Origin of the sequence: Olivibacter sp. 47, from assembly GCF_030372825.1 — a bacterium.
GTDB lineage: Bacteria > Bacteroidota > Bacteroidia > Sphingobacteriales > Sphingobacteriaceae > Olivibacter > Olivibacter oleidegradans.
The window spans coordinates 1227565-1285235 of record NZ_JAUCNR010000001.1; the positions used below are offsets into that span (position 1 = coordinate 1227565).

The window sequence follows — 57671 nt, forward strand, 5'->3', positions numbered from 1 at the left end:
CTATTGGTAACGTTAGTATTTCTTTTACCATATCCAATAGCAATTCGACTTTGGGCTTGAAATAGGTTACCGCTTGTTTTAAGCGAAGTGTAAAATTGCCTTGCACCAACGGAAGCCGGTAATCTAAATTATTCAATTCTCGCCTCAAGAATTTGTCAGCCACTTTTCTCACCTGATCGACTAAAAGCTGCTCAATCTCATTCACACGAGTGGCAACGGAAACCTCATTGACTGAAGATTGTAACATGGACTTCAAGAGGTTCCATTCAATTTCGATGTTCTTAAAGTCAAAGATATCCGCAATTAACTTATACTCATGTTCTAACATCGCATGGCTTAGCAAGTCAGCCTCTTCACTTTGCATTCGACTTTGATGCATAAACGAAGTTATGCGTGCATCTGTCATTACATTCTCGGCTTTTACGGGTGCCTTTAATATCAATCCTTCCAAATTTCTACACCGGCTGAGCGCCACATATGTTTGGCCGTGTGCAAATGCAGCCTCCACATCGATCACCGCTTTATCAAATGTCAAACCTTGACTCTTATGAATAGTAATTGCCCAGGCCAGTTTGATTGGATATTGCGTAAAAGAACCATTGGATGATGACGCTATTTTCCCTTCCAACTCATTGAGAGCATATTTGGTGTATTCCCAAGTCTCCGGCATCACGTCAAATATAGAATCATCATCTAGAAAGCGGACCTGTATACTGTCGTGTGTTGCCTTTAAAACGCAAGCCGTCCGCCCATTATAATATTGCTTCTTACCACTTGAATCGTTTTTTATAAAAATAACTTGCGCACCCACCTTAAGACGTAGTTCCGGTTCAGCAGGATAGGCGTCTTTAGGAAAATCGCCGGCAATAATCGCCTTATAAACCATGATCTCTCCTTCCAAATCTCTTAAGCGGGTCTCGTTGATCTCTCCCACAGAGCGATTATGTGTCGAAAGCGTAATATAGTCAGTCAGCTCGGCAGCAGCCATTCCCGGTTTAAATTGCCGATTCAAAACAGAAAGAAGCGATTCATCGACATTGCCATCCCTTATGCTGTTTAGAATGTTAATAAAAGTGGGATCTGCCTGCCTAAAAACTTCCGTAAGTTCGAAACTGACTAACGGAAAAGACGCAAAAATCCAACTACTGAAAAAATAGGGGCTGGTATAATACTGCTTTAAGATAGGCCAATCATTCTGATAAACCGGAGGTAATTGATAGAGATCGCCAATCATGAGTAACTGAACGCCGCCAAATGGCCTGTCAGAACCTTTAATACTTCTCAAAATCAAATCAATTCTGTCAATGACATCTGCGCGAACCATACTGATTTCATCAATAATGAGCAACTGTAGACTGATGAGCATCTTTGCTTTGTCGGGCGCCATGCGAACCGCCTTATGATCTTTGAAATCACCGAGATCTTTTCGAGGAATCAGCGGCCCGAAAGGTATTTGGAAAAGCGAATTGATAGTAACACCACCTGCATTTAAAGCAGCTATTGCGGTGGGAGCTACTATCGCGATGTTCTTTGCTATAGTAGTCTTTAGATAGTGAAGAAAGGTAGTCTTGCCCGTTCCTGCTTTACCTGTTAAAAAAACGGGTTTATCCGTTTTTGTTAAAAAATCGATAACGCGCCTATGAATAACATTTAAGTTCATATAATTTACGATGTATCTGCGAAATTCGTAGCAAGACTCGTCAGCAAAGGTAGAAAAATCATATCATGCCTTTTCCTGTTTTACGCATTTTCTGAAATTTAGACTACTTTTCAGTAGAACAACAAATTATGTTTTTATACGTTAAAACGAAAAGGCCGATTAACACCCTAAACATGAATGATACGTTTTTGATTGATAATCAAACTATAGACGATTTACAGCTTTTCGAAAGTCCAAAATACAATCGCAGCGTTTATGCTTACTTCGATTATACAACTACCCTTGGCGGTAAAACACGCCTAAAAGAACTCTTTCAAACGCCGCTCAGGAACATATATGACTTACAAACACGGGTTGAGGATTTAAGATTTCTTTACGAGGAAATCGAAAATATATCCTTTCAGAAAGAACCGATGGACTTTATTGAATTTTATTTAGCGAATTCAGATAGTCCAAAAAAATATTCCTTCTTTCGAGCCTTGAAAAAATCAATTCAATATCAATATAAAAAGAAACAGGAACAATATAATAAGCAACGTGGCTTAATCGAAATACTGGATACGATATCTTTCCTGAACGAGCTTTGTCAAGAATTACAGAAAAAAGGCCAAGTTTCTTTTATCAAGAACTTATCCATATTGATAAACACAATCTATGCCGATGCGTTCATAAGGAATTGCTTAGAAAAAAATTACCGGAAGTTAAAAGGAATTCGATTAGAACGTTGCGACTATTTAATAAGGAAAATTTATAGACAAGAAATTCGGGACATACTGAATTATGTTTATCAATTAGATGCCTATTATTCCGTTGCATTGGCGGCAAAAAAGCATTCCTTCTCTTTTCCCCAATATATCCAACATGACAAAAGCAGGCTCGAGCTGAAGGCAGTTTTTCATCCCTTTTTACACAATCCCATTGTTAACGACTTCAGCCTAACAGCGAATAATCATCTATGCTTTCTTACGGGGGTAAATATGTCCGGAAAATCGACATTAATGAAATCAATTGCCATCGCAACCTATCTCGCTCATATTGGTTTTCCTATACCGGCAAAAAAGATGACAACTGGATTGTTTAACGGCTTACTGACAACAATCAATCTTGCGGACGACCTAACACAGGGACGCAGCCATTTTTACAACGAGGTCTTACGCGTAAAATTCGTTGCACAAGAGCTTTCTACGCGCAAAAATCTACTTATTATCTTCGACGAACTCTTTAGGGGTACCAATGTAAAAGATGCCTATGAATGTTCATTGTTAATAGTTGAAGCTTTTTCGAAGCACCCAAACAGCCTCTTTGTGATTTCAAGTCATTTGGTAGAAATTGCCCATAATTTAAAAGATATCACTCCCATTCAATTCAAGCATTTTCAAACCCAATTCGGAATAAACGGACCAACCTTTAACCATATCTTATTAGATGGTATCACAAGCGACCGGATTGGCACTTGGCTTTTAAAAAACGAAGGGATCTTGGAAATGCTAAACGATATGACTAATAATAACGACACCGGCCACTAATGCCAACCTTCAATGTAACGAGCGGGATAACAAATTGTTTACCCCGCTTGTCAAGATATACCTTTTTACAATATCAGCTTGGGTCGCTTTTCTGAATAAGTAATTTATAAATTAAGGCTCCTATAATTGCTCCTATTATGGGTGCTGCCCAAAACAACCATAACTGACTAAGATATTCGCCTCCGGCAATTATCGCTTGCGAAGTAGAACGAGCAGGGTTCACCGATGTATTTGTTATGGGAATTGAAATCAAGTGAATTAAAGTAAGTGCCAACCCAATGGCTATACCGGCAAATTTACCATTCGCAAACTTATCGGTCGCTCCAAGTATAACAATCAGGAAAAAAGCCGTTAATACCGCTTCTGCTAAAAAAGCGGCACCAAATTGATAACCATGGGGCGACAAGGCACCATACCCATTTGCTGCAAACGCCCCTGCCTTCGTATTATCAATCGCAACAGGATTCGCATTGCCGGTTAATATTAAATAAAGAATTGCGCCGGCAGCAAGCGCTCCCAAAACCTGCGAAAGAATGTATGGCAGCAAATCCTTGGCCTGAAAACGGCCGCCTACTAAAAGTCCAATAGAGACTGCAGGATTAAAATGCCCTCCTGAAACATGACCTACAGCGTAGGCCATAGTAAGGACTGTTAAACCGAAAGCAAACGCTACTCCCATATAGCCAATGCCTAAATCTGGTATACCCGCAGCAAACAACGCGCTGCCACAGCCGCCAAAAACCAACCAGAAAGTTCCGAAAAATTCTGCGAAATAGTTTTTCATAATCTGTTATTATTAATTGGAAAGTGATTATTAGCGATTTACGCTAGGTAAATATATTAATTTATTTTAAAGAAAAGTAATTTTTTTAATTGCTGTTACAGTAAACCACACTATTGTGCAAACCTGTGTACTTTTTAAAAAGCAGCAATATTCGGGTTTTACAATACTTGAACATTAATTTATTTTGAAGAAATGTTTTATTATAATGTATCGACATATTGAACTTGGCAAAACCGGAGGAGAGAGAATGATCAAACTTCGGGCATTAATTCATAAAAAAAAAGTCAGCTTGGCAGGTTATTGGCCAAAAAAAATATATGGTTTATTGTCATGTGGTTCGGGCAAACGTATGAAAGTGGCACATCGTGTATTTTTCTATGACGAACAGGAAGCCGTTGCGAAAGGATATCGCCCGTGTGGCCATTGCCTGCGGAGTGCGTATGAAAAATGGAAATTAACTCAAAAACATTACTTTAAATAAGATGGAACAAATTTTTTCATTAATTGAAACACAAGATTGGAGCCGCATTTCCAGGTCTTTGCATGAAAAGGGTTTTGTAATTATAAAGAACCTTTTCTCTACCGATTTATGTGAGGAACTAATAAACTCATATGATAACGACACCCGTTACAGAAAGACCATTCTAATGGAAAGGTATCGTTTCGGTTTGGGTGAGTATAAGTATTTTAAATATCCTTTGCCTGAGCCAATTTTGGCGTTGCGTGAAGGTATTTATCCAAAGATTGTATCAGTGGCCAATCGTTGGATGAATGAACTAAAAATAAACGCTGCGTATCCTTCAACTTTTAATGAAATGCAAAGACATTGCCATGAGCAGGGACAGACGAAACCTACGGTATTGATATTAAAGTACCACGAGGGAGGATTTAATACCTTGCATCAGGATTTATACGGAACCGTTTACTTTCCCCTGCAAATGGTTATTATGCTCAATCAAATCGGAAAGGACTACACGGGCGGTGAATTTGTCATCACCGAACAGGTGCCACGTGCACAATCAAAGGCTAATGTACTACAGCTCAATCAAGGCGACCTATTAATATTCACTACAAATTTCCGATCTGTAAAGGGAGTAAAAGGTTTTCATAAAGTGAACATGAAACACGGCGTGAGTCCATTGCATACCGGTCAACGATACGCGCTTGGTATTATTTTTCATGATGCACTGAATTAATTTTCGCATCCTTCGAAAGACTATGCCATAAATAGAAGACGATGTAAGATTCCCAGTCCTTAAACTGTCTGAAGAACTGCTTAGTGCCAACTAAGTCTTTTTTGTCTTCTATTTATATGAAATTTCACGAGCGCGTTCAGTAGTCCTGCGTCTCCGTAAGGTATGCTATTATGCACTCGTAAACATTTCATCAAGACATAATTTGCTGTCCAAAGACCAATTCCCTTCACAGACATTAATAACTGCTGTTTCAATTCGAAACTTGGTAAACCTGCTACAATTTTCTTACTGATTCTACCTTCTAAAAAGGCTTTAGCTACCTCAATGATATAGTTAGCTTTACTCTTGGAGAGTTGTATTTTCAGTAGGTCCTGCGGATTTACGGCTATAAAATCCTGAGGAGAGGGAAAAACATAATAAGTATCGCCCTGATAAACAACACAATGGCCATACTCCTCTACCAAGCGCCTTTTTTATAAGCAAATGTCAAATTGATCTGTTGTCCTATAATGCACCAAACAATAGCTTCAAAAAGATCCGGAATACCGATTAATCGCAAACCATAAAAAGCGGTGGACATGTAGTTCAATTTCCCGGAAGAGGATACAATCGCATAGTAATTCTCTAAGTTATTTTCAAGATCAAACCATTCAGCTAAATACTGTTTAATATAAACAATCGTTTCTTCTTCTAACACTTTACCTGCTATTGTCACTTTAAGTCCTTCGGTATCTCCAAAAACATCCAAAATGATCTTTTCATTTTCTACAATCAGCGCCTTTCGAAAATGATCGTCATAAATGCGAATCAAACAGTCATCATATCCTCTATCGAGAAACCACAAACACTCTTTGAAGTTAAGAGGTCCGTTAACCGGTATTATCAAATGCTGATTTTGCATGAGTCGAAATTAAGGAAAGTAAGACTGGTCTACAATCCGTTTCTTGCTCGAATTTTCACAAAGCACGTTTACCCCTATCTTCGAAACCCATTGGTTGTCCTAATAGGGAACCGGTGCTATGGTGATTTTTTAAACCGGCCACTCAAATTCTACCTTTTCTCATTTTGAAGTTTATTATCAACAATCTCCCAATCCAGGATGTGAGCAGGTTGGTGCTCCCGAGCAACAATTCTATCAAATTCATGCAATAGTTCGGCATGCTGTTGTGCCAGGTCATTGGTTTCGCGGGGATCCTCTCCAAGATTAAACAACATCCATTTCGCTTTTCGATTCCCTTTCATATTAAGCTTGATTGCTTTCCAATCCCCTTTCCGAATTGCCAGTTGGCCTCCCTTTTCCGGATATTCAAAGTATAGAAATTTATGCTGTTTTTGTTTTTTCTCTTTCCCAAGCAAAGTAGGGAGAAACGAAATGCCATCTGTATTACCTGCATCCTCTCCGATAAGATCCGCTATAGTCGCCATCAAGTCGTATTGCGCCGAAACGTGGTCCGTTTTGCTGTTTGGTTTTATTTTACCGGGCCATCGTACCAGAAATGGCTCTTTAATTCCTCCTTCAAAAACATCCATCTTCAGACCTCTTAAACCTGCAGTACTATCAAAGAAGGTATAATCCACACCTCCATTGAACGCGGTCCCGTTATCACTCGAAAACATAACAATCGTCCGTTCATCTAAACCCAGCTCTTTTAATTTTTGTAAAATGAGACCGACCTGTGCATCCAAATAGGATATCAATGCAGCGTAGGTTGCTCGGGGATATTTCGTGGCCGCATACCCATGCTGCCCATAATAAGGTTGATCGTTAAACCGATCTTTATATTGATTTACATATTCGTCGGGAGCTTGAAGCGACACGTGGGGAATCGTATAGGGCAGGTAAAGAAAAAAACGCCTCTCTTTAGATCTTTCGATAAACCGAAGCGCCTTGTCTGTCATTAGACCAGGGGCATAGCTATTACCTTTGAAGTAATCAAAATCAGTATCATCTGCTTTCAAGGAATCGACAGAGCGATGCACAAATATATCCGGATTCCCTAATTTAACATATTGATCATTTTCCCATAAGTGAGAAGGGTAATAATTATGCGCTTGTTTCTGATCCAAATAACCAAAATAATAATCGAAGCCCTGCTTTAAGGGAGAACCAGTGGTATTATGCATTCCCAATCCCCATTTTCCTATTAAACCGGTCGCATATCCGGCTTTTTTTAGCATTTTAGCAAGTGTATAAGTCCCCTCCGGAAGGGGCATTTGCCCGCCTTCTAAGCTGTCCGGAAAACCACCCATCTCATAGTTTCCCCTAATATAGGAATGGCCACCATGCTTACCCGTTAGCAGCATACAACGTGCGGGCGCACAAACCGGTGTGCTTGTATAATGATTGGTAAATTGCATGCCTTCTTTCGCCATTTGATCCAAATAAGGCGTTTTTATTCTTTTCTGTCCATAAGGACTGATGTCACCATAGCCGAGATCGTCCGCATAAATATAGATAATGTTAGGCGGCAACGTATTATTCTGCGCGTATCCCATTAAAGGCAGGACAAAAATTATTACTTGACCAACTATTGCAAGCCACCGCATTAATCTATTAGATTTCATAATAAGTTATACATTTAGTGTTTTCGATTTCGGTTCCATATTGGCGTTCTGAGCAATTTTACGGCTTAAAATACTTAAAACCAAAAGCAATGTAAACGCAACCGTTTGCGAGACAAACGTTTCGATGGCAAGTGAGTAGAACAAGATTGATATTTTATTGTTATCAATCAGTGCAGGACAGCTAAGATGCGTTGCGAATGGTGAGGCGCTTAAAATAAACAAAGATGATATTACAAACTCGCAAGACATTCAGCAGTTATTCAGCTGATGATATGGAGAAAGCTGAAGCTTTTTACAAAAACACATTAGGATTACAGGTGACACGTGCCGAGATGGATGTGCTCGAACTTCATTTGACAGGTGGTCATACCATTATTATCTATCCAAAAAAGAATCATCAACCTGCCACTTTTACCGTACTTAACTTTGTGGTAGAAGACATAGTCAGTACGGTTAATCAACTTTCTGCCGACGGTGTTCATTTCCTTTCATATACAGGAGAAATTCGCACCGACGAACGAGGTATCGCTAATGCTGATGGCACAGGGCCAGGCCCCAAAATAGCTTGGTTTGCAGACCCTGCCGGCAATATTCTATCAATACTCGAAGAGCGTGTATAACAGGGGACTATAGCTCTTTACCAAAGGCTCCATAATGTGCTGCTCCCGTCAATGCAGTTCGGTTCTTTAGAATTAGGTGTATAGGAATACGCTGCAATAAAAGCTCCATGCGATCACTTTGGATAAACTGCTGCCGGAACAGCTCATCGCGTAAGAGTGGATAAATTTTTGGAGGAATCCCCCCTCCCAGGTATAAACCACCTGTAGCTTTCAATTTAAGAACCAAACTAGTGGCTTCTCGAGCCATATAACTTACAAATAACTGCATGGCTTTAACGCATCCATCGTTTAATTCACGCATTGCTGTGTGGCTTACCACCGCAGCGGGGTCTTCCGTAGTTAATTTTTCGCTCAACCAAGCAGGTTCTTTATAGCCTTTTACATCCCGTAGAAAGGAATAAATTCGGTATATCCCGGCCCCCGAAATCAAATGCTCCCAACTGATCAACGGACTTTCGTTTCGTAAATAATGAAAAAGTTCTATATCCGTTTCAGTACGCGGCGAGAATTCGCTATGACCTCCTTCCGTAGCAAAAGGCCGATAGAATTTTCCATCCCAAAAAAGCCCTGCTTCTCCCAATCCGGTACCCGGTGCTAGGATAGCAATATTCCCGGCCTCAGGTTCTCCCGAATATAACGTTGCCAAATCATCTTTTGCAATTCCCGCTAAACCATAAGCCATTGCTTCCAGGTCATTCAATATACATACTTTACTCCACCCGCTATTTTGTTGCAGCATCTTGGCATCAATATTCCATGATAAATTAGTCAATTTTACGGCATTATTTACCACGGGTCCTGCTACACCAATAGATAACACTTCAGGTGGTGAATTAACATCATTTCTTAAATATTCATCTAAAATCTGATCGAAAGATAAATAATCTCGGGACGGAAAGGTTTGCTCCCGTAGTAACTTAATTTGTGCATCTTCTACCTTAAACGTACCTAGGCTTGTTTTTGTCCCTCCAATATCAGCAGCAAGCAATAAGACATTTTTTCCATTTTGTTTATTGGGTAAATAAAGCGGTATACGGGTCATATTATGTTTTTTCTATAAACACGGAAGCGTGCATTTTGATTGCTTCTCCTTTCTTTTTCTACACATTAAAATGATTATTGTTTAATACAGTAGTTATGCCATAAGCCTCGTTAGCACTATATGGTCAATTTTCCTATATTTGATTCACCGTCAAAACAGACACTTTTTATGAAATCATTTACCCTATACCTTTGCATTTTTTTGTTAATTACTAAAGCCTCTTACAGTCAACAAACACAGAAACCACCTCTATACGGTAAAAATTGGATGGCGATAACCGGTAAGCCGCTCGCTGCTACTGCCGGAGCCATGATCTTCCAGAAAGGAGGAAACGCCGTTGACGCAGCCTGTGCCATGCTTGCTGCAACATGCACAATGTGGGACGTTTTAAGTTGGGGTGGGGAAACTCAAGCACTTATCTATAACCCGACAACGAAGAAAGTGATCGCCATCAATGCTTTGGGTGTTGCCCCTACCGGCGCGACTGTTGACTTTTTTAAATCGAAGGGCTACGACTTTCCACCCGAATACGGTCCTTTGGCAGCAATAACGCCAGGTACGCCAGGTGGACTTTGCTATATGTTGGCCAAATATGGTTCTCTAAGTCTGCAAGAAGTTTTGAATCCTTCAATCGAAATGGCCGCTGGGTATCCAATTGATGCTCAAACCGCGAACAGTATTGAACGTAATAAAGAAAAAATAAAAGAATGGCCTTATAGTAAAGCCGTTTTTCTACCGCATCTTGGTAGTAAGCGGGAGGCTCCTGCAGCTGGAGAAATTTTTCGTCAACCACAGCTGTTAGCTACACTCAACAAACTGGTAGAGGCCGAGCAACAAGCCTTGAAAGAAGGCAAAAACAGAGAAGAGGCAATTATGGCTGCTTATAATCGCTTTTACAAAGGTGATATTGCCGATGAATTCGTACGCGGTTCAGCTGAGCAAGGAGGTCTAATTACAAAGGCCGACTTGGCAAACTGGGCACCCATCGAAGAAGAACCTCTTCATGTAAATTATCGTGGGGTTGAGGTATATAAACTTCAAGAGTGGACGCAAGGCCCTGCCTTGTTACAGAGTTTGAATATTCTCGAAAATTTTGATCTCAAAAATTTGGGATATAATTCTGCTCAATATATTCATACCCTATATCAAACAATGAATTTGGCATTCGCAGATAGAGACTTTTACTATGGAGATCCTTACTTCAGGCCACGTCCTCCTATTAGTGGGTTGCTTGATAAAAATTACGCCAAAAAACGGGCAGCAATGATACCAAAAGACAGGAACCTCATGATTGCATTACCTGGAGATCCCTTTCCGTTCCAAAATGAAAGCAATCCGTTTAAAGGTCTTTTAAAGAAAAGATCTTTGTTGCTAGACAGCAACAGTAACGAAAAGATTAAGGATTTTGTACCTAAACACGACGCTTCAAATCAAGCCCTACTAAACAGTGAGACAGCGGAAGACAGTCTATATCGTGATCGACTTTGGAGAGGGACTACTAGTGTTGTTGCAGCGGATAAAGAAGGATGGCTTGTTGCAATTACACCGAGCGGTGGTTGGGTGCCCGCCTGCATTGCCGGAAATACCGGAATCGGTATGAGCCAACGCTTACAAAGTTTTGTTTTGGATTCAATCGTTAATCCTTACAACGTGATACAACCAGGCAAACGGCCCCGAGTGACATTAACACCTTCCTTAGCATTAAAAAATGGCAAGCCGTTTCTGGCTTTCGCTGTACAGGGAGGAGATACACAGGATCAGAACCTCCTTCAATTCTTTCTTAATATTGTTGAGTTCGGCATGACTGTACAGCAAGCAACGGAAGCAGCCAACATTAACAGCAATCAACTTTGGCTGTCGTTGGGTGGTACTCAAATGAAAGATAGGATACCAAAATCGGGAAGCATCTTGTTAAATAGCAACACTAAAGAGGGAATAAGACATACCTTAAAACAGATGGGCTACAACATGACTTTCGGCGAACGTACGAGTGGACCGATAAATGCTATCTTTGTCGATCAGGAACATGGCACCTTTTGGGGAGGGAGCAGTAACCATGGAGAGGATTACGGTATCGGTTGGTAAAGCCTTTGAAAGAAATGACTAAAAGAAGAATAATAGTAGGTATTAGTGGAGCCACGGGGATCCAATATGGAATAAAGGCACTTGAACTGCTGCAAGAACTGGATATTGAAACACATCTCATTATAAGCAAGGCCGCCGAAATGGTACGAACCTATGAAACGGGTTATAAACATGAACATGTGGTTTCGCTGGCCCATAGGGTTTATGCCCTGTCGGATGTTGGGGCTGCTATTTCCAGTGGATCTTTTAAAACGATGGGCATGTTAATTGCACCCTGTTCAGTAAAAACCTTGTCGGAAATAGCTACAGGCGTAACCAGCTCGCTTTTATCACGTGCAGCGGATGTAACATTAAAAGAAAGGCGAAGATTGGTTCTACTTTTTAGGGAAACACCATTACATGCTGGGCACATAAAAACAATGCTACAGGTAACTGAAATGGGAGGTGTTGTGATGCCCCCTGTGCCAGCCTTCTATATGCAACCTCAAACAATCGATGAAATGATTACCCACACCGTGGCACGGGCACTCGATTTATTCGGTTTCGATATAGACATTCCTAGATGGGAAAAGTAAACCGGCTCCTTTGTTATGTTCGGTTATCAAATGGAGCTCATAACTTAAGCTTTCTCGGTTGAATCTCTTAAAATCAATTGAGCAGATAGTTCTTTATGAAAGGTTTTATCCGTAACTTTACCAAGCTTTAAATCAACAAGCAATCGATCAATAATTAATTTTGCCATATCCTCAAGAGGTTGTTCAACCGCAGTTATGGCTGGTTGAAATAGGCGAAGTGCCTCATTATCGTCAAATGCTAGTACCGAAATTTTTGTCGGAATCTTTATTTTACGATGTCTCATTACTTCCAAGCCCCCTACCGCTAAATAATTGGTAGCAAAGCAGACGCTATCGATCATTGGATTTTTCTTTAGAAATTCTTCAAAATCGGACAACAATCGTTCTTTTCTTTCCCTATAAGGAATGTATAAAATATATTCATTCAAATTTCGCTCTTTTATTAATTTTTTGTAACCTTCCAACCTACTAAGCATCTGAGTTTGTTGCGAATCAGTCGTGATTAAAGCTATATGCTTCTTTCCTTTGTTCGCCAAATGCCGGCAGGCTTCATACATTGCATTTTCATTATTAATTCCTATATAATGGGAATCAATTTTCGGCAAGTATCTGTCGAAAAGTACAACTGGCCTATTTTCTTCCCTCAATTGTTTGATTTCGTCTTCCAGGCCTTCTGTAGGGCAAATTATGTAGCCATCCACCCCCCGGTCTCTGAACATCCGTATAAGTTCAACCGCCTTTTCTGTCTGTCCATTTGTACTACTGTAAATTATCTTGTAGCCGTTATTATAAGCCTGTTCTTCTATTAGCGAGGCGATTTGCGAGAAAAAAGGATTGCCAATATTCTCTACTATAAATCCTATTGTATTAGTTTTACCTGTCACCAAGCCTCTTGCTAAGTAATTAGGTGTATAGCCTACCTCTTTTACATAAGCTAAAACACGTTCAGCAACTTGCGCGCTTATTCGCATTTCCTCGGCCTTCCCATTCAAGATGAAAGAGATGGTCGTATTGGAAAGCCCTAAGGCCTTCGAAATATCTTTAATGGAGATTCTATTTCTTTTCATTGATTATGCAATTGGTAATAGCATTGTTTAGCTGATAAGGTTGTGGTAAAGATAATATTTAAAGAAAGAAAAAGGCAATCGTTTTCACATAATTGTTAAAAAGATTCTCAAACCATCCCTATTCCAGTACAAATTTTAAAAAGTTCTTTGATATTAACATTTTTATTAAGAAGTTAGCCGACTATTAATAAAACAAGCTAACAAACCACGGTGACCATGATGAACGAAATTTGTGCCTTTAAAACTAAAACAATTTAGCTGGTTAATACCACGCTTCTTATTTTTTTAGATCGTTCCTAAAGCGATTTAGTAACAATCTATTTACAATTCCGTACAAAATCAAGCATTTTACATTCTGATTATTAAGCATTTATGACCAATCAAAAAAACAAACCAATTAAAAACATAGCCTTAACAGGAAGTTTGGCTTTGTTGATTTCTGTTGGGATCCCCTTCTGCCCTTCGCAGGCTGCGGCTTCCAACAGGTTAACTTCCAATGCTACTTATCTTGCGAATAAGAAGCAACAACAAATTGCCGGTACAGTTACCAGTGCGACCGACCAAACGCCCTTACCTGGTGTTTCTGTGTTGGTAAAAGGATCCTCAAAAGGTGTTACTACCAATGAAAAAGGACAATTCACCATTGAAGCTTCTTCTTCTGATATACTAGTATTCAGCTATATAGGTTTTTTAACGACGGAAAGAACTGTCGGAAGCTCTACCAATTTAAATGTAGCACTACAAGAGGATAGCCAAAGTTTAGATGAGGTGGTTGTCGTCGGATATGGAACACAAAGAAAAGTAGATATTACCGGTTCCGTTGCGGGCGTTAAGTCTGAAGAACTAACGCAGCGCCCGGCACAAAACGTAAACCAAGCACTTAGTGGTCGGATAGCGGGTGTTAATGCATCAACAAACTCGGGAAGACCAGGTGGTAGAACACAAGTTCGTATCCGTGGATTTAGTTCAATTAACGCAACAAATGAGCCACTTTACGTTGTTGATGGAATTATCTTTACAGAAGATATATCCACCATCAACCCAAGTGATATCGAATCAGTTGATGTTCTAAAAGATGCATCTTCAACGGCGATCTACGGAACACGCGGGGCAAACGGTGTTATTATGATCACTACCAAACGCGGTAAAAAAGGACAAAGCCAGATCAACTATGATGCCTTTATGACCGTGAACAAAATGACACGTAAGCAAGATGTACTCAACTCCGCGGAATGGATGGAGATAGAAGCTTTGGGTTATCAAAATGCACAAAAATATGACCCGGAAGGCTTTGCAGCGGGTCGATATGAAAACCCTGTTGAGAAGCACAAGCGCTATGCCGTTGGCAACACTTTCGGCAACCGAGAACTGTTCACCGCTGATGGACAGCCTCTTTACGACGTAGATTGGCAAGATCTATTAACCCGTACAGCTATTGGTCAATCTCACAATTTATCTTTTACAGGAGGAAGCGATAAATCAACTTATGGTCTTTATTTAGGATATTTTGACGACCAAGGGATTATTGTAAATAGTTTTCAAAAACGATATAGCGCACGCGCCGTTATTGATCATCAAGTGCGCGATTGGCTTAAAGTTGGTGGAACGATCAGTTACTCTAACAACACAGAACGCAGACAGGATGATGGTGTCGGGGGAAATATCCCACCCCGCATGATGATTGAAATGGTTCCGTTCATTCCTTACAAGTATCCTGATGGCACATACGGTCGTCGTGAAGACTATGATGGTTTAGAAACCGGTGACAACCCTCGGGCACAAGCTGATGAAATAACGCGTCTTTATAAACGCAATGTATTCACAGGTAATGCCTATGCTAAGGTTACCTTAATGGAAGGCTTAGACTTTACTTCAACTATTGGTGCAAACGTACGCGACCAACATCAACCTTATTTTGTAAGTAGTTTATCGAACTTCGATGGTGGTTTAGGAAGAACTTTTGCAAGAATTGGCGCTGAAAGTTCATTCTTTTGGCAATGGTCTAACCACATCAATTACAACAGAACATTCGGCGATCATACAATTAGTGCAACGCTAGGTACAGAAGCGCAAAAGTTTGAAGTATTAGAGTGGGAGGCATCGGCTAATGATATCGCTGACGACTTTTATCAGTGGAATAACCTTGGTATGGGAGCTACACCAATGCCGCCTACTTCCGATGTGCAAAACTATCAAATGAATTCTTATTTTGCCCGTGCTAACTACGGCTATAAAGATAAGTACTTATTAACTCTTACCGGTCGTTTTGATGGATCATCTCGCTTCGGGGAAAACAATAAGTTTGCTTTTTTCCCATCCGCGGCAGCCGCTTGGCGTATTTCGGAAGAGGACTTTTTAAAAGGGAGCGAAACAGTTAGCAATCTGAAGTTACGTTTAAGCTACGGTTTAACCGGTAACTCCGAAATTGATAGTTATCTGTCTAGAGCCAACTTACAATCAGGTAATTATGTGTTTGATGGACGTTTATCAGCCGGAACCGTTATTAGCACATTACCAAACCCGAACTTAAAATGGGAAAAAACAGCGCAATATAATGCCGGTTTTGATTTGGGTTTATTGAATGATCGCATCAACATTGTCTTCGATGCTTATCTTAAGAAAACTTCTGACCTACTTCTTGCCGCACCTGTTCCGGCTTCTAGTGGATACACAAGCATGATGACAAATATTGGAGACATGAAGAACAGTGGATTTGAATTTGGAATCAATACGGTAAATATTGACAAAGGCGACTTCTCTTGGACTACCGCGTTAAACTTCTCTTATCTAAAGAATGAGGTAACGGCTTTGGGTACAAATAATGAAGACGTATTTATGAACCCATTCTTCATTGGAAGTAACAGTAATATTTTACGTGTCGGCAACCCCGTAGGTAGTTTCTATGGATTGATCAGAGAAGGTACTTGGAGCACTGCCGAAGAAGCGGAAGCAGCCAGATATAACCGTTTGCCGGGCGACATCAAGTATCGCGACCTGAATAATGACGGCCAGATAAATGACGCGGATAGAACTATTCTTGGAAAAGGTATTCCTGATTTCTATGGTGGCTTCTTTAATACCTTGCGCTACAAGAATTTTGATCTTACGCTCGAATTACAATATTCTTACGGAAACGATGTTTTCCGCATGAGTCAACATTCATCGGAAGATCGCACGGGTATTGCTAATAGCTATGCCACGGTCTTGAACGCATGGACTCCGGAGAATCAAAATACACCGATTGCCCAAATAAGAGGTGCGGGTGTACGTTACGACACCTTACTCGATTCACATAAAGTGGAAGACGGGTCTTTTATTCGCGGTAAAAACTTAATGCTAGGTTATAACCTTCCTTCTAGTGCATTGGAAAAGATCAAGTTAAGCAGACTGAGAGTGTACGCATCTGTCCAAAACTTTTTCTTAATAACAGATTACAGTGGCTATGATCCGGAAGTTACTACTTATGATGACACTTTTGCACAAGGCATTGAGTTTCATGATTACCCAAAACCCATGACGTTTACCTTCGGATTAAACGCAACCTTTTAACTTATACACGAAAGAACGATGAAAAAATCTATAATATCCATCTTTGCAGCTGCAACTTTACTTACAGCGAGTTCGTGCAGCGAGAGCTTCCTGGATGAAAACAACAAGAGTAATCCAACACAGGATAGCTATTTTCAGAATGCAACACAAGCTCAGACCTTTGTTAACGGTATTTACACCAATTTAAGAGCCAACACAAGCGGTGATGGGATTGGTTATGGTGAGAGCCCCTGGATAAACCTCGAATTACTCGTTGGCCATGCTTCGACAAATTCACAAAGTAACTTTAACTTGGGTGTTATCAACCACACAACCGGAACCGAGAACCCCGGCTTTTACAGCTATTGGCAAGGCTTTTATGAAGGTATAGCAAATGCCAATGTAGCAATAAGCCGCATTCCGCAGATTGATATGAATGACACTCAAAAATCTAATTTGATGGGTCAAGCTCATTTTTTGCGTGCATACTATTATTTCTTTCTTACCCGACTGTTTGGGGATATCCCATTGGTAACACAGCCGGTTGATCCAACAGACGATAGTCAATTACGCCCTCAAAGAGCCAATAAAGAAGAAATATATGAGCTTATTGTCAATGATTTAACAGCCGCTGAAAATTCTTCTATACCAGATGTAGACCGGACGGGAAGAGCATCTAAAGGGGCAGTTAAATCACTATTGGCCAATGTTTATCTTACAATGGCAGGCTATCCTTTAAATAAGGGTGCTGAATATTATCAGTTAGCAGCGGCCAAAGCAGCCGAAGTAACTACACAGGGTGATGCCTGGTATCCCTTGTTTAGTAATTTGGAGTTTCTCCACGATAGACCGAATAAAAATTTAGGGGAATTCATTTTACAGGTACAATACCTGGGCGGTGTAGCGGAAAATAACATCACCCAAATGATTATTCCTTATAATTCCTCAATCTCTAGACACGGTGATGAATATGGTTCATTGGTTCCACGTCGAGAGTTTGTTAACAGTTATGAAGCGGGTGATAAACGTAGCGCCGAACGCGGATTTTTCTTTACCAGTGCCCCAAGGGCAAAAAATGGTACCGGAACTATTACCTTTCCACCAGCCTTATATAAATATTGGTTGGAAGCTTCTTCGGGTGTTAATGGCGACTTAACACCGGACATCAACTTTACGTTAATCCGCATGCCGGAAGTATATTTAATTCATGCCGAAGCTGAAAATGAGGTTAACGGACCTACCGATGCAGCCTATGCTTCTTTGAATAAAGTAAGACAAAGAGCAGGATTGGCACCATTAAGTGGCTTATCACAAAGCCAATTTAGGGAAGCTGTTTGGCGTGAAAGATATCACGAACTATGCTATGAAAATAAAGCTTATTTCGACATCCAACGGACGCGTAAAGCCTATAATTTAGCGGCTAATAGCTTTGTTGACTTAATAGGTTATAGAAACGAAAGCGGTACCACTTGGACAGAAAAGTACTTATTATTACCAATACCTCAACGAGAACTTCAGGCGAATCCTAATTTAGCGCCAAATAATCCCGGATGGTAATGGGGTCGTACTCATCGCACCGAGTCAAAAGATAGCGCAGTTTTTAAGGCTTCTTTAGATAAATGCAAAACAGCAATTTTCCTTTTGGAAAATTGCTGTTTTTTTTACCCCTCCTCTATGATCACGAGCAACGTTTTTATTCATGACAAAAAGAGTGTGCATTACCGTCAATCTACTTGCCAAATAATATTGTTAGTTGTGTATACATTTCACAAATTAGCAAAAACTCTTTGATATTAATTTTTTTCTTAAGAAGTTAGCCTTTTGAAACTATATAAACTAACAAAAACCATTTAAACTATGATAAAAAAACTAAAACAGTTTAGCGTATCTACATTTTCTTAGGGTAACCAAGGCCTTTTTTTCGATTATTTTACTAAAGCGATTTAGTGAGGTGAGTATTTATTGACTTGATTTTTTGCTCACCGATCAATTTATAAACTTGATTATTAAACATTTATGACCAATCAAAAAAACAGACCAATTAAAAGCATGGCCTTAACGGGAAGTTTGGCTTTGTTAATTTCCATTGGGATGCCAGGCGTCCCATCTTTTGCCGAAGCGTCAAGTAGATTCGCTTCCAAATCGACCACCCGCTCGTTCAAACAACAGCAGAAGACAATCGCCGGAACGGTAACGAGCGCAACAGATCAAGCTCCTTTACCGGGAGTTTCGGTTTTAATAAAAGGCTCATCAAAAGGAGTAACAACTGATGAAAAGGGCCGCTTTCAGATCGAAGCTTCAACAAATGATGTGCTGGTGTTTAGCTATTTAGGTTATTTAAGCGCAGAGCAACCTGTTGGTAATAGAAGTATTGTCAATGTATCCTTACGGGAGGAGAGCAATAATTTAGAGGAAGTCGTTGTTGTGGGATACGGTACACAAAAGCGGAGCGAAATCAATTCAGCGGTTGCTAATGTGAAGGCCGAAGACTTCAATGCAGGGGGAACACGATCACCCATGGATTTAATCCAGGGAAAAGTAGCTGGTTTGAATATTACGCGCACACAAGGGAACAATCCAAATTCGACTACTTCAATTCAGTTAAGAGGGATTAATTCATTAAAAGGAGGCACGACACCGCTGATCGTTATCGACGGTATTCCGGGAGGTAACCTGGATTTACTGCAACAAGATGATATCGAATCTTTCTCAGTTTTAAAAGATGGATCCGCTGCTGCCATTTATGGTACACGCGGAAATGCGGGCGTAATTTTAATTACCACAAAAAGGGTAAGGCAGGGGAACCGAGGTATGACTACTCTACTTATATACAGCATGAGTCAGTAGATAAAAAGCCGGAGTATCTATCAGCATCCGAATTCCGCGATCTGATCAATCAGGGATTAATCGCTCAGGATTTGGATTTAGGCGGATCCACAGACTTATACGACGAGCTGGTAAACAAAGACAACTTTAGCCATTACCATAACTTAGCAGCGTCAGGAGGAAGTGAAAAGTCGAATTACCGTGCGTCACTTTATTTTAACAACGCACAAGGGATTGCAAAAGAAAATGGGAGGCGGCAATTTGGCGGACGGGTTAATGTGAATCAAAAGGGATTGCAAGATCGACTGGAGATGCAATTTAACTTAGCAGCCAACTTAAGTAAGGCGAACTTATTGGGTGGCGGCGTAAATGACGATATCAACTCGGTAGATTACGGAAAGACAACGGGTTCTGATTTTGAACAAGCGATACAGCGAAATCCGACGGCTCCGATTAGAAATCCCGATGGTTCCTTTTTAGAGACCCAAGGCTTTAACAATTATAATCCCCTTTCCAGATTAGAGAACCGCATTTTTGAACGTAATCAATCTACTATCAGTGGTGATGCTCGATTTACCTACAACATTATAGAAGGCCTAAAAGCTTCTGCCTTTGGCTCCTATGTTCGGGATGAATATAACGATCGGAGGTATCGCTCGATCAATGATTGGGATCAACGGCAAAATTCTGAATATCAGGGGATGGGATATGCCGCTAAAGCGAACTACCTCACCTGGTCGCAGACCTTCGAATCGACGCTCGACTATACCACTACGATCGCAGATGACCATTCGTTAAACGCGACAATAGGCTATAGTTATCAATATAATACGCTAGAAAAATTTAATGTGAATAATAACGGCTTTACTAATGACGCCATGTTGGATTGGAATCTTGGTGGTGGTAGCGCTATTAATAACACGCTACTGCCTCGCCCGGGTATGGGCAGTTTTAAAGATGACAATACGCTTGTAGCTTTTTTTGGTCGAATAAACTATTCTTATTTAGGAAAATACTCTGCACAATTTATTCTTCGGAGAGAGGGTTCTAGCCGCTTTGGTGAGAACAATAAATGGGGAAACTTTCCCGCGGCATCTATCGGTTGGACCATCAGTGAAGAGGAATTTTTAAAGAATACAACACTTGTCAATAATTTAAAGTTACGAGTTGGCTATGGTGTTACAGGCAATCAAGATATAAGTAATTACCAATCCCTGCTTACGCTTAGTACTGGAGGCACATACTTAATGGATGGAACTTATTATCAAACATTTGGCCCAGCAAGAAACGCCAATCCTAACCTTAAGTGGGAGCGCAAAGCCGAGTGGAACTTCGGTTTGGATTTTGCCTTATTAGACAATAGACTTTCCGGTTCATTAGATGTTTATAACCGTTTAACGAAGGATTTAATATATGACTATAATGCGCAGCAACCATCTTTCGTTCGCGACAAGATCTTAATGAATGTGGGCTCAATAACGAACAAAGGCGTTGAATTGATACTGAGCGGCACCCCGGTTAAAAAAGACAACTTCACATGGAACATCGATTTGGCTGGTAGCTTGCAAAATAACCGGCTAAAACAGTTATCAAGTGATGTATTTCAGGCTAATTTCCTTGAGTTCGGAGGGCTGCCCTCTCCAGGCAATCTTGGAAACGCCATTCGTCTTGAAGAAGGAGGTAAGGTTGGTAATTTCTATGGAAAACGATTTGCGGGCTTCACAGACGATGGGAAATGGCAATTTTATAAAGCTGATGGATCGGTGGCAACTACCAGTGAAATGAATAACGACGATCTTACCATAATCGGAAATGGTGTTCCGAAATACAATCTATCCCTTAATAATACATTACGCTACAAAAACTTTGATCTTACGGTATTTTTCAGGGGTAAATTCGGTTTTGACATTCTGAATACCAAAGAAATGTATTTTGGAAACAAGAAATGGCTTCCAAATAATATCTTCAAAAGTGCCATTACTACCCATAACCAGCTGAACGATGATCCGCAATACTCGGATTACTACTTAGAAAAAGGTGATTTTGTAAAATTGGATAATGTCACTTTAGGGTATACATTCAAATTGAGTTCGAACTATATAAGAAATTTAAGAATATACGCTGCCGGCAGAAATTTAGCAACATTCACGGGCTACAGTGGAATAGACCCTGAAATTCAGGACACTGGTTTTACGACAGGTATAGACGGTCGTGGTTTCTATCCTCGAACCAAATCATTCACGCTTGGTGTAAATGTTGGATTTTAAAAACATAAAAAAATGAAACAACTCCTAAAAAAATCTATATATATTTCTGTATTTGGTATGATAGCAATGAGCTATCAAGCTTGTACCAAACTGGACGAAAATCCTTATAGCGAAATAAGCAACGATAAATTTCTCAACAACAGAAGAGAAGTATTGCAAGCGGCCTTACGCCCAATGACCCATATGCAATCATGGCTAGCGCCTACCGGAGGCAGTGGTTATTACTACCATTCGGAATTGTCGTCTGATCAATTGGCCTGGCCGCAAAAAGGCAGACATGGCTATGATGCAGGAGATCATTTTAGACAGCATTATCACACATGGACAGACAATGAATCTCGCACACGCGATGCTTGGATTGGAATGTGGACAGGCTTAGGTTATGTTAACAACGCGCTCAATCGGATTCAAGCAACCCCACCAGAAAAGGTAGGTATGGAGCCTGACGAACTGAATGCGATCATTGCAGAACTCAAGGTACTTCGCGCCTTCCATTACATGAAAATTATGGAATTATGGGGCAATGTACCCATTGTTGAAGAAGTGTCTGAAGAAATAGCCAATCCAGAGACCAAACCACGTACGGAAGTCTTTGCTTTCATACAAAAGGAGCTTGAAGAAAATGTTCCTAATTTATTACCGCTTTCGGATGCATTAATTGGAAGAGTAAACAAGGCTGCGGGATACGCCATGCTAGCAGAACTCTATCTTAATGCTGAAAAGTGGGTAGGACAGCCCATGTGGGACGAGTGTATTGCAGCCTGTGATCAGGTTTTAAATGGTGAAGGGGGCGGCTTAGGGGGTGGTCCTAACCTGGCTGCTGATCTGACGTCTACATTTAGTAATACGAATCAACGTGCAACAGAGGCTCTTTTTCAATTTGCATATAGTCAAAAAGGAGGTTTCGCATTTGATTGGGGCGGCTTCTTTATGGGCTATGATTATATGAAAGATGTACTTAATGTCGGATACGGCGGATGGAATGCCTTCGTAGTGATACCAACCGCTTTTGATGCTTACACTGAAAACGACTTACGCAAGAAAGAGTGGTTTTTGTTCGGCCCACAATACAAATATGGCACACAAACACCGGTGTTAGGCACGGAAGAATGGAGCGGAAAACCTATTGTTTTTGTAAACAGTATCCGCCGTGAAAGCGAGGGAGACTTAACCAGCGCAGGCGGTATGGCACAAGGAGAAGAAAATAGTGGAGCTAGATTCAATAAATATAAATCCGGGACCTTACAAGATGCCAACTATCGTGAAAACCACTATATGATCTATCGTCTTACCGAAATATACTTTAATAAAGCAGAGGCCATTATGCGAAAAAATGGCGGTGTTGCCACCCAAGAGGCAGTAAATTTAATTAATGAAAGTAGAAAACGAGCCTTTTCCGCCGAAGATTGGCCTGCTGCACAATATACAACGGCAAGCTTGACACTAGATGAATTATTGGCTGAGCGAGGTCGTGAATTTATTTTTGAAGGAAAAAGACGTACCGATCTTATTCGTTTTGGAAAGTATACAACAGCCGCTTGGTGGGATCACAGACCTAGTAGTGACCCAAACCGGGAATTGTATCCGATTCCGAATACGCAAATTGCCATTAATCCAAATTTGAAGCAAAATCCGGGATACTAAACAACAGAGGCGCTCAAAAAATGAGCGCCTTTTTATCATATCCAATGATGTACCACCAATTTTACGGTCAGTTGGGAGCATGGCTTCTCAATCAAAACTCTTTGCCATCTTGACTTTAAAAGATATTCTCAACAATATTCGTTCATTATTTTTATAAATAAAACAATTCTGTTAATTTGCCTAACACAGTACCAACAAAACAGACACCAATGACCCTAGTTTACATTGCCCTATCCATTTTCTTGTTAATCCTACTGATTAATACATTCAAAGTACATCCCTTCCCTGCCTTTTTACTCGTTTCAATCTTTGCTGCAGCTACTTTAGGCTTATCTATTGATAAAATTGCGACAACATTAGAGAAAGGAATTGGCGATATTTTATCATCCTTACTAATATTAATTACGTTTGGAGCCATGTTCGGTAAAATCATTGCTGTAAGCGGTGCTGCGCAAAAAATAGCCGCGGTGATGATGTCGTGGGTGGGACAAAAAAAAATTCAGTGGGCCATGATGATTGTTGGCTTTATCATCGGTATTCCACTTTTTTACGGAGTAGGTTTTGTGCTGATGGTGCCCCTTATTTTTTCGGTAGTTTATAAATATAAACTTCCAGCGGTCTTCATTGGCTTGCCTATGTTAGCAGCGCTGTCGGTTACGCATGGCTTTTTACCCCCTCATCCTTCACCCTCCGCACTGGTTATCCAATTCAACGCCAATATGGGTTTAACGCTTGTATATGGCTTCGCTCTTGCTATACCGGCTATCATTATCGCCGGTCCTTTCTTTGCACAATTTCTCAAAAAAATCCCATCGCAACCCTTACAGACATTCATTTCAGAAGACTTACCCGATGATCAATTACCAGGCACTTTTAATAGCTTTTTTACGGCATTGTTGCCCGTTATACTACTAATTGCAACGACATTTATCCAACATGTATTTACGTTGAGTCCAACAGTTCAACAGCTATTAATATTTCTGAGTTCGCCATCGGTGGTTTTGATGATTGTATTTTTTTATTCACTTTTTTCCTTGGGAGTCGTTCAAAAACTTAAAATGGACGATTTAATGAATCATTGTACGCAAGCGGTGAAGGACGTTGCTACCATCATTTTGATTATTGCCGGTTCAGGAGCGCTCAAAGAAGTATTTACACAAACCGGTGTAAGCGAGGAGATTGCTACTTCATTGAGAGCACTTCCGGTTCCGCCGCTTGCCTTAGGTTGGTTAATAGCGGCTATTATACGAATATGCGTCGGATCGGCAACTGTAGCGGGATTGACGACCGGATCGATGATTCTACCACTGATTCAATCCACTGGAACTGATCCTAATTTGATGGTGCTAGCGGTCGGCGCAGGTAGTTTAGCCTTCTCACATGTCAATGATTCAGGCTTCTGGATGTTTAAGGAGTACTTTAATCTGACGATCAAAGATACCGTGCTAACTTGGTCGGTAATGGAATCCATTGTTGCCATCGTCGGCCTCATCGGTGTTCTGTTGTTAAATCTGGTTGTATAAGATCAACGATTTTATCCTAATAAATTATTGGTAAACTTAATACGTATACCAGACTGGAAATTTTCCACAGTCTTAAAAATTTCCTTTAAGGTAACACGTTCAATACGTGTAATCTTATCAATATCAATATAGTTGTCCGGCTCACCCTTATCAACGATCATGCGCACCGCCTGATTTTTTAGACGCATTGTCATTAAGTAATAATAAGATAAGCTTAATTCCTGATATTGATTTTCAGTGAACACGCCCATATCTCGCAACATTTTCATTCGTTCTCCGGTATTCTCTAAAAAAATCCGATTCCGTAGAGCATAAACACGCACCAAGTCTACGATTGGGGTCATCGCTTTTTTAATATCAAAGACCTCGCGGCCTTGTACTGTTATCGTCTTAATTGGTTTAAAGAACGTTAATGGCGGCACGTATTGCAAGGCATTTTTAGCCAAATACACAAAAAACTTCTCTAAAGGCTGCTGAAGCTCTACATCTAGAAAGTCTCGAAGATTATCCATGATTGCTTTATCTCCATAAATCAATCGGCAATCAAAAAAAGTCGAAAATTTAATGGCAGTCTCCGGAAGCGATTCCTCCATCCATTTTTTATAATTGCTCTTCCAATGCGATAAGGAGTGTGTCCATTGTGGATTACTCGCCATATAGCCCCCCGTACAATACGCGAAGCCTACAAAATGCAATCGATCAGACACTTTTTGCGCAAACTCAAGGAACCATTTCCGAACTTCCTCCCGATGTTCGTTCGCCTTATCCTCATAAATTAGCGCATTATCCTGATCTGTTTTCAAAGTCTGTTCTTTACGTCCCTCGCTTCCCAACACCATAAAAACGAATTTAGAGGGTGGATTGCTCATTTCGCTCAACACTTCTTCTATTACATTCTGCGCAATTGTATCAGCAATAGCGGTTATTAATTGATTAACAATCTCAGCTTGTACACCTTTACTCAATAACTGATTGACAATGTACGGAACACGAGACCACTTCTCTTTTAACTCGATACTCGTTCTAGCTAATTTTACAGATTGAATAAAGACTAATGGCGATTGAGCTTGTTCACTCATCAATTTATTTCTGCTAACAAATCCTACGTATTTGCCTTCTGACTCTACCAGCAAATAGCGTAATTTTGTTTCATACATCGTCAGCAGCGCTTCATATATATAGGTATCAATGGAAATTGACTCAATGGCGCGATCCATAAAATAATACACAGGTTTAGTAAGATCAGCTTTTTTCGCGATCACATTATCACGCAACGTTATATCAGTAATGAAGCCGTCGATATTTCCACTTTCACTGGTGACAAACAAACAACTAACCTTATTGGCAGCCATAATACGGGCGGCTTCGTACACCGGCATGCTTTCTTTGCAGGTCACCAGCTCCCTGAAAGCTATATCACTGATTCTTCTCGAATAGACCTGTTCAGGCATCAGGTAACTTTCATCAAATGAAGGGGCTTGTTCTTTTGTATTATCCATGAGTTTTTCTATAAAACTATAGTCATTAATTGAAGTGCATATAAATGACTTATAAACGCTTGAAAACTAACGAACAGACAATTAAAGCAATCAAAAAAAACAAAATTATTAACACCGTTGATATGCTCCATGGTGACTTATCAAGAATCAGTTGTTTTGATAATTTGACTTGCTGTTCTTCAATTGTTTCTTCTGTAACTTCTTTTCTTTTGACCAGCTCAAAATAACTCTTTGCTGTGGCGTCTGCATCTAATAAAGCATTATGGGCCTTCTCCAGCTCCTTTTCAAAAAGTTCCTGGTAGAGTTCGTTTAAACGGAGGTATTTTATCCAAGGTTTTTTAACGTATCCGGAACTCGCTAACATGGTACAAAATAGGCGTAAATCGCCAAGTGGGTTTTCCATAGCGCAGCGATAAAAATCCGCCCCCAATACATGAAAGTCGAGTGCGACAAAGTGCCCCACGACTAGAGGTTTAAATTGCCGGAGATCACTGCTGAGTTTTTCCATTACGGCACAACGCGGTACTCCAAACGTTCTTAAGTATGAATCCTTTATCCGATGCACTAATTGCGCTTGCCGACTAACCACCACATCGTCTTCGTTCACATAGAAATTTTCTCGCTTGATTTCCCTTCCGTCCTTTGTAAACACAATCCAAGCGACTTGAACGGCACTTGGCCAATTATCTTTTGTAGAATATCCTACCGTCCACTTTTTGGGTAGCCCCGTTGTTTCCGTGTCAATAAATAAAAGATATTCTTGCATGCAAGAAAAATAACTCTTTTTAATAACAAGTGCAATAAGAGACGGAAAATCCTGCTGTTTATATTGAATTATTCATTGCTCGGCTATTATAAAACGAAGGTGTCTCCTACATTTGTCTTTGACAAGCATAGGAGACACCCGCTTAGTATTATTCTATTAATCTTCCAAGATTTCGGCAACTCTTCCGATCTGCCCATCTTCGAGTCGAACTTTAATTCCTCTGGAATGAAAGGTGGCCGATGTTAAAATATCCTTGACATAGCCATAAGTAATGTTCCCCGTACGCTGATCTTTCTTCAGGATAATCCCTACATTTTGTCCTCTAAAAATTTCCTTACGATATTGTCCGTTGCTCATACCTTTCTAAATATATTCAAGTATACACTATTTAGGCGACTTCATCTTTATACAAATATAATTCGTCCACTAAATGCAAAAAATGCATTAGCTCAAATGGTTTCTTCACGTAGGCTTCTGCTCCACATCGCTCTTTAATTTTTGCTATATCATCGGAAGCGGATACCATCGCAACCGGAATATGGCTTGTTAACGGATTCTGCTTTAATTCCATGCACAAATCACTACCCCACATCCACATGAGGCGTTCATCTAGTAGAACCAACCCAAACTTTCCGGTTCTCAAAATACTGTGCATATTTTTTCCTGTATCTATTTTAACATCGTAGCCCTCCGGTTTTAGTATATCCGCAACCATTGCCGCGAAATCCGTATCGTCATCTACGCAAAGAATATTCTTCATTTTAAATCCTATTTTTTTGATAATCATCAACTCGCATATTTTATCACCTACTTTAAGCGGTGGTTTATGCAAGTGATCAGTCTTACTTTTAAAATTTTGAAGCGGGCAAAGCCACAATGACCAATCGTCATTCACTGAGTAGACGCTTCTTTTATTAATTTATTCCGATATAATCCAAAACAACAACTCCATACGTGTTTCTATACCCATTCAAGAAATAATCGTATTGAATTATTTTTATAACGTTGGCCATCGCAACGTCAGTATGTCTTGTTATCAAATATTCAACCAAAATCTCAGCTTTAACCCACAAAACAAGCCTTAAAAACACTCAACAAGTTGATTTTTAAAACCAAACCCATTTATCATTTTTTTGTTAATTTTTTGTTCACGTTGAACAGGCTCATTTATCAACTGTCAATCCCTCCCCTTGCATGATTATCCATGATATTTTTTTCCATATTTAATTTGTATAGAATGTGAGCAATTCAAGCATCTTTCGTTTACGTAAATTTACCATTAAATTACTTTGGTTTGAAGTTTGTAATATTAAGTTGTAAATAGAAAGTGGGGGAGTTTGACTACTTTATTATACAAAACATCTCCTATTTTGCTAGGCATAGGATACTATACTGCTAATGTATGAAGCAAATTGACGAAAATAAATTTTCATTTTCCGCTCGTACTTACAATAGGGAATTGGATCTGCTACTAACCGCTTTAGATACTACAAAAGTCGGTGTAGTAATAACCGATTGCTCGCAGCCCGATTATCCCATTGTCTACTGCAACAAGGCATTTGAAGAGCTCACTGGCTATTCGCGCAATGAAGTTATTGGCCATAATTGTCGTTTTTTACAAGGCAATGATGACAACGAAGAACAAAAAAAAGTCATCAAAACAGCCTTGCATCTGGGGCAGCCATGTGAAATAGAAATAAAAAACTATAAAAAAGACGGATCTCTATTTTGGAATCAACTTCGCTTACAACCAATAAGAGACGAGGAAAATAATGTTACTTATTATATTGGTGTTCAAAACGATGTTACTCGCTTAAAACTAACCAATCAGCAGCTCCGAGTAGAAAAACTTAAAGTAAAAAAAACGTTAGTTGAACATGACAACAATCTATCGGAAGATGAAGGTCTCCTGACGGCCGTAATAGACACGGTTAGGGATTCCGTGTTGATTTTGACGGAGAATCTTCATATTATAAAGGTCAATAGATCTTTCCTTAAAACTTTCCATATTGCCGAGGACGAGGTACTGGACCAACATATCCTGGGCATCGACAACGGGAAGTGGAACACTATGGGGCTACAAAACCTCGCCGAGCAATTAAGCTCAAAAAAAACGAGCATAAAGGATTATTTGTTGGAAGACTTTCCAACTCGTGTCGGAAAAAAAGTATTGAATTTTGATGCTCATTTTATATCACACACGACTAATGCAAACATCATTTTAGCGATTAGCGATATAACGGAGTTACGGGAGCTCGAGAAAAGAAAAGATGACTTTCTAAGTACAGCCAGTCATGAACTTAAAACTCCGTTAACAGCCATTACAGCGAGTTTACAATTAACACAACGGATGCTTCCTCCTGATGCAAGCGAAACACTTAAGGGAACACTCAATAAAACAAAATCTTATGTAGACAAATTGGAGCATCTGGTTATTGACCTCTTGGATGCATCCAAAATTAAAACCGGAAGAATAGAACTTACCAAACAGGCATTTGACTTTGACGCAATGATCTTAGAGGTCGTAGATAAATTACGAGGAAAATATCATGATAACCATTTCGAGGTTCAGGGAGCAGCAAGTAATTATTATATAGGAGATAGACTGCGCTTGGAGCAGGTCATCTTAAACTTATTAACTAACTCCATTAAATTTTCCCCGGTCAATAGATCAATTAATATACATCTTTCACGATTAAGTGATTTCATAAAAGTTTCAATTACCGATTATGGTTTGGGTGTAGACCATCAATATCAGAAGAAAATATTTGATTCTTTTTATCGGGTGGACGAAATACAGAAACAGTATCCCGGCATCGGTGTCGGTCTGTATATAAGCAACCAGATCATAAAAAAACATAAAGGAACCCTTTGGGTTGAAAGTACAATCGGAGAAGGCGCCACCTTTAGTTTTACATTACCCCTTAAATACCAAGATCATGATAAAGAAAATTATGATATGTGATGATGATGAAGGCATATTAGACATTACGGGCTTATTATTGGAAAGCTATGGATATCAGGTATTACTGGAGTCCAATAGCGCACGTTTGCTTCCAAGAATTTCATCGGAAAAGCCCGACTTGCTGTTAATCGATATCTGGATGCCCTTATTAATGGGGGACGAAATTGTGAGAATTTTAAAGAACAATAAAGAAACTGCTCACTTACCGATCATTATGTTTTCCGCTGGCCGAGAAAGCGAACGTATAGCATCCGAAGTTGGTGCTGACGATTATATAGCAAAACCTTTTAATATCGAGGATTTAAACAATAAAATCGTTGCGCTTGGATAAATTACTTACTATTTTTTATTTAATATCACCTTTTTCCAAAAATCCTGCATGAATCCCAAACCATAGGCAGTTAATTGAATCATAGCAGCTACCACACCAAGGCCCGCCACCCTAAGCGACTTGCTCTGAGACCAAGCGTGGAAAAAAAGTAATAAGACATAGACCCCTAGCAGAAAATTACAACACCATGTAACTAATGGAATTCTAAACAAAATAAAACCTTGTAAAAAATTCAGTGCGACGGTAAAAATTAAAAATAGCGTAAAAAGTGCCGGAAAAAAATGAACAAGTTTCAGCTCTGAGGGAAAGTGCTTGTAAATATTAATTCTAGCCCTTCCAAAAAAATGAAGCTGTTTATAAAACTGACTAAAATCAGTTCTCCGTTTGTGATAGACAATGGCTTCGGGGATTAGGCCGATCTTAAATCCTGCTCTTTGAATCCGTATACTATATTCTATATCCTCCCCTAATCTAGTCAACTTATATCCACCGACGGCCTCCCACACCTCTCTGGAAACGCCCATATTGAAACTTCGAGGATGAAACTGCCCGATATGCTTTTTATTCCCTCTAATCCCACCGGTAGTAAGGGGCGATGTCATGGAATAACTAATAGCTTTCTGAATGGGTGTAAACGACACATGTGCAGCATCGGGACCGCCATAAGCGTCCAACTTATGAAGAGATAGATAATCGTTAACCAGCTGTAGATAGTTAGCCGGAATCAAACAATCAGAGTCGAATACAATAAAGTAATCTCCCTTTGCACGTTCGAAACCAAAGTTTCGACTGAAACCTTGCCCTTCGTTGGGTTTGAAAAAATATCGAAGATTAAGTTTATCCCGGTAGCTTTCAACGATCTTCCCGGCACTATTTGTAGATCCATCCTCAATCACCAGCACTTCAAATTCAGGATAGCCTTGCTGTACCAGTGTAAACAGAAGCTCGTCTATTTCTTGCGGTCGATTATATAAAGGAATAATAATTGAAAAGAAAATCATAGCGGAAAATAAAAGCTATCTAGATCACTTTTTCTATTTGATAATTATTTCGGTCATGTGCATTGCGCGAGACCAACTCAGCAATAAAGCCGGTTAAAAATAGCTGCGTACCTACTATAATTGCAACTAGAGCAATGTAAAACAAAGGTTGATCGGTAACATTTCGATAGGAGGTACCTTTCGATATGCTGATCAGTTTATCCGAAATCAGCCAAAGAGTCATAATAAAGCCCCCCATAAAACTCAGTACACCTAGACTTCCAAAAAAATGCATCGGTCTTTTACTAAATTTGCCAACAAAAAATATTGACAGTAAGTCTAAAAAACCATTGATAAATCGACTGAAACCGAATTTGGTCGTGCCATACTTCCTAGGATAATGCTTTACAACCTGTTCTTCTATTTTTGTAAAGCCTGCCCATTTTGCAATAACGGGGATATAACGGTGCATCTCTCCGTAAACCTCTATATTTTTAACTACATCCTTTCGATAAGCCTTCAGCCCGCAATTGAAATCATGTAAGTTATTGATACCTGAAACCCTGCGTGTCACCGCATTAAAAAGTTTGGTAGGCAGCGTTTTATTTAAAGGGTCATGCCTTTTTTGTTTGTATCCCGACAATAAATCCAGCTTTTCCTCTTTTATTCGATGAAAAAGAACCGGTATCTCATCCGGACTATCTTGTAAGTCAGCATCCATGGTGATAACAACATCGCCCGATGCAGCTGCAAAACCGACATTCAATGCAGCTGATTTTCCATAATTCCGCCGAAATTTAATGGCATAAATTTCAGGATAGGTTAATTTTAGCACCTCAATTTCACGCCATGAACCGTCTGTGCTACCGTCATCTATCATAATCACTTCGTAACTGAAGCTGTTCTCATCATTTACCCGTTTAATCCAAGCCACCAATTCAGATAAAGATTCAACTTCATTGTACAAAGGTATGACGACAGATATATCCATGTGTTAATAAGCAATTATCAAATGATTTGTTTATCGGTTTATTCCTGAGGTTCTTCAGAGATTGTTTGAAATATGGGTCGTTCTTTCTTAAATAAAGCACCAAATATTAGAGCAATCACGAAAACAACAATAGTAGAGATCGCAAAACCACGCAATGTATTAACAATATTAACTTCACCTGCCTTTTCTATTTGCTCATCTATCTTTTCCAGTTGCGTGTCAATCTGCTCAGCATCAGCACCTGATTTCTCCATGTACTCAATTGAGTTATTCGCTATGTTACGCATATAGCGTTCTCTCATATCAGGCTCTATATACTTCTCAAAAACAAATCCGGAGACTGAGGAAATAAAGCTTGCCACAAGCAACATGGAAAAAACACCGATTACAGCTTGCTTAAAACTCCAATAGCCGCCGATAGTTCCTCGCAATCTAAATGTGAATAAAATAGCTAATACTAAAGGAAGAAAAAAGCCGGTGATGACCGGGCCAATAATGACCATCCAAAACGAGGAACTGGAAGCATAATAGTACATGGGAATAATGGTTAATACAATCATCAGTATTCCCACTACAATCCCTAACTTAGCTCCTTCTTTCCGTAATAAGCTGTTGTTTTCCATTTACTTTTAGTTTTTATTATAGGCCACTATAAGTGCATAAACCGCTGCGTCCATTGACGGATCGCCACTAGCTCTTAGATATTCGGTAAATTGGCTTTCCGATGGATTCTGTTCAGCAAAGAAGCTCATTATCGGATAAAACAGCCCAGCCAGCTCTTGCTCCTCGCCAAGATTAGCTGCTACTCGACTTATTTCTTTATAATTGCTCTCCACTAATATTTGGTTGGCAATCATCGGTTCATAAATACGATGTTCGTCTTGAAATTCATCTTCATCTACCAACAGGAATTCCTTTAGAAAATCACTTAACTCCGGCTCGATTTCCTCATCAATACATTCTCTTAAGTATAACAGTAAATTGAGCAACTCGGTTCCCCGATCTATAGTCTGCTCTTCAATATCTTCCCACTCCTCCGATTCGAGATAATCCTCTTCCAATTTTTCGACATCTGCTGCAAAAAAGTTCATCAGCAAGAGGTCGAACGCAATTTCCCTTAAATCTTCATAAGAAGGATAAGCATCAAAACATTCGTCTAACAAATCCACCTTTTGCATATAGCTCTCATCGCTATTAAAAGCTGCGAATAAATTCGTTCGAAAAACCTCGTTTGTTCCGTTTATCTTATCAAAAGCAGAAAGTGCAGCAGTTAATGCTTTCTCAATACGTGCGTCCATCATATTAATTTAGTGTACTATATACCTTATTATTATTCACCACCAAATTTACTTTGCCCATTAAAGTAGCGCCATAAAAAGGACTATTAATCGATTTGGAATAGTTTGTATTTATATCAAAGGTCCAATTTTCTTTCGGATTAAACAAAACTAAATTCGCAGCAGCTCCAACGGTCAAAGATGGCGTCGGAAGCGATAAAATCTCGCGCGGCCTTATTGAAATTTTTTCTATTATTAAATCGATTGATAATTGTGCTTCGAGTAGCAAAGGCAAAGTAGTTTGAAGGCCGATTATACCATTTTTTGCAATTTCAAACTCTACGCGCTTATATTCTACTTCATGGGGCGTATGCTGAGAAACAATCGCATCGATCGTACCGTCTAATAGCCCTTCTTTCAATGCCTGTATATCTTCTGCTGTTCTCAACGGGGGGCTCACCTTATAATTACTATCGAAACCGGCGACACGATCATCCGTTAAAACCAGATGATGAGCGGCGACGTCACAAGTGACCTGTATTCCCTTCTGCTTGGCTTCCCTTATCAGGGATACACTCCCTTTTGTACTAATTGTGCTAAAATGAATAACAGTGTTGTGGTAATTAGCGAGCGATAAATCTCTCGATATCATCAATTCTTCAGCAAGCCCGGGATTTCCCTTCATTCCCAAATAGGTACTCATAACACCCTCATTCATTTTTGAGTGATTTGCAATCGAAGCATCTTCCGCAAAAGACATGATCAGTGCACCGAATCCCTTGCAGTAGAGGAGTGCTCTACTCATTAGTTCTGCCTGTTGAATACTTTTATTGCCATTGGAAAAAGCAACAGCTCCCGCTAACTTCATATCATAAAGCTCTGCCAGATCATTACCCGTTCTCCCTTTACTTATAGCTCCAATCGGGTAAAGAGATACCAGTTGATTTCTCGCTAAATTTACAACCATGGATATCTCTCCTTTACTATGTAGGGCAGGCTCTGTGTTAGGTTGCATCGCTAATCCGGTAAAACCACCTGCCGCAGCAGCGGCACAACCGCTTTCAATCGTCTCCTTTGTCTCCAATCCCGGCTCGCCTAAATTTACGTTTAAATCGAAAAATCCCGGAGCCAAGTATTGTCCATTAGCGTCAATAACCGTTGCATCTTCGTCGTTTATGATATTCTTATTTTCAATGGCCTCGACTATACCCCGATTGATGAGAACATCTAGCGTTTGACCATTTTTTTCATGTCCGGGAAAGGCTAACGTGGCAGACTTTATCAGTATTTTATCCATGTAAAACAATACGTTTTTTGACAAATAAATATAAAGTGTCAGTGGCTTTCAGTGAAAAGCTTGACAACATCGTGCAAAAAGGGAAAAATTGTTTTAATATAACCGATGGGGTTATAAAACTCATTGAAGAATGAAGTACAATCTGAGGAACTTTCATTAAAAAACAAAAGTACAAAATAGTCGTTAATGCTAACGAATATTTTGTACTGAATTTGATGTGCCAGTTAGCTGATACGATCGTTAGCTAACTGCGAGTTGGCCGACAATTAACCGATAATCGTATTATCGGCAATCACGGCTCGTTTCTTAATAACGATAATGCCGTCCTTCACCGTATAGGTTTCAAAGTCTCCATCCGGCAGATGTGGGCCACCTTTAATCTGTACATTGTTACCGATTGAACAGCTCTTATCTAAAATTGCCGTGTCAATATAGCAATCTTCTCCAACCCCAACAATGGGCTTGTTAGTTCTCTTTGCATCTTCAAGCTCTTCAAGGTTTTGATAAAAATCACTCCCCATCATATAGGTATTCTTGATAACCGTACCCTTCCCTATCCTAGAACGGACGCCGATAACCGAGCGTTCGATTTCCTTCGCAGCAATAATACAACCATCCGCCACAATAGCGTTATAGAGCGTAGTCGCAGCCATTTTAGATGGAGGTAGCATACGAGGTCTTGTAAAAATACTCTGTTTATCAAAGAGGTTAAAGGCAGGTATTTCATCTGTTAAACCAATATTAGCTTCAAAGAAAGAATCAATGTTACCAATATCAGTCCAATAGCCATCATATTGATAGCTTATCACTTTCTTTTGATCGGTAATTGCATCAGGTATCAGTTCTTTACCGAAATCCAATCCCTGATTTTGTGTTAGCAGGTCGTTTAGTACCCCTTTACTAAAAACGTAAATTCCCATCGAAGCGAGATAAACCCTTCCCGCATCTTTCATTTCGTCACTTACCTCCGAACTCCAGTCAACAAGCAATTCTGTTTTAGGCTTTTCTATAAAGGAGGTAATATGCCCCTCATCATCAGATTTCAATATACCAAAAGAAGTAGCGTCCTTTGCGTTAACGGGGATCGTGGCAATGGTGATTTCTGCTTTCTTACTAATATGAAATTCAATCATCTCTTGGAAATCTATCTGATAGAGTTGATCGCCCGATAAAATAAGGATAAAATCATAATCGTGATTGACCATGTAACGTAAAGAGTGCCGCACGGCATCAGCGGTTCCCTGAAACCATTTATCTCCTTCAATCGTCTGTTCGGCAGCGATAATATCAACGAATCCTTTACTGAAAACACTAAAGTTATAAGTGTTTTTAATATGCGTATTTAGTGATGCCGAATTGTATTGGGTCAATACAAAAATTCGATTGAATCCCGAATTCAAACAGTTGGAAATAGGTATGTCGACTAAGCGATATTTACCGGCAATTGGCACCGCCGGCTTTGACCGTTTATCAGTTAAGGGTGCTAACCGGGAACCCCTCCCCCCTCCTAGCACGATGGATATTACCTTTGGAGTCATATTAATTAATTAGTTTTTTATATAAATCTGTATACTTGGCTGCCGATTTTTCCCAGGAAAAGTCGAGCTTCATTAATTTCTTCCTTAGGGCAGTCTGCTGCTTTTGGTCCGTTTGACGCCAAAAGTGCAAAGCGCGTTCAATGCCCTCGCAAACCCCGTTAACACTAATGTCATTAAATAAGACACCATACCCTTCTCGACCGATATCTACCACGGTATCTTTCAGCCCTCCTGTTGCATGTACTACAGGCACCGTTCCGTAACGCATAGCATACAATTGATTTAACCCGCAGGGTTCAACTCGAGACGGCATCAATAAAAAATCTGCACCGGCATATACTTGGTGAGCCAGTTCTTCATTATAACCAATAAACAAGGCCAAATGTTGTGAAAATTGTTCGCGTATTTTTAATAATGACGCTTCGATGCCCTTATCTCCTGATCCTAAAACGAAGAAATTAACCTCTCCTTCAAACCGTTCTAAAACAGATACGAGAACAGATGCTAATAGATCAGCTCCCTTCTCCAAAGCAAAACGACCGATGAAAACAAACAATGGTAGACTTGCGTCCATACCGTAAGTATCACACAGGATGCTCTTATTATTTTCTTTACCCTTCTTAACAGCAGCTGGTGAAAAATTATTTTCAAGCATGGGATCGGTAGCCGTATCCCAAACCTCTGTATCAATCCCATTTACAATCCCATATGACTTCGTCCTTTCAGCCTCAAAAAGGCCCTCCAAACCATTAGCTCTTACGTATAACTCATGTAAATATCCTTCTGAAACCGTCGTGTAAGCCCAACAACATTTGATTAGGGCTGCTAAGGGGTTAATTAATCCGTTCCAATCGAGCAAGCCCCATCGCCACGTATCAAAAGTGGGCATGAGCGAAGCGCTATTCCAGCTTAGCCATCCCTGATACTGTCCATTGTGAACGGTGGCAACTGTTGGAACACCCTTTAACAAGTTAAATTGATCCACATTTTCAATATAAAATGGAATCAGACCTGCATGATGATCATGGCAGTGTATAATGTCGGGCCGTTGGTAAGTTGCACATAGCCAATCCAAAGCGGCATGTTGAAAAGCCAAGAATTGTTCGCTTTCATCCGGGTAGCTATATACTTCCTCCCGATCAAGTAAGCCAGGTATTTTAATCAAAATTAACTCAAAGCCTAGCAGATTGCTGCGTTCTCGTAAAACGCTGTAATGGTAAGAGGAATTGCCTTGTTGGATGCTACCTTCGTGTAGAACTTCGAACTCATTATTCTGTACAAAAGTCTTGTTATAGAAAGGCATCACAACGGAGGATTCAATTCCAGCCTTCCGCTGATATTTGGGTAAAGAACCCAGCACGTCCGCTAAACCACCAACTTTGGCCACAGGATAACATTCCGCGGCGAAATGAATTACACGCATTTTTCTTTCGTTTTACCTTGTCCTTTTCAAAACTAAACCACTTAATGGAGGTAGCGTAAACTTCGCCGAATAGGCCTTGTTCATCCAATGATAAGGTTCGGCTTTAATAGGCTCGCAGTTAATTCCACTTCCAAAATATACTTTATCGTCTGAATTCAATAGTACCTCATAAGTTCCTTTATGAGGAAGACCGATACGATAATAATATCGCACTACAGGTGTCAGATTTAATATAACAACCAAGTCATCCTTCTCCGATCTCCCTTTCCGATAATAAACAAGCACCGAATTTTCATGGTCACCTAATTCTACCCATTCAAAACCCTCCGGCGAAAAACTTTTTTCATATAAAGCGGGTTGCGTCTTATATAAATTATTTAAATCTTTCACAAAACGAAATAAGCCTTCGTGTGGCGGAAAATTGAGCAAATGCCAATCTAGCGATTGGTTGTAATCCCATTCCGCAGTTTGTCCGAACTCACCTCCCATAAATAAAAGTTTAGTGCCCGAATGCGTAAACATATAAAGATATAACGCCCGGAGGTTTGCGAAACGTTGCCATTCATCCCCGGGCATTTTGTAGATTAACGAATGTTTTCCATGCACAACCTCATCATGCGACAAGGGAAGCATAAAATTTTCATGAAAGGCGTATACGGTACTGAAAGTTATCTGTTGATGATTATACTTACGATAAACGGGGTCCTGTTTAAAGTAGTTCAAGGTATCATGCATCCACCCCATCATCCATTTCATGCCAAATCCCAAACCACCGGTAAAAGTAGGTCTACTAACTCCCGGCCAAGCCGTCGATTCCTCAGCAATTGTTTGCACATCAGCAAAATTTGCATAAACGGCTTCATTTAGTTCTTTAAGGAAACTCACCGCTTCCAAGTTCTCACGACCACCGTATTCATTCGGTATCCATTCACCTGCATTGCGCGAATAATCTAAATATAACATAGAAGCCACCGCATCTACCCTTAAACCATCCGCATGAAATCGGTCCAGCCAAAATATTGCATTACTTATCAAAAAGGCCCTAACTTCATTTCGTCCATAATTAAAGATATAGGAGCTCCAATCGGGATGATATCCCTGTCGTGGATCTTGGTGTTCGTATAAATGCGATCCATCGAATCGATACAACCCGTGAGCATCCCCCGGAAAGTGTGAAGGAACCCAGTCGAGAAATACACCAATATCGTTCCGGTGCAGTTGCTCAATGAGATACATGAGTTCTTGCGGTGGACCGTAACGAGCACTGGCGGCGAAATAGCCGGTTACTTGATAACCCCATGAAGGATAGTAAGGATGCTCCATGATAGGCATAAACTCTACGTGCGTAAAACCGGCCTCTTTAATGTAGGGTACCAATTTATCAGCAATCTGCCCGTAACTTAATAAATGATCAGGATGCTCGGGGTCTCGCATCCAAGACCCCAGGTGTAATTCATATACAGATATAGGCCTATCCAAACCATTGTGAAGATGCCGTTTCTCCATCCAATCCTGATCCTTCCATTCATACCAGGTGGTACCGACTTTAGAAGCAGTTTTTGGCGGTGTTTCCCAAACTAAAGCAAAGGGATCTCCCTTTTCCAGATTTTCTCCGGTTGCCGTCTTGATAAGATACTTATAATTGGCCCCTAAAGGCACGTCAGGAATGAAGCCCTCCCAAATACCGGAAGCATCCCATCGAATATATAAGTGGTGCAAATGGGGGTTCCATCCATTAAAATCACCAATTACGCTGACTGATCGGGCATTAGGCGCCCAAACGGCAAAATAAGTTCCTTTTCTTTCCTCTTTTTCTAGATGATGAGCACCGAACTTTTCGTATAACTTAAAATGTTTTCCTGCTTTGAAAAGACTAACATCAAAATCAGTAAACAGTGAGAATACTTCAACAGTATTATGCATATAGTGTTTTTTTACAGTTAGGTGCGCTCTATAATGATTACTTTAGCTAAAAAGCAACCTGTCCGAACTTATTTCGGAGACACATTTCATTTCTACAAAAGAGAATATTGACCGTTACGTCAAACCTTCGCCCTTCTGACTCTTTATTCGACAACAATATTCCGGAAATCTTTATCAACCTGAATAGTAGGAACCCCTTCTTCTTCTTTCCATTCAGTAATTCGATTATCAACCAATATTCTATTTATTTCAATGGTAAACCTATAAAACTCAGTTTATAAGTTTCATATCTCTCTGTAAACAATCCATCGATCGTTTGGTTTAAGGTTAAGCTATTTTTTTCGCCTTTTAGTACAATTTTTTTCTCAAGGTAAATCTCCTGTTCGTAGGCAAACGTATCGCCATGATCTTCATAAAGGAAAGAATTCACTTCTATGTCCGCGTAATAAACTCTTAGCTTTAAACTATCAACCTGCCGAAGGTCCACGTATTGCATAACAGGATACTCGGGAATTACGGCTCCTGCTTTGATAAATAAAGGCATTTCATCTAACGGCGTTGCTATATCGTGTTCTTCCCCCCCTTTTAACACCGTATCAGACCAATAGTGATACCAGTAACCCGCAGGTAGATAAACTTTTTTGCTCACTTGTCCAGGATTGACTACAGGAGAAACCAACACCTTATCACCAAAAGAAAACTCCTCCTCTCTTGGGATATTCGATTCTATTGCCTGCTCTAGCATAGAGATCGGTCTCAGAATCGGAAAGCCGTACTGCGCATGTTCCCAAAAAACCGAATAAATGTAAGGTAGAAACTTATAGCGAAGCTCGATGAACTTTTTGTTGATTGCTTCTAGTTCCGCACCAAAACTCCAAGGTTCCCGCTCTCTTGTATCGCCGGCCGAATGTGCTCTCATAAAAGGTGAGAACACCCCAAATTGGATCCACCTAGTAAACAATTCGCCATCAGGTTCACCGCTAAATCCACCGATATCTGTTCCACAAAAAGACATACCCGATACCGAAAGCCGTTGGAGCTGCAGAACACCCAAACGAAGATGTTCCCAAGTAGCCACATTGTCGCCCGTCCAGACGGAAGAATATCGTTGAGTTCCAGCATAGGCCGCTCGGGTTATAGTGAATGGTCGCTTACCATGATTCAATTTCTTAAGCCCTTCATAGGTGGCTCGTACCATCTGCATTCCATATACATTATGCGCTTTGCGATGAGAGCCCCGGTAGCCGTCGTAGTTATGTCTCACATCGTTCGGGAATGTACCACGACCAAATACAGCCGGTTCATTCATATCGTTCCATACGCCGGCTACCCCGACATCAACCAACCCCTTGAATAAACCGCCCCACCATTCACGTGTTTCGGGATTGGTAAAATCAGGAAACTGACATCGTCCGGGCCATACATGACCTTCCATAAAATAATCATCACCTCTTCTACAGAAATATTTGTTTTCTTTGCCTTCTTTAAATACCCAATAATTATCATCCACTTTAATACCCGGGTCTATAATAACAACCGTTTTAAATCCCTGATCTGCCAGGGTTTTGATCATCTTTTTTGGATTTGGGAAATAATGTTTATTCCAAGTAAAGCAGCGATAACCATCCATGTAATCGATATCGAGATATATGGCATCGCAGGGAATATTTCTGGATCGAAAACCTGCCGCTATTTCGTGTACTTTGCTTTCCGGATAATAGCTCCATCGGCATTGGTGAAATCCCAAAGCCCACAAGGGAGGTAAATAATGAGTACCTGTAATACTATGATAGCGCTTCACGACGTCCATCATATGGGGGCCATGAATGTAATAGTATTGTAGCTCACCTCCCTCCGACCAAAAGCTGGTTTGGTCATGTTTTTCAGCAGCAAAATCAAAATAGGTTTTGAACGTATTGTCAAAGAAAATTCCATAAGCCTCCCCTTTGTTCAATCCAATATAAAAAGGGATACTTCGATACAAGGGATCTTGATCAAAGGAAAATGAATAGGTGTCTGAATTCCAATTGGTCAATCTTTTACCACGCAAATTTAGGTGCGTGGGTTTATCGCCTACACCATAAAAAGCTTCTTGCTCTTCCGCAACTTTGGTACAATAAACATAATACCCCCCAAAATCCGGATTTTCTTCCCAATGCATCGGCGTGTGATCCCGATTGATAACCTGTCCTTCACGGTCCTGAAAAGATATCAAGAAATCCTTTTTATTGATGACGCAAGTCACAGTATTAGTACTTACGCTATAAGTATCCTCTTCTTCCTGAAATGCGTAAAGCGCTACATGTTGATCAGGATTTGGAACTGCATAAGAAAAATCGTCTAAAAATTGGCTATGGGGTGCTAGCCTAATCCGTATGATTTCATCACTTACCACCTTTACTTCTACAGCGGCAGAACCATCTGTAAACACGTAACTATTACCTCTTTGTACATATCCTGTGATCTTTTGAAGATACTTTTTCACAATCTGCGGCAAATCCAGTACCGGGTTATTAACATGTTGTATACCGGATTCTAACGTCTCTTCCTGAATCGGTTCAATTGCATCTTTATTAATTGTCTCAGCCATATTCCGTCAATTTCAAATTTATATAGCCAATGTACAGTATTTGCGGTATGAATGCAATAGTCTGAAAACGATTTATAATTGTTTCATTTATACTGGATATCTACGACGATCTGCCCTAAGAATTGATGTCTTTTTTTACCGCTTTTTTTACATTCACTTGGTCAAAAGAGAAGTCCGAATAATTTCAAGCGCGCGCGTTTGAAAGGCTCGTGCCACAGGATAAGACAGGAAGTTTTCGTCTGATGTAAACATAAAATCGATCTGTCCCTTAAAGCTGGTAATGGATAAGGTAGAAGGATTACCCAAAGCAAAGAGACTAGCTGGCGCGTACAAGTTTTCAATGGCAAGTGCGCCGTAGCGCTCCTCCAATTGAACACGTCCCATATTTGAAAAAGTAAAGGCGTGCGTCCCTTTGTCTTTCTTTGCATAGTTGGTTATTTGCGGTATTAACGGCGTGAGCCCTTCACTAAAAACCAACGTATCATAAACCGTTAATTTTTCCATACGTTTTGCTAATGCAACCTTTAACATCTCCGCTTGTTGCCAAATGTTGCGAGCGGAATTTTTTTTCAGATGTAGGGGAACCATTGCAGGAAAAGCAAAGAGCATGTCATTTTTTACTTCCTTAATAAATCTTCTCATATCGATCGAACAAAAGAGTTTTACACATCGCCTTCTGCCATCAACATCACCATAAGCTGTCAAAAATACGGCGCTCAAAAAGGTGTGGATAGAAAGTCCTTTAAGCTTGCATTGTTCAAGAATCGCTTTTGATTCTTCTTTGCTTAAATTCCAATGAATAAAATAGGGGTTACATCGATTGATTTCTTTCTTAAAGGAGGCAAAGCGTAATGCCGTTTTTACTATCATTGGAAGGCATTTGGCGATAAACCTGTTACCCTTATTACGTTTTACATGCTCCGGGATAAAATCGAGCACAGACGAAAATTGGTCATAGCTACCAATATCCATTGCAGGGTTCCCTAATACACAGAGGGTCTCATTCATTAAATTCAGCACGGATCTGCCATCACAAATACAATGGTGGCCAACAAACATTAAGTCTGAAAGAATCTCGCCTCTAATCCACACAACACGTAAAAGTAAGCTATCAGTGGCATCGAAGGGGGCGAGACATTCCCGCACGAATTCGCTTTTCCAATCGTCGTCGGTAAGACGGTCAATAACTCGGACTTGAATATCTTTTTTTATTGTAGCTTGGACAAAATAGGGCGCACTGCTAACATCTTGCTCAATGTGAACATTTAAAAGAGGATGTCTCCGTTGTACTTTATCGAGGGCCGCCTGTAAACATGCCTTACTAAAGCTTCCACGAATCGTAACCGTCGTAACGACATTATTGGCAATGGCACCGCCAGCATATAAAGTTCCTTCCAGAAAAGTTAATTTTCTTTTCATTTGCTTATAATAGGCTATGGGACCAAACTAATAGGCAAGGTCAATGTCTCATAACATGAGGCATTCATCCCATATTTAATGTGAAGATAAGTAAAAAACCTAAAAAGTGAAGTACTATCGTTTTTGTTACACATGAATTTTTGCTAATAAAATTCACCTTTTATTTGCAAAAACAAAATTGAATCCTATATTTGCAACATTCTTCTTAACAAAGAAGTCCAGAATAAGAAAATGTTAAAAGTCTTCACACATCACGTACATTTCCATCATCGCCCTTGCGGCGATATGTAATAAGTATGTTTCTACGTGAAGCAGTTAAACCCCGATTCATTTACTTTTTTATATTCATCTGCATGTGCTTTGATACATGTAATAAAATATTATACTATCCATGTCATCCTTAAAAATAGCTATCCAAAAGTCGGGTAGATTAAACGAAAAATCTGTAGAGTTATTAAAAAACTGTGGCCTAACTTTCGAAAATTATAAAAGCTCACTCATATCTTCCGTATCCAATTTTCCACTGGAAATTCTTTTCTTACGGGATGATGATATACCGGAGTACGTTCAAGATGGGATCGCCGATCTAGGTATTGTCGGTGAAAATGTGATTAGTGAAACTGAGGTCAACGTACATTTTTTGCAACGCCTTGGTTTTGGAAAATGTAATTTGAAGATTGCCATACCAAATGAAAGCGAATTAGTACAAATAAATGATTTAGAGGGGCGAGCCATCGCCACTTCTTACCCCAACATCCTAAAAAAATACCTTTCTGACAATCAAATTAATGCAACGATTCGCACCATATCCGGATCAGTTGAAATTTCGCCGGGATTAGGATTAAGTGATGCTATATGCGATATCGTTTCCACAGGAGGCACCTTAAAAAGTAATGGCTTAAAACCTTTTGCTGACGTTATGTCATCGGAGGCCATCCTAATCGGCAAAAACGGAATCGAAAAAGAAGAGGCTGTGAAAGAGCTAATGCAGCGAATTCAATCCGTTTTGAAGGCAAAGGAAACTAAATACGTTGTACTTAATGTGAAAAGAGAAAATCTTCAAATAATAGTAGACCTGCTCCCCGGCGTAAAAAGTCCAACGGTGGTGCCTCTTGCCGAGGAAGGTTGGGTAGCCGTCCATACGGCCATACAAGAGCGTGACTTTTGGGAAAAAATAAATAAACTCAAAGCCGCCGGTGCTCAGGGAATTGTTGTCATGCCCATTGAAAAGATTATTATGTAATTGGACCCAAGATATTGGTAGCAAGACATATGTAGCAAGATGCAAGACAACCGTATAAGAAGGTGAAGAAAAATAACGTCTACCTGTCCTGATACTTTCGTCTTGATACTTTATCCTAATACAAGTAAAGCATGTTAAACACATATAACTATAAGGAGCTTTCCCCTGATGCGTTAAGCCAGCTGATTATTCGCAATACAGATCCGGCTCATACCATTCAGGAAACGGTTGACAATATTATCCAAAATGTCCGACAGAAGGGCGATGCCGCACTGTTTGACTTTACGGAACGGTTCGACAAAGTTAAACTGGATCGTTTGTATATTGAAGAGGACGATATTCAGTTGCTAGCAACCAGCATTGGTAGAGACCAGCAAAGGGCGTTGGAAATCGCTTTTAACAACATTTACAAATTTCATCAAAATCAATTACGTAAGGAAAAGAAGATCGACACGATGCAAGGCGTCACGTGTTGGAGGGAGGCGCGCCCCATTGAGCGTGTAGGACTTTACGTTCCCGGTGGGTCGGCTGTACTTCCAAGTACTTTTCTTATGCTTGGTGTCCCTGCTCGAATAGCGGGATGCAAAGAAATTGTCGTATGTTGCCCCCCACAAGCCAGTGGACTTATAAATGGCTATATTGCTTATTGTGCATATTTATTAAAAATTAAACGGATTTATCTGGTCGGCGGTGCCCAAGCGATCGCCGCAATGGCATATGGCACTGCAACCATTCCGAAAGTTGACAAGATTTTCGGTCCGGGCAACCAATTTGTAACAAAGGCTAAAACCATTGTACAAGCTACCACGAATACGGCGATCGACATGCCTGCCGGCCCCTCGGAAGTACTCATTATAGCTGATAAGACGAGCAATCCTATTTATGTAGCAGCCGATCTGCTTGCACAGGCTGAACATGGAAAAGATAGTCAAGCTATCTTGGTTAGTGATAGTGAATCCCTTATAGAACAAGTTAATCAAGAGCTAGCTAAACAGGTAGAAGCGCTCCCAAGAGTTGAAATAGCTAAAGCGGCCATCGCTCATTCCTATGCCGTGCTTTGCAGTGATTTAACACAAGCGATGTCGTTCAGCAATGCCTATGCCCCGGAGCACTTAATTCTTGCGCTCGATGACTGGCAATCTATTATAAACAAAATAATCAATGCCGGATCGGTTTTCTTAGGGCACTTAACACCTGAAAGCGTGGGAGATTATGCTTCAGGAACGAATCACACGTTACCGACAAGTGCTTATGCAAAGGCTTATTCCGGTGTGTCAGTAGATTCTTTTATTAAAAAAATAACTTTTCAACACATTACGCCAATTGGAATAAACCAATTAGGTCCTACCGTTGAAATATTGGCAGAACTTGAAGGGTTACACGCACATAAAAACGCTGTAAGCGTTAGATTAAGGCATAAAGCTGAGTAGCATTTTTTTACCACCCCTACGGGTGGCAAGCTTTTTACATTTTACTTTTTACTTTAAAAATGACCATCAACATTCAAAACCTGTTAAGGGACAATATTAGAAAGCTTACACCTTATTCTTCCGCTCGTGACGAATTTAAAGGAGAAGCTTCTATCTTATTAGATGCAAATGAAAATGCATTTGGTTCACCTTTACCTGTAAATTACAACCGATATCCGGACCCACTACAATTAAACTTAAAGGAAAAAGTCCGCCAAATCAAAGGTGTTCCTACGGAACATATTTTTGTTGGCAATGGAAGCGACGAAGCAATTGACCTTCTATTGAGGGCCTTTTGTCGCCCGGGTATAGACAATATTATTATCGTTCCGCCAACCTATGGAATGTATGAAGTATCCGCCAATATCAATGATGTTTTAATTAAGCGCGTCCCGCTGACGACAGAATTCCAGTTAGACCTTAATAGCATAGCTGAGACGATCGATGAAAACAGTAAAATTATTTTCATCTGTTCGCCCAACAATCCTACCGGGAATTCGATCAATAGAGCAGATATAGAAACGCTGTTGAATAACTTCAACGGTATAGTAGTGGTAGATGAAGCCTATATAAACTTCGCCAAACAACGATCTTTTATACAAGAGTTGACAGAATATAATAACCTGGTAGTGCTGCAAACGCTTTCTAAGGCTTGGGGATTGGCGGGATTGAGAATAGGAATGGCTTTTGCGGCCCGCGATATCATTGATGTGCTTAACAAAATAAAGCCGCCATACAACATTAACGAAGCGTCTCAAACACTTGCAATACAAGCTCTTGAAAATGTAGACGAAATCAACACATGGATAAAGACTACCGTCAGAGAAAGAGAGAAATTAGTTAAAGACCTCTCAACGCTCCCGCTTATACAATACATCTATCCTTCGGAGGCAAATTTCATCTTGGTAAAAATGACTACCCCTCGGGAAATTTACAAATACCTTGTTGAACTAGGCATTATTGTACGCGACCGATCGTCGGTCATATTATGCGAAGGATGCCTACGTATAACTATAGGCACTCCCGAAGAAAACCAGCAACTCTTACATGCACTTCGCACGTATCCGTTGGTTAATGGTCAGTAGAATAGTACTTTTGGATAATAAAACAGAAAGCTAAGTAAACACAACGGTGGCGTGCTTGGCTAGATTGTAAAGAATGATCGATAATATGGCTAGTAGCAATAATAAAAAGCGAATTTTGTTCATCGACCGCGATGGAACATTGATTATTGAACCGGAAGATGAACAGATAGATTCCTTTGAGAAACTTAAATTTTATCCTGGGGCATTACAATACTTACCCCGGATAGCCAAAGAATTGGACTATGAATTAGTTTTAGTGACTAATCAAGACGGTTTAGGTACCGATTCGCATCCTGAAGCCAATTTTTGGCCTGTACACCGCTTCATTATGGAAACTTTCGCCGGTGAAGGCGTGCACTTTAGCAAAGAGCACATCGATCGTACTTTTCCACATGAACAAGCGGAAACCAGAAAACCAGGCATCGGTATGCTAAAAGAGTATTTTGATACCGAAAAGTATGATTTAGCGAACTCCTATGTGATAGGTGATCGGATTAACGATGTGCGTCTTGCACAGAATCTAGGTGCAAAGGCTATCTGGTTACGAAATAACGACGCACTTGGAGCAAATGAAAACCTTCTCGTTGATGCCGGTGTTATTGCCTTAGAAACAACCGAGTTCAAAAAAGTGTATGAATTTTTGAAAGTTGGCAATCGCGCGGCGGTGCATCAACGAACAACGAATGAAACAGATATTTACGTCTCTGTCAACTTGGATGGGAAAGGTCAAGCGGCAATCGAAACAGGTCTTCCATTTTTCGATCATATGCTTGATCAATTAGCTCGCCACGGTAGCATGGACTTGACGATAAAGACAAAGGGCGATCTTCACATCGACGAGCATCACACAATCGAAGATACTGCCTTGGCATTGGGAGAAACGATATTGAAAGCACTGGGTGATAAAAGAGGCATCGAACGATATGGTTTTTGTTTACCGATGGATGATTGCCTGGCACAAGTAGCTTTGGATTTCGGGGGAAGGAACTGGCTGGTATGGGAGGCGGAATTTAAGCGCGAAAAAATAGGTGAAATGCCTACAGAAATGTTTATCCACTTTTTTAAATCCTTTTCAGATGCAGCTAAATGTAATCTGAACATTAAAGCAGAAGGACAAAATGAGCATCACAAAATCGAGGCAATTTTTAAGGCTTTTGCCAAAGCGATTAAAATGGCGGTAAAAAGGGATCCCGACCGAATGGAACTTCCCAGTACGAAAGGTGTGCTTTAAAGGTTTAGGGTGTAAGGTGTAGGATGAATGTAGCGGTTTGAGTAGATAGTAATAATATTGGTAATTTTTTAGAGCTGATAGCTGTGTGCTAAAGGCGAATAGCTAAACATGATTGGAATAATAAACTACGGTGCGGGCAACATTTTTTCGTTGACTGCCGCGCTCGATCGGCTGAGCTTAAAATATGGTATGGTTAATGCAGGAGATAATATGGATCGATATAGTCACATTATTATACCCGGCGTTGGCCATGCAGGAGCCGCCATGCAGAAACTGCAAACATCTGGACTAGTTAATTCGATAAAGGCTCTGACAAAACCGGTGTTGGGAATTTGCGTCGGCATGCAATTACTGACGCGCCATTCGGAAGAAGGAAATGCTCAATTATTGCATATTATGGATATTGACACACTGCATTTTGCTCATAAGATCCCCTATAAAGTTCCTCACATGGGATGGAATAGCGTGAATTCAAGTTATGATAATAACCTTTTTAAAGGAATACCGGCTGATGCATATTTTTATTTTGTCCACTCTTATTTTATCGAATATAATCCTACTTTTACACTCGCTTATACAACGTATGGTCTTAAGTTTTCTTCAGCTATACAGTTTAACAATTTTTATGGAGTCCAATTTCACCCTGAAAAATCAGGAGAAGCAGGAGAACAATTATTAAAAAATTTTTGTACAATCTAATCAAGAAAAGTCATGTATATTATTCCAGCAATCGATATATTGGATAAAAGGTAGTTCGTTTACGAGAAGGTAAATACGATGATATTACCACCTATGATATCAGTTTGGAGGAGATGATAGAAAAATATCAGTCGAACGGCACCGAATTTGTACATATTATTGATCTCAATGGCGCAAAAGGCGATTTCAGCAATCAACAGTATCTTTTTGACATTATCAAAAAAACCGACATGAAGGTTCAGTACGGCGGTGGGGTCAGAAGCATCGATAAGGTTAAGGAATTGATTGACTCCGGTATACATCGCGTCATCGTTGGAACGCAAGCCATCACCAATCCGGAGTTTTTAGATGAGCTTAGCCACCTTTACTGTAATGGAATCAAATGTTCCGATCACATTGTAGTTGCTATAGACGTACTAGACGAGGTCATTAAATATTCGGGCTGGATGGAAAGTTCACCTTTAAAGTTAATCGATTATATAGACAGATGCCTTGGTTTGGGCTTCTTCAGGTTCCTTTGCACAGACATCAACAAGGACGGAAAACTTGGCGGAGCGGGTATTGATTTGTATAAAAAACTTTTAGATCACTCCCCTATCATCAAATTAATTGCCTCCGGTGGTATCAGTTCCATGGATGATATCAAAGCCCTCGACGAACTTCGGATAGAAGCATGTGTTGTTGGAAAAGCCATATACGAAAATAGAATAAGTATTGAAGAGATAAAAGAATGGAACCTTCGCTCACTGATCAATTTTTAAATACGGGCGTTGCTAAGCGTATTATCCCTTGCTTGGATGTAAAGGATGGGAGAACCGTTAAAGGAGTTAACTTTGTCGATTTACGCGATGCGGGTGATCCAGTTGAGCTGGCATGGCAATATTCCAAGCAAGATGCTGATGAATTGGTTTTTCTGGATATAACCGCCACGCACGAAAAACGCAAGACAACGATTGATATGGTCAAAGCCGTTGCGAGAAATGTGAATATTCCTTTTACCATTGGCGGAGGCATACATGAGATTGGCGATGCAGATATATTATTAAATTCCGGTGCAGATAAAATTTCCATTAATTCTGCAGCTGTTAGAAATCCAGGATTAATCGACGAACTGGCCGATGCATTTGGTATTCAATTCGTTGTTGTCGCTATTGACACGAAGTACGTTGACGGCAAAAATTATGTTCACCTCAATGGTGGACGGATAAAAACGGATATCCTTACAGAAGAGTGGATAAAGGAGGCCGAAAGCAGAGGCGCCGGCGAAATATTACTCACATCCATGGACCATGACGGAACAAAGAATGGTTTTGATTGCAAGTTACTCCGTACTGTTAATCAAAGCTTAAGTATACCTATTATTGCCTCCGGCGGAGCGGGCAATCAACAACATTTTGTAGATGTTTTCTTAGAAACACAGGTAGATGCTGCTTTAGCAGCTTCCGTTTTTCACTATGGGGAAATTCGTATACCTGACCTGAAGGGAACACTGAGAGCACATGGTATAGAAGTCCGTTAATGTAATTTATTTTAAAAATGCTAGATTTTAATAAAGGAGCAGGCTTAGTTCCCGCTGTCATTCAGGATTATCAAACATTAGAAGTACTTATGCTGGGTTACATGAATGAAGAGGCATGGGAAAAGACGCAAAAAGAACAACGTGTCACCTTCTTCTCACGCACTAAGAATCGCTTATGGACAAAGGGAGAAGAAAGCGGTAATTACTTAGAGCTGGTTGAAGCGTCTGTTGATTGTGATAACGACACCCTACTAATTAAGGTAAATCCAAAAGGCCCAACCTGTCATACCGGATCTAGAAGTTGCTTCAAAACTGATTTTAATCAAAATTTCATTTTTCAATTAGAAAAAATTATTGATGATCGCTTTATCAATCCTAATGAAAGTTCTTATGTAAACAAACTGCGGGACAAAGGCATTAATAAAATCGCGCAAAAAGTGGGAGAAGAAGCTATAGAGACCGTTATAGCTGCACTGAAAGAATCAGACATGGATTTTATTAACGAATCATCAGACCTGATCTTTCATTTACTTGTTCTATTGAGAGAAAAAAACATCCCCTTGGTACGTATTGCTGAGAATTTAGCTAAACGGCATCATAAATAGTCATGAACAGAATAGAGGTTAATAAGAAATATACTTTATCAGGGCATCAAAATCCGATCTTTGCCGTTGAGACGGGAAGTACTCCCTCTATGCTGTTCACGGCAGGCAATGACAAAGGTGTGGTGGAATGGGATCTCGATGTAGGTAAATTTAAAAGAATACTCCTCCCTGTAAAAAGCTCTGTATATGCGCTGCACTACCTTCCTGCCGGCAAATTACTAGCCATTGGCGAAAGAAGCGGTTTGGTGACTATTGTGGATGTTGAAAAACATTTGGTGGTGGCTAGACTGCAACATCACGAAAAGCCGATTTTCGGGATACAGGCCTTCCTTACAAAACCTGAGCTGATTGTGTCGTCAGAAGATGGTACGGTATCTGTCTGGGACACTGTGAATTTCAAGTTGCTATATCATTTCAATGTGTCTGCAGAAACGGTCCGCTGCATTGCACTTAACCGCACCGAAGATACCATCGCGTTCGGTGCAAAAGACAGTAAAATAAGATTATTTCATGCCCGGGACTATCTGCAATTTCAAGAAATCAATGAGCATAGTGCCGCCATTACTGCACTCACATTTTCTCCCGATGGCAACTTTCTATTAACCGGCGGACGCGATGCACAATTAAATGTATTCGAGACAAAAGATTTTTTATTAAATAGAAATATCACGGCACATATGTTCAGCATTTATGGCATCGCTTACCACCCAAGCTTTCCCTTATTTACTACCGCGAGCCGCGATAAAAGCATTAAGATATGGCGCGCCACGGATTATTCCTTAATGAAAAATATTAGTTTGGAAAAAGGGTACGAAACACATCGTTTATCGATAAATAATATAACCTGGATCAACGATCATACCTTCGCCTCAGTAAGCGATGATAAAATGGTCCTTATTTGGAATACAGAGCTTATTTAGCACGCTTTTCGGGTTCCTTATTATCCAGCTTAATTTTCTCCTTGGCCGCGGAGCTTAAATCTTTATACTTATTATAAGAATCCATAATGTATAGACGGAGGGTCTCGTCATTCGCTTCCTGAATGAATGACGCTTTCGGACGATATTTTGCCATAAATAAGCTCAAATCTTCTCCTCTTAATGGTGTCAAGCTTGTAATCAACTCCTCTGTAAATCGCGCATCTATAATCCGATTATTACTTTCTCCTTCCAACATTCTATATTGTCTTCGGGCGTTACGAGCGCCCTTCCCAAATATGCGTGAGGGAGAAAAACCAATTCCTCCCATACGCTGTGTACCATTTGTGCTACTTCCTCCTGAAACTGTATTCGCAAACTGCCCTTCTTTTCTCAAACGTTCTTTCTCTTCGGCAATCCGGCTATTAGTCAAAGCGTTAATATTGACCTCATCCAACATTCGAGGATCGTTAACGGAGGTGAGGTATACTCTTTTTAAAGCAAAATCTGTTACTACTAAACTGTCCGTACGGTAACCTGGGTAAGAAAACACCAAAATATCATCCTTATCGGCTCGAAGAGAAAATTCCCCTGATCTATTACTACGTGTACTATCATGTTTATTTAAATTCTTCACCGAAACCTCCGGCATTAGCTCGTTGCTCTTATACTCCAAGACAATCCCTCTAAAACGATCCTGAGCACTTACGGTAATAACACTAGCCAATAGCAAGGAAAATAATATAAAAGGCTTTATCATATATTCAATGAATCTGGTATTTTCAGGTACAAACTAAACAGTTTTTGGCGAAAAGTGTTAGCTAAAACATAAAATTTAACATTTATTGCACATCGGTCCAATTATTATTGGCAGGATTAATGTCCGGAAAAACTTTATCAGGATCAATAACAACCGATTTAAGCCTTTCATTTGTAGCCACTTTAAATGAGAATGTCTGATTTCTTTCCCAAATTTCTACCGGAAGCTTTATCCGCTGCTTGTTACCGTTTGCTGATACAATTTCAACTATGAGCGGCATAGGCATTTCCTCGAGATTGGAAACGGTGATGATCGCACCTTTGGCAGGATCGTTTTCTACATATTTCACGCCTTCAACCGCTTGATCCAATTTCCAATTATACTGAAACCATGACCGCCAAAACCAACTTAAATTTTCGCCTGCCACGTTCTCGATGGTTCTAAAGAAATCAAATGGTGTAGGGTGTTTATAGGCCCAATAGTCAATATAAGTTTTAAAAGCCCTATCGAAGCGTTCCTCGCCCAATATATGTTCGCGCAAAATTGTTAATGCCAACTGCGGCTTCCTGTAGGCAAGTGTCCCTATATTACTTTCCTTCATATTTTGTGGAGACGACATAATAGGTTCAACGTCATCGCTAAAATAAACACGCGCCAAATCATGTCCATTGTATTTCGCTGTTCTGTATTCACCGTTATTAAACGCTTCTTTTGATAGGGTATTGATAAAGCTATTGAATCCTTCATCCATCCAGGCATACAGACGCTCGTTACTTCCCACAATCATAGGAAACCAGATATGACCAAATTCGTGGTCTGTTACGCCCCACAGGCTGCTTGCTTTGGCGGTGCTTCTACAGAAAACAATTCCCGGATACTCCATCCCTCCTATGTTCGAGGCAACATTTACGGCAATCGGATAAGGATAGGGATACCATTTGCTTGAATAATATTCTATAGATGATTTCGTATATTCTGTTGATCGTTCCCAAGCATTATTACCATTACTTTCCATCGGATAGGCAGACACGGCCATTGATGTTTGTCCGTTAGGTAAGTTAATTTTTGCGGCATCAATAATAAACGAGCTCGATGAAGCCCAAGCAATATCTCTGCTACGATTAAGTCTAAATCGCCAAGTCAGTTCTTTTTTGCCCTGTGGCCTGGATGTTGGGTTTGTCACTTCTTCACCGGAACGGATCATAACAGTTTTATCGCTTTTTTTAGCTTTTTCCCATCTTTTTAGCTGCTCCTCGGTATAGACTTCATCGGGATTTAACAGCTCTCCTCCACAAACGACAATATGTTTGCTAGGAGCCGTAATTTCAACATTGAAATCACCGTATTCTAAATAAAATTCGCCCGGACCTGTATAAGGCTGTACATTCCAGCCTAACACATCATCATAAACAGCCATTCTGGGATACCATTGTGCAATGGCGAAAATATCCCCATGGGCAGTTTGCAGTATGCCGGTTCTATCTGCGCCATAATCCGGTATCGTATAGCGATAATGGATGGCAAGCTTGGTGTTTCCTCCCGTTGCGTCCAAAGCTTCCGGTAAGAAAACTTGCATTCTTGTATCATTGACCTGATAAGCTATACTCTTACCATCGGCTCCTTTAACAGCCTCAATCGTATAGCCTCCGTCAAAAGGTGTATCATGTGAACCGTATCTGCTTTTTCCTACCGGAACGATCTGTGCCCCGCGACTCTTTTTCGAGAAAAGGTTTTGATCCAATTGTAACCACAGGAAGTCAAGCCTATCCGGACTGTTATTGGTATAATCTAAATATACAACGCCTTCTATCTCTTTGCGTTCCTCATTCAAGCGAACTTTTATTGTATAATTAACACGATTCTGCCAATATTTTACGCCAGGTTTCCCGCTAGCTGACCGATATTCGTTTCCATTTTGGGTATAAAAGATCGGGGCAAAGGCTTTTTCATAATCGTATTTGCTTGGCGCAGGGACAGTCTGACCAAAGGAGGTCCCTATCGTAAGAATAAAAGCAATGAGCGCAATGAAGGGTTGTTGTTTTAGCATACTTATAAATCGAAAAATAATTTGTAAGGCAAAAATTTGCCTTGGCTTTGACTATAAGCCGCTAATATAACTTTATTTTTAAGGCTGCCTTATAAAAATAAAGGCTTAAAATATCTATTTTAAGCCTTTGTAACAATTATTTTAGTTTATCTTGGTATTCCTTTTCGTCAAACCCAAGAATCAGGCCTTTCGGCGATTCAATAACCGGTCTCTTAATAACGCTGGTTTTTGCTTGCATCAATTTATTGGCCGTTTGCTGATCTATGACTGCCGTTTTTTCCGCATCGCTTAAACTTCGCCAAGTTGTACCTTTTTTATTTACTAAGGATTCCCAGCTCACTTCCTTTTCCCAACGTGCTAAAGTATCTTCACTGACACCTAACTTCTTGAAATCCTGAAATTCGTAAGAAACGTGGTTCTTATTTAACCAATCCAATGCTTTCTTTACCGTGTTGCAGTTTTTGATTCCGTAAACTTTCATATTTTTAATATTTAACACTTAGGTATTAGCTAATGGCTAAGCCCTACAGCTTTAACTACAGTTATTTATTAAAATTTGTCATTGTCAATTCCAAGCCTACCGTTACGAAACTCTTAATTGCTTCCACGGAATGTGCAATAAGTGCCGGTAAGTCGGCTTTTTCTTCTTGATCGAATGGTCCTAAAACATAATCTATTTGCCGCCCCTTTGGGTAGTTATCACCAATACCAAAGCGCAAACGTGGGTATTGCTGTCCTCCACAAAGAGCTTCGATATTTTTGAGTCCGTTATGTCCGGCAGCACTCCCTTTCGGTTTGATACGAACGCTTCCAAAAGGTATAGCTAAGTCATCCACAATAACCAAAACATTGGAAATAGGTATTTTAAGCTCATGCATCCAATAGTTAACGGCCTTTCCACTCAAGTTCATGTAAGTAGTGGGCTTAATGACATGAACGGTTCTACCCTTATGTTTAAATTCCGAATAAAAAGCATATTTCAAGGTAGAATACCCGGCACCAAATTCTTTTACGAGTTCATCCGCTACCATAAAACCTATATTATGTCTTGTGTCCGCGTATTCCTGCCCGATATTACCTAAACCAACGATTAAATATTTCATTTTTACCCTATAAAAAAAGCATCCGATGCTGATCACCGGATGCTTTTGGTAAATTCTTAAAAAGATTTTTATTTTTTACCGGCTTTAGCAGCTTCCTGTTCAGCTTGTTTTAATGCACGCGACATAATTACTGAAACGATCGTATCATCAGCATTGTTAAGGATTTTAGCATTCTTAACTTCCACCGCACCGACACGTACTGACTTACCTACTTCTAATGACTCCAAGCTTACTTCAATTACTTGAGGCATATCTTTAGGTAAGGCTTTTACACGTAATTTACGCAATTTCTGAACCAACTTACCTCCCATTTTTACACCGGGTGATGTGCCTGTCAAGGCAATAGGAATATTCATTGATACAGCTTTATCATCACTTAAAGCCAAAAAGTCAACGTGAATAATTTGATCCGTAAGCGGATGATATTGTGCTTCTTGAACGATTGCTTGATACTTCTTTCCGCTAATTTCAAGATCTACGAAATTAACTTCAGGTGTATAAATCAAAGGTTTCAAATCAGCTGCGGACACAGCGAAGTGATATTGTTCACCACCTCCGTAAAGAACAGCAGGCACCTTACCGGCGTAGCGTAATTCTTTTGCGTCTCTTTTCCCTACGTTCTCTCTAGGAGAACCGCTAATAGCAATTGATTTCATTTATTTCTATTTATTTATTTTTTATACGTCTAGAATATAATGATATACTCCGTTTTTCAAGGCTGCAAAGATAGAAAAATTTTGATCGATTATCTATTTGTATCAAAAATTTTGAACAGATCACTTATTGATCCGTGCTCATTGATGTTTGTTATCGCACGTGCAAATAAGTCAGCCGTCGATAACACCTTGATTTTGCTGCTCTCTCCCTTTAAAGGAATTGTATCGGTAACGATCAATTCGCTTAATACCGAGTTCTCTACCGTCTCGTAAGCCTTGCCGGAAAGGACGGGATGCGTACATACAGCCCGTACGCTGCTGGCACCATTTTCCATGATGAGGGAAGCTGCTTTTGACAAAGTACCGGCGGTATCGCAAATATCATCTATTAACACAATATCTTGCCCCGTTACATCGCCGATAATAGACA

General features: G+C 40.1%; 48 protein-coding genes and 2 pseudogenes (2 of these 50 only partly in view). 23 read left to right on the top strand and 27 right to left on the bottom strand.

Features of this window, described 5'->3' with window-relative positions; genetic code table 11:
* Positions 1–1660, bottom strand: partial view of an HRDC domain-containing protein gene (locus QT327_RS05445; protein WP_289552297.1) — the 5' portion only. It extends 446 nt beyond the left edge of the window; 1660 of the gene's 2106 nt are visible here — the first part of the coding sequence; it begins with the start codon at positions 1658–1660; the stop codon falls past the left edge of the window.
* A gap of 173 nt (positions 1661–1833) precedes the next feature.
* Between QT327_RS05445 and QT327_RS05450 the strand changes: the two genes are divergently transcribed.
* Positions 1834–3186, top strand: coding sequence for a MutS-related protein (locus QT327_RS05450; protein ID WP_289552298.1), 1353 nt, complete (start codon positions 1834–1836; stop codon positions 3184–3186).
* 73 nt (positions 3187–3259) lie between these two features.
* On the opposite strand, the gene aqpZ is transcribed toward QT327_RS05450, so the two are convergent.
* Positions 3260–3970 carry an aquaporin Z gene (gene aqpZ / locus QT327_RS05455; RefSeq protein ID WP_289552299.1) on the bottom strand — a complete coding sequence of 237 codons (711 nt, stop codon included), beginning with the start codon at positions 3968–3970 and terminating at the stop codon, positions 3260–3262.
* Positions 3971–4175: 205 nt separating this feature from the next.
* Here aqpZ and QT327_RS05460 point away from each other — a divergent pair, with 205 nt between their 5' ends.
* Positions 4176–4451 carry an Ada metal-binding domain-containing protein gene (locus QT327_RS05460; protein WP_289552300.1) on the top strand — a complete coding sequence of 92 codons (276 nt, stop codon included), beginning with the start codon at positions 4176–4178 and terminating at the stop codon, positions 4449–4451.
* Between the two features lies 1 nt (position 4452).
* Complete coding sequence (locus tag QT327_RS05465; protein ID WP_289552301.1) at positions 4453–5166, top strand: 2OG-Fe(II) oxygenase; 714 nt, start codon at positions 4453–4455, stop codon at positions 5164–5166.
* 80 nt (positions 5167–5246) lie between these two features.
* On the opposite strand, the gene QT327_RS05470 is transcribed toward QT327_RS05465, so the two are convergent.
* From QT327_RS05470 to QT327_RS05480, 3 genes are all read right to left on the bottom strand, one after another.
* Positions 5247–5630 carry a DNA-3-methyladenine glycosylase family protein gene (locus tag QT327_RS05470; RefSeq protein WP_289552303.1) on the bottom strand — a complete coding sequence of 128 codons (384 nt, stop codon included), beginning with the start codon at positions 5628–5630 and terminating at the stop codon, positions 5247–5249.
* Positions 5624–6067, bottom strand: coding sequence for a DNA glycosylase (locus QT327_RS05475; RefSeq protein ID WP_289552304.1), 444 nt, complete (start codon positions 6065–6067; stop codon positions 5624–5626). The genes QT327_RS05470 and QT327_RS05475 overlap by 7 nt, the downstream gene beginning before the upstream one ends.
* A gap of 149 nt (positions 6068–6216) precedes the next feature.
* Positions 6217–7731, bottom strand: a complete 1515-nt coding sequence (locus QT327_RS05480) for an arylsulfatase (protein ID WP_289552305.1) — start codon at positions 7729–7731, stop codon at positions 6217–6219.
* Between the two features lie 224 nt (positions 7732–7955).
* Between QT327_RS05480 and QT327_RS05485 the strand changes: the two genes are divergently transcribed.
* On the top strand, positions 7956–8351 hold the full coding sequence (locus QT327_RS05485) for a VOC family protein (protein WP_289552306.1): 396 nt from the start codon (positions 7956–7958) through the stop codon (positions 8349–8351).
* 7 nt (positions 8352–8358) lie between these two features.
* Here QT327_RS05485 and glk read toward each other — a convergent pair whose 3' ends face one another.
* A complete protein-coding gene (glk, locus tag QT327_RS05490; RefSeq protein ID WP_289552307.1) occupies positions 8359–9393 on the bottom strand; it encodes a glucokinase in 1035 nt (344 codons plus the stop codon).
* A 168-nt stretch (positions 9394–9561) separates the two neighbouring features.
* Between glk and QT327_RS05495 the strand changes: the two genes are divergently transcribed.
* Together QT327_RS05495 and QT327_RS05500 are read left to right on the top strand one after the other, a co-directional pair.
* Entirely contained in the window at positions 9562–11478 is a 1917-nt protein-coding gene (locus tag QT327_RS05495) for a gamma-glutamyltransferase family protein (RefSeq protein WP_289552308.1), read from the top strand.
* Between the two features lie 14 nt (positions 11479–11492).
* Entirely contained in the window at positions 11493–12053 is a 561-nt protein-coding gene (locus tag QT327_RS05500) for a UbiX family flavin prenyltransferase (protein WP_130856508.1), read from the top strand.
* Positions 12054–12097: 44 nt separating this feature from the next.
* Here the strand turns inward: QT327_RS05500 and QT327_RS05505 are convergent, their stop codons facing one another.
* A complete protein-coding gene (locus QT327_RS05505) occupies positions 12098–13120 on the bottom strand; it encodes a LacI family DNA-binding transcriptional regulator (RefSeq protein ID WP_013668306.1) in 1023 nt (340 codons plus the stop codon).
* Between the two features lie 372 nt (positions 13121–13492).
* On the opposite strand from QT327_RS05505, the gene QT327_RS05510 reads away from it, so the two are divergent.
* From QT327_RS05510 to QT327_RS05535, 6 genes are all read left to right on the top strand, one after another.
* The gene (locus QT327_RS05510; RefSeq protein WP_013668307.1) at positions 13493–16669 is read left to right on the top strand and encodes a SusC/RagA family TonB-linked outer membrane protein; all 3177 of its coding nucleotides are present in this window, start codon (positions 13493–13495) and stop codon (positions 16667–16669) included.
* Between the two features lie 18 nt (positions 16670–16687).
* Positions 16688–18205 (top strand): RagB/SusD family nutrient uptake outer membrane protein, encoded by a 1518-nt coding sequence (locus tag QT327_RS05515; protein ID WP_289552310.1) that lies wholly within the window; start codon positions 16688–16690, stop codon positions 18203–18205.
* Positions 18206–18664: 459 nt separating this feature from the next.
* The gene (locus tag QT327_RS05520) at positions 18665–19495 is read left to right on the top strand and encodes a carboxypeptidase-like regulatory domain-containing protein (RefSeq protein ID WP_289552311.1); all 831 of its coding nucleotides are present in this window, start codon (positions 18665–18667) and stop codon (positions 19493–19495) included.
* On the top strand, positions 19477–21741 hold the full coding sequence (locus tag QT327_RS05525) for a SusC/RagA family TonB-linked outer membrane protein (protein WP_289554409.1): 2265 nt from the start codon (positions 19477–19479) through the stop codon (positions 21739–21741). The genes QT327_RS05520 and QT327_RS05525 overlap by 19 nt, the downstream gene beginning before the upstream one ends.
* A 12-nt stretch (positions 21742–21753) precedes the next feature.
* A complete protein-coding gene (locus QT327_RS05530; RefSeq protein ID WP_289552312.1) occupies positions 21754–23385 on the top strand; it encodes a RagB/SusD family nutrient uptake outer membrane protein in 1632 nt (543 codons plus the stop codon).
* Positions 23386–23594: 209 nt separating this feature from the next.
* Complete coding sequence (locus tag QT327_RS05535; RefSeq protein ID WP_013668311.1) at positions 23595–24908, top strand: gluconate:H+ symporter; 1314 nt, start codon at positions 23595–23597, stop codon at positions 24906–24908.
* 11 nt (positions 24909–24919) lie between these two features.
* Here the strand turns inward: QT327_RS05535 and QT327_RS05540 are convergent, their stop codons facing one another.
* From QT327_RS05540 to QT327_RS05555, 4 genes are all read right to left on the bottom strand, one after another.
* On the bottom strand, positions 24920–26407 hold the full coding sequence (locus QT327_RS05540) for a DUF294 nucleotidyltransferase-like domain-containing protein (protein ID WP_013668312.1): 1488 nt from the start codon (positions 26405–26407) through the stop codon (positions 24920–24922).
* 49 nt (positions 26408–26456) lie between these two features.
* Positions 26457–27173 carry a 3'-5' exonuclease gene (locus tag QT327_RS05545; protein ID WP_013668313.1) on the bottom strand — a complete coding sequence of 239 codons (717 nt, stop codon included), beginning with the start codon at positions 27171–27173 and terminating at the stop codon, positions 26457–26459.
* 156 nt (positions 27174–27329) lie between these two features.
* Positions 27330–27530 (bottom strand): YwbE family protein, encoded by a 201-nt coding sequence (locus QT327_RS05550; protein ID WP_013668314.1) that lies wholly within the window; start codon positions 27528–27530, stop codon positions 27330–27332.
* 31 nt (positions 27531–27561) lie between these two features.
* Positions 27562–27933 carry a response regulator gene (locus tag QT327_RS05555; protein WP_157622309.1) on the bottom strand — a complete coding sequence of 124 codons (372 nt, stop codon included), beginning with the start codon at positions 27931–27933 and terminating at the stop codon, positions 27562–27564.
* 642 nt (positions 27934–28575) lie between these two features.
* Between QT327_RS05555 and QT327_RS05560 the strand changes: the two genes are divergently transcribed.
* A complete protein-coding gene (locus QT327_RS05560) occupies positions 28576–30138 on the top strand; it encodes a PAS domain-containing protein (protein ID WP_289552314.1) in 1563 nt (520 codons plus the stop codon).
* The gene (locus QT327_RS05565; protein ID WP_289552315.1) at positions 30113–30469 is read left to right on the top strand and encodes a response regulator; all 357 of its coding nucleotides are present in this window, start codon (positions 30113–30115) and stop codon (positions 30467–30469) included. Before QT327_RS05560 ends, QT327_RS05565 begins: the two co-directional genes overlap by 26 nt.
* Before the next feature lie 8 nt (positions 30470–30477).
* On the opposite strand, the gene QT327_RS05570 is transcribed toward QT327_RS05565, so the two are convergent.
* From QT327_RS05570 to QT327_RS05615, 10 genes and pseudogenes are all read right to left on the bottom strand, one after another.
* Positions 30478–31467 carry a glycosyltransferase family 2 protein gene (locus tag QT327_RS05570; protein WP_289554410.1) on the bottom strand — a complete coding sequence of 330 codons (990 nt, stop codon included), beginning with the start codon at positions 31465–31467 and terminating at the stop codon, positions 30478–30480.
* 22 nt (positions 31468–31489) lie between these two features.
* Complete coding sequence (locus QT327_RS05575; RefSeq protein WP_130856503.1) at positions 31490–32440, bottom strand: glycosyltransferase family 2 protein; 951 nt, start codon at positions 32438–32440, stop codon at positions 31490–31492.
* A 38-nt stretch (positions 32441–32478) separates the two neighbouring features.
* A complete protein-coding gene (locus QT327_RS05580; RefSeq protein ID WP_013668320.1) occupies positions 32479–33063 on the bottom strand; it encodes a DUF4199 domain-containing protein in 585 nt (194 codons plus the stop codon).
* 6 nt (positions 33064–33069) lie between these two features.
* The gene (locus QT327_RS05585; RefSeq protein ID WP_130856502.1) at positions 33070–33741 is read right to left on the bottom strand and encodes a hypothetical protein; all 672 of its coding nucleotides are present in this window, start codon (positions 33739–33741) and stop codon (positions 33070–33072) included.
* A 1-nt stretch (position 33742) separates the two neighbouring features.
* A complete protein-coding gene (locus QT327_RS05590; RefSeq protein ID WP_130856501.1) occupies positions 33743–35014 on the bottom strand; it encodes a dihydroorotase in 1272 nt (423 codons plus the stop codon).
* Positions 35015–35280: 266 nt separating this feature from the next.
* On the bottom strand, positions 35281–36552 hold the full coding sequence (locus QT327_RS05595; RefSeq protein WP_013668323.1) for a glucose-1-phosphate adenylyltransferase: 1272 nt from the start codon (positions 36550–36552) through the stop codon (positions 35281–35283).
* A 1-nt stretch (position 36553) separates the two neighbouring features.
* Positions 36554–37975 (bottom strand): glycogen synthase, encoded by a 1422-nt coding sequence (locus QT327_RS05600; RefSeq protein ID WP_130856500.1) that lies wholly within the window; start codon positions 37973–37975, stop codon positions 36554–36556.
* Positions 37976–37987: 12 nt separating this feature from the next.
* Positions 37988–39898: a 1,4-alpha-glucan branching protein GlgB gene (gene glgB, locus QT327_RS05605; protein WP_130856499.1), complete on the bottom strand. Its 1911-nt coding sequence runs from the start codon at positions 39896–39898 to the stop codon at positions 37988–37990.
* A 143-nt stretch (positions 39899–40041) separates the two neighbouring features.
* Positions 40042–42488: pseudogene (locus QT327_RS05610) on the bottom strand (glycoside hydrolase family 31 protein).
* A 153-nt stretch (positions 42489–42641) separates the two neighbouring features.
* Complete coding sequence (locus QT327_RS05615; RefSeq protein WP_289552318.1) at positions 42642–43907, bottom strand: condensation domain-containing protein; 1266 nt, start codon at positions 43905–43907, stop codon at positions 42642–42644.
* 391 nt (positions 43908–44298) lie between these two features.
* Between QT327_RS05615 and hisG the strand changes: the two genes are divergently transcribed.
* The 9 genes and pseudogenes from hisG (at position 44299) to QT327_RS05660 (ending at position 52678) form a co-directional block, all read left to right on the top strand.
* Positions 44299–45150 (top strand): ATP phosphoribosyltransferase, encoded by an 852-nt coding sequence (gene hisG, locus QT327_RS05620; protein ID WP_289552319.1) that lies wholly within the window; start codon positions 44299–44301, stop codon positions 45148–45150.
* 131 nt (positions 45151–45281) lie between these two features.
* Positions 45282–46580, top strand: a complete 1299-nt coding sequence (gene hisD, locus QT327_RS05625) for a histidinol dehydrogenase (RefSeq protein ID WP_013668329.1) — start codon at positions 45282–45284, stop codon at positions 46578–46580.
* A gap of 59 nt (positions 46581–46639) precedes the next feature.
* Positions 46640–47704 carry a histidinol-phosphate transaminase gene (gene hisC / locus QT327_RS05630; RefSeq protein ID WP_013668330.1) on the top strand — a complete coding sequence of 355 codons (1065 nt, stop codon included), beginning with the start codon at positions 46640–46642 and terminating at the stop codon, positions 47702–47704.
* A gap of 73 nt (positions 47705–47777) precedes the next feature.
* A complete protein-coding gene (hisB, locus tag QT327_RS05635) occupies positions 47778–48935 on the top strand; it encodes a bifunctional histidinol-phosphatase/imidazoleglycerol-phosphate dehydratase HisB (RefSeq protein WP_242627218.1) in 1158 nt (385 codons plus the stop codon).
* Between the two features lie 108 nt (positions 48936–49043).
* The gene (hisH, locus tag QT327_RS05640; protein ID WP_013668332.1) at positions 49044–49634 is read left to right on the top strand and encodes an imidazole glycerol phosphate synthase subunit HisH; all 591 of its coding nucleotides are present in this window, start codon (positions 49044–49046) and stop codon (positions 49632–49634) included.
* 12 nt (positions 49635–49646) lie between these two features.
* Positions 49647–50395, top strand: a pseudogene (locus tag QT327_RS05645) (1-(5-phosphoribosyl)-5-[(5-phosphoribosylamino)methylideneamino]imidazole-4-carboxamide isomerase).
* Positions 50365–51153: an imidazole glycerol phosphate synthase subunit HisF gene (gene hisF, locus QT327_RS05650; RefSeq protein ID WP_013668334.1), complete on the top strand. Its 789-nt coding sequence runs from the start codon at positions 50365–50367 to the stop codon at positions 51151–51153. The pseudogene QT327_RS05645 and the gene hisF overlap by 31 nt, the downstream one beginning before the upstream one ends.
* Before the next feature lie 17 nt (positions 51154–51170).
* The gene (gene hisIE, locus QT327_RS05655; RefSeq protein WP_130856494.1) at positions 51171–51758 is read left to right on the top strand and encodes a bifunctional phosphoribosyl-AMP cyclohydrolase/phosphoribosyl-ATP diphosphatase HisIE; all 588 of its coding nucleotides are present in this window, start codon (positions 51171–51173) and stop codon (positions 51756–51758) included.
* A 2-nt stretch (positions 51759–51760) separates the two neighbouring features.
* Entirely contained in the window at positions 51761–52678 is a 918-nt protein-coding gene (locus tag QT327_RS05660; protein WP_130856493.1) for a WD40 repeat domain-containing protein, read from the top strand.
* On the opposite strand, the gene QT327_RS05665 is transcribed toward QT327_RS05660, so the two are convergent.
* The 6 genes from QT327_RS05665 to QT327_RS05690 all read right to left on the bottom strand — a co-directional run.
* Positions 52671–53435, bottom strand: a complete 765-nt coding sequence (locus QT327_RS05665; protein WP_289552322.1) for a hypothetical protein — start codon at positions 53433–53435, stop codon at positions 52671–52673. The genes QT327_RS05660 and QT327_RS05665 overlap by 8 nt on opposite strands.
* Positions 53436–53517: 82 nt before the next feature.
* On the bottom strand, positions 53518–55482 hold the full coding sequence (locus QT327_RS05670; protein ID WP_130856491.1) for a M1 family metallopeptidase: 1965 nt from the start codon (positions 55480–55482) through the stop codon (positions 53518–53520).
* A gap of 136 nt (positions 55483–55618) precedes the next feature.
* Entirely contained in the window at positions 55619–55963 is a 345-nt protein-coding gene (locus QT327_RS05675) for an arsenate reductase (protein WP_130856490.1), read from the bottom strand.
* Between the two features lie 61 nt (positions 55964–56024).
* On the bottom strand, positions 56025–56585 hold the full coding sequence (pth, locus tag QT327_RS05680; RefSeq protein ID WP_013668340.1) for an aminoacyl-tRNA hydrolase: 561 nt from the start codon (positions 56583–56585) through the stop codon (positions 56025–56027).
* A 68-nt stretch (positions 56586–56653) separates the two neighbouring features.
* Complete coding sequence (locus QT327_RS05685; RefSeq protein WP_013668341.1) at positions 56654–57241, bottom strand: 50S ribosomal protein L25/general stress protein Ctc; 588 nt, start codon at positions 57239–57241, stop codon at positions 56654–56656.
* Positions 57242–57330: 89 nt separating this feature from the next.
* Positions 57331–57671: the 3' portion of a ribose-phosphate pyrophosphokinase gene (locus QT327_RS05690; RefSeq protein ID WP_289552324.1), read on the bottom strand. The gene runs 616 nt beyond the window's last position; only the last 341 of its 957 coding nucleotides appear in the window; its start codon lies off the right edge, out of view; the stop codon is at positions 57331–57333.

Coding starts and splice junctions, on each gene's coding strand:
- QT327_RS05495 (WP_289552308.1), top strand. CDS start 9,562: ATGAAATCATTTACCCTATACCTTTGCATTTTTTTGTTAATTACTAAA.
- hisF (WP_013668334.1), top strand. CDS start 50,365: ATGGAACCTTCGCTCACTGATCAATTTTTAAATACGGGCGTTGCTAAG.
- QT327_RS05615 (WP_289552318.1), bottom strand. CDS start 43,907: ATGAAAAGAAAATTAACTTTTCTGGAAGGAACTTTATATGCTGGCGGT.
- glk (WP_289552307.1), bottom strand. CDS start 9,393: ATGACCCGTATACCGCTTTATTTACCCAATAAACAAAATGGAAAAAAT.
- QT327_RS05540 (WP_013668312.1), bottom strand. CDS start 26,407: ATGGATAATACAAAAGAACAAGCCCCTTCATTTGATGAAAGTTACCTG.
- hisC (WP_013668330.1), top strand. CDS start 46,640: ATGACCATCAACATTCAAAACCTGTTAAGGGACAATATTAGAAAGCTT.
- glgB (WP_130856499.1), bottom strand. CDS start 39,898: ATGCATAATACTGTTGAAGTATTCTCACTGTTTACTGATTTTGATGTT.
- QT327_RS05575 (WP_130856503.1), bottom strand. CDS start 32,440: ATGGATATATCTGTCGTCATACCTTTGTACAATGAAGTTGAATCTTTA.
- aqpZ (WP_289552299.1), bottom strand. CDS start 3,970: ATGAAAAACTATTTCGCAGAATTTTTCGGAACTTTCTGGTTGGTTTTT.
- QT327_RS05530 (WP_289552312.1), top strand. CDS start 21,754: ATGAAACAACTCCTAAAAAAATCTATATATATTTCTGTATTTGGTATG.
- QT327_RS05535 (WP_013668311.1), top strand. CDS start 23,595: ATGACCCTAGTTTACATTGCCCTATCCATTTTCTTGTTAATCCTACTG.
- QT327_RS05685 (WP_013668341.1), bottom strand. CDS start 57,241: ATGAAATCAATTGCTATTAGCGGTTCTCCTAGAGAGAACGTAGGGAAA.
- QT327_RS05475 (WP_289552304.1), bottom strand. CDS start 6,067: ATGCAAAATCAGCATTTGATAATACCGGTTAACGGACCTCTTAACTTC.
- hisB (WP_242627218.1), top strand. CDS start 47,778: ATGATCGATAATATGGCTAGTAGCAATAATAAAAAGCGAATTTTGTTC.
- QT327_RS05590 (WP_130856501.1), bottom strand. CDS start 35,014: ATGGATAAAATACTGATAAAGTCTGCCACGTTAGCCTTTCCCGGACAT.
- QT327_RS05665 (WP_289552322.1), bottom strand. CDS start 53,435: ATGATAAAGCCTTTTATATTATTTTCCTTGCTATTGGCTAGTGTTATT.
- QT327_RS05500 (WP_130856508.1), top strand. CDS start 11,493: ATGACTAAAAGAAGAATAATAGTAGGTATTAGTGGAGCCACGGGGATC.
- QT327_RS05510 (WP_013668307.1), top strand. CDS start 13,493: ATGACCAATCAAAAAAACAAACCAATTAAAAACATAGCCTTAACAGGA.
- hisH (WP_013668332.1), top strand. CDS start 49,044: ATGATTGGAATAATAAACTACGGTGCGGGCAACATTTTTTCGTTGACT.
- QT327_RS05585 (WP_130856502.1), bottom strand. CDS start 33,741: ATGATGGACGCACGTATTGAGAAAGCATTAACTGCTGCACTTTCTGCT.
- QT327_RS05580 (WP_013668320.1), bottom strand. CDS start 33,063: ATGGAAAACAACAGCTTATTACGGAAAGAAGGAGCTAAGTTAGGGATT.
- QT327_RS05465 (WP_289552301.1), top strand. CDS start 4,453: ATGGAACAAATTTTTTCATTAATTGAAACACAAGATTGGAGCCGCATT.
- QT327_RS05485 (WP_289552306.1), top strand. CDS start 7,956: ATGATATTACAAACTCGCAAGACATTCAGCAGTTATTCAGCTGATGAT.
- QT327_RS05550 (WP_013668314.1), bottom strand. CDS start 27,530: ATGAGCAACGGACAATATCGTAAGGAAATTTTTAGAGGACAAAATGTA.
- QT327_RS05480 (WP_289552305.1), bottom strand. CDS start 7,731: ATGAAATCTAATAGATTAATGCGGTGGCTTGCAATAGTTGGTCAAGTA.
- QT327_RS05450 (WP_289552298.1), top strand. CDS start 1,834: ATGAATGATACGTTTTTGATTGATAATCAAACTATAGACGATTTACAG.
- QT327_RS05505 (WP_013668306.1), bottom strand. CDS start 13,120: ATGAAAAGAAATAGAATCTCCATTAAAGATATTTCGAAGGCCTTAGGG.
- QT327_RS05675 (WP_130856490.1), bottom strand. CDS start 55,963: ATGAAAGTTTACGGAATCAAAAACTGCAACACGGTAAAGAAAGCATTG.
- QT327_RS05555 (WP_157622309.1), bottom strand. CDS start 27,933: ATGAAGAATATTCTTTGCGTAGATGACGATACGGATTTCGCGGCAATG.
- QT327_RS05660 (WP_130856493.1), top strand. CDS start 51,761: ATGAACAGAATAGAGGTTAATAAGAAATATACTTTATCAGGGCATCAA.
- QT327_RS05565 (WP_289552315.1), top strand. CDS start 30,113: ATGATAAAGAAAATTATGATATGTGATGATGATGAAGGCATATTAGAC.
- QT327_RS05545 (WP_013668313.1), bottom strand. CDS start 27,173: ATGCAAGAATATCTTTTATTTATTGACACGGAAACAACGGGGCTACCC.
- QT327_RS05595 (WP_013668323.1), bottom strand. CDS start 36,552: ATGACTCCAAAGGTAATATCCATCGTGCTAGGAGGGGGGAGGGGTTCC.
- hisD (WP_013668329.1), top strand. CDS start 45,282: ATGTTAAACACATATAACTATAAGGAGCTTTCCCCTGATGCGTTAAGC.
- QT327_RS05515 (WP_289552310.1), top strand. CDS start 16,688: ATGAAAAAATCTATAATATCCATCTTTGCAGCTGCAACTTTACTTACA.
- QT327_RS05460 (WP_289552300.1), top strand. CDS start 4,176: ATGTATCGACATATTGAACTTGGCAAAACCGGAGGAGAGAGAATGATC.
- QT327_RS05560 (WP_289552314.1), top strand. CDS start 28,576: ATGAAGCAAATTGACGAAAATAAATTTTCATTTTCCGCTCGTACTTAC.
- pth (WP_013668340.1), bottom strand. CDS start 56,585: ATGAAATATTTAATCGTTGGTTTAGGTAATATCGGGCAGGAATACGCG.
- hisIE (WP_130856494.1), top strand. CDS start 51,171: ATGCTAGATTTTAATAAAGGAGCAGGCTTAGTTCCCGCTGTCATTCAG.
- QT327_RS05520 (WP_289552311.1), top strand. CDS start 18,665: ATGACCAATCAAAAAAACAGACCAATTAAAAGCATGGCCTTAACGGGA.
- QT327_RS05670 (WP_130856491.1), bottom strand. CDS start 55,482: ATGCTAAAACAACAACCCTTCATTGCGCTCATTGCTTTTATTCTTACG.
- QT327_RS05600 (WP_130856500.1), bottom strand. CDS start 37,975: ATGCGTGTAATTCATTTCGCCGCGGAATGTTATCCTGTGGCCAAAGTT.
- hisG (WP_289552319.1), top strand. CDS start 44,299: ATGTCATCCTTAAAAATAGCTATCCAAAAGTCGGGTAGATTAAACGAA.